A 56,734-nucleotide genomic window follows, 5' to 3' on the forward strand; every position below is an offset into this window, starting at 1 on the left:
GCAGCTCGTCGGCCAGCGGGAATACATATTCGCCGTTGAGATTCACATCGAGCACGGCGACGGTCGGCCGTTCCTTCGCGAGCATTGCCTTCGCCTCGGCGAGACTGTGCGCCGGCCCGAGCACACGCGCGCCCTGCTCCTCCAGCATCATCTGCATGTCGTAGGCGACGATGAAATCGTCCTCGACCACCAGCACCGTCATGCCTGACATCGGGCCCTTGGTCGTGCCTTGAATGCCCGTGCCGTCGCCGCCTTCACGATGCGGCGCACGCCGGGCCGGAAACAGCAGCACGCGCGGATCGCGCAGCACCGCCGGGCGCGTCATCGGCGAGCTGCCGGTGCGAACGACCTCAGGAGGCGGGCATGACCTGGAGCTTGGTGAGATTGACCCGGATACGCGTGCCCGGCCGCCGCCCCGGCGCAGCAGCGCCTTCGTGAAATCGAGCAGTGCGTTCCGGGTGGCCGCCGAACTGCCGCGCGACCATGTCGATGATCTTGGCGCCGAGGCCACCTGTTTCTTGTATCTGTTGGTCATGCCAGCCCACTCCATCGTCCGATACTTCTAATATCGCCACCTGGTCCGCGCCATGCTCGAGGACCACGTTCACTTCGCCCGCTTCGCCGGGCACGAACGCATGTTTGATCGCGTTCATCACCAGCTCGCTGGTCAGCACGCCGAGCGACACCGCGTCGCGCGCGTTGATCTCCAGCGGTTCGACCTGACACTGGATTCGGATCAAATCTCCCGGCGGCAGTCCGGCGCTGATGTCTTCGAGCACCGCGCCAAGCACTTCGTTGACCTTGACCGTCGCGAAGTCCGCGCCGAGGCGCAGCTTGCGGTGCGCCGACGCGATGGCCTGCACGCGCATGCGAGCGGCACTCAAGGCACGAGCCGCATCGGGATTCTTCACTGCTCTCTGTTGCATCGTCAGGAACGATGACACCAGCGCCAGATTGTTACCGACGCGATGATTGACGTCGGTCAACAGCGACTCGGCTCTGGCACGCTCGCGATGGGCTTCTTCGGCGGCCCTCGCCAGATCTTCCGTGCGCGCCAGCACCCGCTCTTCCAGCTCAGCATTGTGGGACGCGAGCCGCAACCGACTTTCGTGAACCGTCGCCACATACCGACGCACACTGATCAATGCGAACAGTGCCAACAGGCCGCACGCGAGCAGCATCACAACGACCGCACTGGTGAAACGATCGCGCAGATCGGCGGCCGCGCGCTGACGTTCGGCGAGCAATCTTTGTTCGAATTCTGTGGCTGCTTCGATGCGCGAGCGGACGTCATTCAATGTCGGCAGGCCCGTGCGTTGAAGCGCACCGACAGCATCGGCCTGACGCCCCGCGCGATAGGCAGCCACTGCTGTGTCGATGCTGGCCAAGCGCCTCTCGATCAACGGCGTGATTGCTTCGACATTAGCGAGCTGCGGAGGATTGTCCGCCACCAGTTCGCGCAGCGTCGCCAACTGATTGGGCAACAGCTCGCCCGCTTCTTGATGCGGCTTGAGAAATGCTTCGTTACCGGTCAGCAGGAAACCGCGCAATCCCGACTCGGCGCCGCCCAGCGTGAGCAGTGTCTTATTGAGTGCTCGTTGCACTTCCATCGTGTGCACGACCAGTTCGTCCGCTTTGACGCCTTGTCGCGACACATGAAACGTCAGCCCAGCCGAACACAACAGCAACAGGAAGCTGAGCACAATCGTCGCGGTCAGCGCGCGATTCCGGCGCAAGGAAGGTTGTTGTAAGACTTGCATATCCGCTGATGGACGAGTGTCCAAGCGGTCGATACTAACAAACTCGCACAGCGCGTCAGCCGGGCGAAACCCGCGTTAATTTGTAAGTACTAAATCGTCGCGATGGATCATTTCATCGCGACCGTGGAATCCAAGAAGCGCCGGGATCTCACTAGATTTGTGTCCGAGCAATCGCTCGGCGTCGCCACTTGAATACGCGACCAGGCCGCGCGCGATTTCCTTGCCGGTGGCATCGCGCACGATGAGCGCATCACCGCGCTGAAAGTGACCGACGATGCGAGTCATCCCCGCGGGCAGCAGACTCTTGCCGCGCCTCAGCGCGGCCGCCGCGCCATCATCCACATAGATCTCGCCCGCCGGCTGCAATGTGCCGGCGATCCATTGCTTGCGCATGGTCGACGGACTCGCGGACGGATAGAACCAACTGCAACGTGCGCCTTCTTCAATCCGTTTTACAGGATGCAACTCGCGACCGAGCGCCACGCACATATGACAACCTGCACCGACCGCAATTTTCGCGGCGGTAATTTTCGTCGCCATGCCGCCGGTGCCGACCGCGGAGGAAGAGCCGCCCGCCATGGCCTGGATTTCGGGCGTGATCTCACGCACTTCGGGAATGAATTGCGCGTTGGGATCGCGCGTGGGATCGGCCGTGTACAGGCCGTCAACGTCAGACAACAGAATCAGGCAATCCGCGCTGATCATCTGCGCGACGCGCGCGGCCAGCCGGTCGTTGTCACCATAACGTATTTCGGCAGTAGCGACCGTGTCGTTCTCGTTGATGACCGGCACCGAGCCGAGCTTCAACAACATGCGCAATGTGTTGCGCGCATTCAGGTACCGGCGCCTCTGCTCGGTATCGCCGGGAGTGAGCAGAATCTGCGCGACGCTCAACTCGTGGCGCTCGAGCACTTCGGTCCAGGCGTGCGCCAGGCGGATCTGGCCGACCGCCGCGGACGCCTGCTTCTCCTCCAGTTTCAGCTTGCCTGGAGCGAGTCCGAGCTGGCGGCGGCCCAGCGCAACGGCGCCCGAGGACACGATCAGCACCTCCTGCCCCCGCCGGCGCAACGCGCTGATATCGGCTGCCAGGGTTTCCAGCCAGTCGCGCTTGACCGAGCCATTGGCGGGGTCGGCCAGCAGGGCCGAGCCGACCTTGATGACGATACGCCGTGCCTGCAATAGCGGCTGGGCGGACGTCTGTACGCGTGACGGCGTCGTCATGGCATGGACAAGCGTTGTGGGGGGCATGGCATGAAGCGGTAAAGGGCGCGGCAGTGTAGGCACCGGCCGAACCCCCGTCCATCCGCCCATGAAAGACCGCGCCGCGCTGTTTCACTCACTTGGCAGTCTTTGAGAATGCCCCTAATATTCCGCCGCCGGTGAAACCACCGGTTCTCGTCGTTTGAGGTGTGTGCGTGGCCAGAGATTACGACCCGGTCCAGGGAAAATGGTATGAGGATCTCGAAGAAAACGAGGTCTTCAAGGTCCTGTCCGTGGATCCCGACCAGGAGTTGGTCGAAGTCCAGTACGAGAACGGCGATATCGAGGAAATCGACCTCGATACCTGGCACGAGCTAGACCTGGAGCAGGCCGAGGAGCCGGAAGGCTGGGCCTCGGACGATGAGGAAGAGGAAGAAGAGGAAGAAGAAGACGAAGACGAGGACGATTGGGACGAGGACGACGACGATTGGGACGACGACGAGGATGAAGACCTCGACGACGACGATGACGATTACAACGATCGGGACGACGCCTGAGCGTCCCTCGCGCTCTCTCCCCACGGTCAATCTCTCGACCGCGCCCGGTCTAACGTGGCGCGGTCATCCAAGAACTCCATCCATCGCACAGCGATAAGCTGGTTCAGGCGCGACCTGCGCCTCACCGACAACCCCGCGCTACTCCATGCCCTCGAGCATGCCGAGCGCGTGGTGCCTGCCTTCGTCTATTCGCCCGATGAGGATCGATCCTGGGCACCCGGCGCCGCCAGTCGCTGGTGGCTGCATCACAGCCTGGTCGCGCTGGACGCCGGACTGCGCAAAATCGGCAGCCAGCTCATCGTGCAGAAGGGCGACTCGCTCTCGGCCCTGCGCAAATGCATCCGCGAAACGGGTGCGACGCTGGTTTGCTGGAACAAGCTCTACGAACCCGCGGCATTGGAGCGCGATGCCGAGATCGCCGCCGCACTGGCCGATGACGGCGTGTCAGTCGAGCAAAGCAACGGGACATTGTTGTTCGAACCGGGCACGGTGTTGAACCAGCAGAACCTGCCGTATCGAGTGTTCACGCCGTTCTGGCGCACCGTGGAAAAGCTGCTGCCAACCTTGCCGCCTCCGAGCAAGGCGCCTCGCAAATTGCCGCCGGTCCCGCGCGGCCTCGCGCGCATCGACATCGATGATCTCGAGCTCCTGCCCAAGATTCGGTGGGACGAGGGCCTCGCGCAGAGTTGGACGCCGGGCGAAATCGGCGCAACCCAACAGCTCAAGCAATTCGATAAGCACGTCGCCAGCTATCCGACCGGCCGGGACCGACCCGACCGCGCCGAGACCTCGCGCCTCTCGCCCCATTTGCACTTCGGTGAAATCGGGCCGCGACAGATTGTCGCCATGCTCCGACATCCCGCCCCGGGGGCTGCGCACGCGAAAGGTGCGGACAGCTATCTGCGACAGATCGGCTGGCGCGAGTTCGCGCACCACCTGCTCTTTCATTTTCCGCATACGACGGATGCGCCCCTGGACAAGCGCTTCGCCAAACAGAAATGGCGGCGCAGTACTTCCGACCTGCGAGCCTGGCAACGAGGTGCCACGGGCATTCCGTTGGTGGACGCCGGCATGCGCGAGCTGTGGCGCACCGGCTGGATGCACAACCGCATCCGAATGATTACCGCCTCCGTACTAACGAAGAACCTGCAGATTCACTGGCTGCAGGGCGCTCGTTGGTTCTGGGAGACGCTGGTCGATGCGGATCTGGCGAACAACACGCTTGGTTGGCAATGGGTCGCGGGCTGCGGCGCGGACGCGGCGCCGTATTACCGCATCTTCAATCCCGTCTTGCAGGCCAAGCGCTTCGACCCCTTGCGCGGCTACATCCGCCACTGGGTCCCGGAGCTCGCGCGCTTGCCGGATCGATGGATCCATCAACCCTGGGCCGCGCCCGAGGCTGTTTTGCAGAAGGCCGGCGTCGAACTGGACAAAACATACCCCCGCCCCGTGCTCGATCTGGGGGAATCCCGCAAACGCGCGCTTCAGGTTTATTCCCAGCTGCGTTAATGAATTAGCGATTGAATCCACAGCTCGTCGCTCATGCGAAATCCGTCACGAGGACGCATGACCATGAGCACCAACCCTGAAAGCGCACCGCCCCGCTCGCTGTGGACCAGCCTGACCAGCTGGTTGGATGTGCGCGCGGGCCTGGCCACTTACGACGCATCCAAGATCGACAACGTCGACTGGATGCGCGTGATTCCTTTCATCGGCATGCACATCGCCTGCGTAGCGGTGCTGTTCGTCGGCGTCAGTGCAACTTCAGTTCTGGTCGCGAGCGGTATGTACGTGATCCGCATGTTCGCGATCACCGGCTTCTACCACCGCTACTTCTCGCATCGTTCGTTCAAGACTTCGCGCGCCGGCCAGTTCGTGTTCGCTCTGCTCGGCGCTTCAGCCGTGCAGCGCGGCCCGATCTGGTGGGCTGCGCACCACCGTCATCATCACGCGTTCTCGGACACCGAGCACGACGTGCACTCGCCGGTCCAGCGCAGTTTTCTCTGGAGCCACATGGGCTGGTTCCTGTCGCGCCGTCACTTCCAACCCGATCTGTCCCGCGTCCGCGACTTGCTGAAGTTCCCCGAGCTGAAGCTGCTGGATCGTTTCGACATCCTGGTGCCGATCGCCCTCGCGGTCGGACTGTTCGGCCTCGGCGCGCTGCTCGAACATTCCGCGCCGGGCCTGCACACCAATCGTTGGCAGATGCTGGTGTGGGGCTTCTTCGTTTCGACGGTCGTGACTTATCACGCGACCTACACCATCAACTCGCTGTGCCATCGCTTCGGCAAGCGCCGTTACGAGACCAGCGACGACAGCCGTAACAATCTTTGGCTGGCGCTGCTGACGTTCGGCGAAGGCTGGCACAACAACCACCATCACTATCCGGTGTCGACGCGACAGGGTTTCTATTGGTGGGAGATCGACCTGACGTACTACGGGCTGCGCGTGCTCGCGCTGTTCGGGATCGTCTGGGATCTCAAGCCGGTGCCTCGCGAGGTGCGCGAAGCGCGCACTCGCAGATCGCCAGCTAACTAACAACAAGCATCCACAACGTTACGGGCAGGAAATCATCATGCGCATCGGAGTCATCGGCGCGGGGATCGCAGGACTTTATGCCGCCTGGCGGCTGAGCCGGCAGCACGACGTCACCGTGTTCGAAGCAGGCAACTACCCCGGCGGCCACACCAACACCGTCGACGTCGACTGGCAAGGCAAGCACTACGCCGTCGACACCGGCTTCATCGTTTTCAACGACTGGACCTATCCGAACTTCATCGCGATGTTGCGTGAGCTGGGCGTGCAATGGCAGCCCTCGAACATGAGCTTCAGCTTGCGCTGTGAGCGCACTGGCCTGGAGTACAACGGCACGTCGTTGAATGCGCTGTTCGCGCAGCGCTCGAACCTCGTGAGCCCGTCGTTCCTGCGCATGATCTACGACATCCTGCGATTCAACAAAGAATCACGCGCGCTGCTCAAGACCCACGACGACAAGCTCACATTGAGCGAGTATCTGCGCGCCAACGGTTATTCCGACTCGTTCGCCGAGCGCTACATCCTGCCGATGGGTCGCGCGATCTGGTCCGCCGAGGCCGATGCGATGCTGTCGTTCCCGGCGCGGTTCTTCGTGGACTTCTTCGAGCGCCACGGCTTCTTGAATATCGACAACCGCCCGCAGTGGCAGGCGGTCAAAGGCGGCTCGCGCGAGTATGTTCGCAAGCTGATGGCGTCGATGAAGGCCGACGTGAAGTTGTCGACGCCCATCGAAGGCGTACGACGCCGGGCAAACGAGGTCGAGGTCTGCACGCGCAAGGGCGACGTGCATCGCTTCGATCACATCTTCATCGCGTGTCACAGCGATCAGGCGCTCGACCTGCTGACCGACCCGACGCCCGCCGAGCAGGAAGTTTTGAAGGCATTTCCGTACGCCGCGAACGAAGCGATCCTGCACACGGACACCTCGCTGCTGCCGCGTCGTCCGCTCGCTCGCGCCGCTTGGAACTATCACTCGTTGAAGAGCCCACAGCAGCCGGTCGCGCTGACGTACGACATGAACATCCTGCAGACGCTGGATGCGCCGACGAAATTCCTGGTCACGCTGAATCACGCGGACGCGATCAACCCGAGCAAGATCATTCAGCGCATCGCCTATCACCATCCGGTGTATCTGCCTCAAGGCGTCGCCGCTCAAGCGCGCCATCGTGAAGTGAATGGCGCTCGCCGCACTTATTACTGTGGCGCGTACTGGCGCTATGGATTCCACGAGGATGGCGTCGTGACCGCGATGCGCGCACTGGAGCATTTCCAGTGGGATCTCACCTCGCGCGGCGAGACTACCCCGCCAGTGACGGCAAGCGTCGCCTGACATCCGAGCTACACATGGAAAGTTGTATCTATAACGGTTGGGTCCGCCACCGCCGGCATGAGCCGTCCGGCCATCAGTTCCGCTATGAACTGTTCATGATGTACCTGGACCTGGCCGAGCTGCCGCAGCTGTTCGACCGCTATTGGTGCTGGTCGAGCCGCGGCCCGGCGCTCGCGCGTTTCAAACGTTCCGACTATCACCACACGCTCAACGACGGCGACGATGAACAGGGCGAACTGAGCCTCGACGAAGCCGTCCGCCGCACCGTCACCGCGCAAACCGGCCGCCGCCCGGACGGCCCGATCCGCATGCTCTCGCACATGCGCTACTTCGGTTACATCTTCAACCCCGTGTCGTTCTACTACTGCTTCGACAGCAGCGGCGCGAAGGTTCAAACCATCCTCGCCGAAATCACCAACACTCCGTGGAAGGAACGCCACGCGTACGTGTTGCCGGTCTCGTCAGCGACGCGCAACGACACCGTGATGCGCTTCGAGTTCGGCAAGGAATTTCATGTCTCGCCGTTCTGGCCCATGGACATGAGCTACGACTGGCGCCTCAGCTCGCCCGGCGAGCAACTGCGTATTCACATGGACAACCTGCAGCGCAAAGACGGGCATACCCGCCGCGTGTTCGACGCCACGCTCACGCTGCAACGAGAGGAAATCTCCAGCGCCGCACTCGCCCGCGCGCTGTATCGATATCCGCTCATGACTGCCAAAGTTTCCGGTGCGATTTACTGGCAGGCCCTGCGCCTGTGGTTCCGACGCACGCCGTTCTTCACTCACCCGAACCGGACCGTGACGCCATGACAACAGCAAGACCGTCGATCCTTCCGAACGCGCCCGCCCTGGTCGCCAACGACTCCTGGCTGCAACGGACCGGCCGCAACGCGCTGCTAGGTCAGTTGCAACATCTGAAGCACGGCGAGATCGCCGTCGTCGAAGGCGGCGAAGTGCATCGCTTCGGCAAGCACACGCCGGAATGCTCGCTGTCCGCGACGGTGGAAGTGGTTCATCCGCAGTTCTGGGCCGACGCCGCGTTCGGCGGCACGACGGGTGCGGGCGAAGCTTATATTCACGGTCACTGGCGCAGCGACGATCTCACGTCTCTGGTCCGCATCATGGTCTTGAATCGGGAGATCATGCAGAACATGGAAGGCGGCCTGGCCTTCCTCACGTCGCCGTTACGCCGGATCTTCCATTGGATGAACCGCAATTCCAAGGACGGCAGCCGCAAGAACATCGCCGCCCATTACGACCTGGGCAACGATTTCTTCCAGCTGTTCCTCGACGACACGATGGCGTACTCCTGCGGCATCTTCGAAGCGCCCGAAGCGACGCTGAAGGAAGCCTCGCTCGCCAAATTCGACGCCGTCTGCCGTAAGCTCCAGCTGAAACCTTCCGACCATCTCGTTGAGATCGGCACCGGCTGGGGCGGGTTGGCTATTTACGCCGCGAAGAAGTACGGCTGCCGCGTTACTACGACCACCATCTCCAAGGAACAATACGCGCTGGCCAAAGAGCGTGTGGCCGCCGAGGGCTTGAGTGATCGCATCGATCTGCGGCTGGATGACTACCGCGACCTGGTTGGTCAGTACGACAAGCTGGTGTCGATCGAGATGATCGAAGCCGTCGGACATCAATTCCTGGACACTTACATCGCCAAGTGCGCCTCTCTGCTCAAGCCGAACGGAGCGATGTTGATCCAGGCCATCACCATCCAGGACCAGATCTATGACGACGCCCTGAAGAGCGTGGACTTCATCCAGCGCTTCGTGTTCCCCGGCAGCTTCATTCCCTGCGTCACCGCCATCACCGACGCGGTGACCCGAGCGACGGACATGAAGGTCTATCACCTCGAAGACATCGGCCCGCATTACGCCACCACCCTACGCATGTGGCGCGAGAACTTCTTCGCCAACATCGGCAAGGTGCGGGCGCTCGGCTATCCCGAAGAGTTCATCCGGTTGTGGGACTACTACCTTTGCTACTGCGAAGGCGGCTTCGCCGAGCGACAACTCGGTGACGTGCACATGTTGATGGTGAAGCCCGGCTGGCGCGGGTAAAGTTCGCGGCACATGCTGCCGCTACGCCTTGCCATCTTCGCCGGGGTCTTTGGGATCGCTTTCGCCGGGCTGTTCTGGCTGCTCGGCAACCTGAGCGAGCCCGAACTGCTGCGCTCGAAGAAAGCGGTTGTTGTGAAGGGCTGCGATCCGATCGAAGACGAGGACGCAGCCCGGGTGTGTCCGCAGCTGTTTTGTCAGAAGCATCTGCTCGACACGAAAGCGTTTGAGCTGCGGTACCGCTTCGATGTCACGGTCGATAAGCGCGCTGGCGGTGAGCATTTGATCGGCGGCACCGCCAAGCCCTTTGTTGCCAAGCCTGGCGACGGACCGGCACGAAGCTTTCTTTGCGTGCTCCAGGGCACGCGGGTCGTTTCTAGTCAGGCGCTTTCGGCCGACGAGTTGCGCGAGCTTTCGTCGCTGGTCAGCGCGACCGACCCCGAGCACTAACCGGCCAGATCGCAACCAGCGTCTCGCCGCTCACCACGTGATACGCATCGTACAAATTCACGGTCGGATCACAATGCGGCGCGGCCAATCTCACCGCATCCCCAATCGTCCAAACATGCTTCGACGCCGGGTCGAAAATCATCCCATGCTCATCGCCCATGAATTGATAAGTGCTGCCCTTAGGCGCCCCTGACAACACCACCGCCGGCCCGCCATCCGTCGCAAACGCCTTATACCCCGCATCGATCGTCGCCTGCCCCGGCGTATTCGCACTCACCACCCTCGCATCCACAAACAGCGAATATTCAAAAGGGACCGAAGGCTGATTCGCGAGATCGCACTCGGCGTACTGCCGATCCATGAACACATACGACCCGGTCTGCCACTCAGTGAGCACACCCAAAGACGCATCGATGTGATGCGACCCCGTGCCCGCCCCAGTCACCACCTCCGGCGCGCCGCCGTGAGCTTTCAACTCAGCGATGACGGACTTCAAATACTCCATGCGCTCGCTGAGCGCAGCGGTCCGCTCCTGATAGCTGGCAATGTGCTGCTGGCGGCTGCAGTACATCTGCACGCCTCGATAGCGAAGATTCTTGTGCTGACCTATGACCTTCAACAGCTCGACCGCCGCCGCCGCGGACGGCACACCGGTGCGCCGAATGCCGGGATCGATATCGATCAGCACAGTGAGCGGCCGCTGGACCGCCGCCGACAGCGCCGCGACGTTCGCCGGGTTATCGACCACGACCGCCAGATCCCGAATTCGCTCATTCAACGCACTCAACCGCGCCACCGCCGGTGCCGCCACCACCGGCGAGGTAATCAAGATCGAGTCCACCCCGCCCTCAGCGAGCGCCTCCGCCTCCCCCAGCTTCGCGCAACACACGCCCACGGCACCGGCCGCGACCTGCAACTTCGCGATATCGACGCTCTTATGAGTCTTGGCGTGCGGTCGCAAGGCCACGCCGTGCTTGCGAGCGAACTCGGCCATCCGACGGATATTTCTCTCCAGGGCGTCCCGGTCGACGACCAGGACCGGCGTATTGAGCTCGGCGCGCGAGCCGGCCCGACCGACTAAACCGTGATGTAAGCGAACGTCATCGAGCATCGATCCATCCTCCATTGGAGTAAGCTTACCTCATGAGCATCACCAGCTCCCTGCTCGCCGATCTCCGTCGCGCCGTCGGTCCGCAGGGCTATCTCGATCAGGCGAACGACATCGAGCCTTACCTCGTCGACCATCGCAAGCTGTATCGGGGCGCGACACCGCTGGTACTGCGCCCCGACCGCACCGAGCAAGTGTCCGCCATCATGCGGATGTGCAACGAGGCTCGCGTGGGCGTCGTGCCCGTTGGCGGCAACACGGGCTACTGCGGTGGAGCGACACCGAGCGAGGACGGCTCGCAGATCGTGCTGTCGCTCGGGCGCATGCGAAGAGTGCGCTCGGTAGATCCACTGAACTACACCATGATCGCGGAAGCCGGCTGCGTGCTCGCCGAAGTGCAGGCCGCCGCAGCCGCCGTCGATCGTTTGTTCCCAATGAGCCTCGGATCGGAGGGCTCCTGCCAGCTCGGCGGCAACCTGTCGACCAACGCCGGCGGCACGGCGGTGCTCCGCTACGGCATGATGCGCGACCTCGTGCTCGGCCTCGAAGTCGTCCTGCCCGACGGGCGCGTGCTCGACGGCCTCAAGCCGCTGCGCAAGGACAACACCGGTTATGACTTGCGCAACCTGTTCATGGGCGCGGAAGGCACGCTCGGCGTCATCACCGCCGCCACTTGCAAATTGTTTTCGCGATCGGCGACCACTGTCACCGCGTTCGTCGGCCTCAGCGATCCACAGCGCGCCGTTTCATTACTCTCCCGGCTGCGCACATTCACCGGCGACGCCGTATCGACGTTCGAGCTGGTTCCTCGCTCCGCGCTCGATCTGGTGCTCCAATACATTCCGAACACCGCCGACCCGCTCGATCAGCGTCACGAGTGGTACGTGCTGCTCGAGATCGGCATGGGCCGCCAGGCCGAGTCGATGCGCGACGCCATCGAAACCGAGCTGGCCGACGCGATGGAACAAGGCGAAATCGCCGACGCCGCGCTCGCCTCCAGCGAATCGCAGCGTGAAATGTTCTGGAAGCTGCGCGAGACCATTCCTGAAGCTCAGCGTCACATCGGCGCCAGCATCAAGCACGACGTGTCGGTGACCACCAGCGAGCTGCCGCGGTTCATCGTCGAAGCCTCGCAGCTCGTGCACTCGATCACGCCGACCGGACGGATTGTTTCCTACGGCCATCTGGGCGACGGCAATCTGCATTTCAACGTGAGCCGTCCCAGCGACGGCGACGATGAATCGTTTTTGCGACTGGCGCCGAACATTAACCGGGCGGTGCACGATCTGATCGCGCGCTACGGCGGCAGTATGAGCGCCGAGCACGGGATTGGCAGGCTCAAGCGCGAGGACCTGGCTCGATATGAGCCACCGGTCGCGCTCGACGTCATGCGCGCCATCAAACAGGCGCTGGACCCGAACGGCATCATGAATCCTGGCAAGGTGCTGTAGGGAGTTTTCTCAACCAGGGAAGGAGACAAACAAATGGCCGGACGTCGGAGCTGCTTCGCGCTGCTGGTCATTTGTCTGTGGGGATCGGCGGCACCGGCCGCCGATCAAGACGAATGGAATCATCCCGGCCTGCTTCGCGGGCGCGATCTCACGCCGTTCGGATTGTTTCGTCTCGACATGCTGCCCGCGCATACCGTCGATGCGCGCCAGGACAGCCTCGCCGTCGAGGTGCTGACCGCCTATCAGAACACCTTCGTGATGAGCGACAACGTGCGCGAATATCTGGAAGCACGCAACGCAGTCCGGCAACCGCTGAGTCAAACCGACGCGGACGAAATCCTGAACATGGGCCGCGACGCGTATTACGTCGATGCTGAAGTCGGATTGATCGACGTCGTGTTTCACAAGCGGCTCAGCACGTGGTGGACGTCGTACCTGAGCCTTCCATACATCGGCTACGGGCGAGGCGTACTCGACCACACCATCGAATCATTCCACAACGCAGTCGGGTTCAGCCAGCAAGGCCGCGACCTGGTCGCGCGCGATCAGTTTCAGATGGTCTATAACGTGCGCGGCGCGCATTACTCACAACTCGCACAGACGCCGGGAGGATGGGGCGATCCGGTGTTGGGCTTGCGCTATTCACTGCCCGAGCCGCGCTATGGCTGGGACATCGTGTTCGAGCTGGCGGCGAAGTTCGCGATCGATGGCGAACGTTTCTTATTGTCCACCGGCCGCGACGATTACGGCACGCAGCTGACTTTGCAGCGAACCTGGGGCCGACACGCGGCCTACATCGCCGGCAGCGCGGTGTACTACGCGGGCGGCCCGGAAACACCGGCGGATGAGCATCAAATCATTCCGACAGCATTGTTCGGCTACGGCTTCGGCATCACACGCAACACCACCGCCATCCTGCAAGCGTACGCGAGCCGGAGCACGGTGCAGGATGCCGAGGACGTCGAAGAGCTCACCGAAAACAAATATCAGCTGAGCGTCGGCCTGCAACAGCGCGTCGGGCACGTACAGTGGAGCCTCGCGGTGACCGAGAACATCTCCAACTTCAGCAACACGCCCGACATCGGCGCTCAACTCGGGCTGGCTTATTTCCCCGTCGCTCGACGTTGATCAACTGCCGACGGGTCCGCCACCTTCCTTGCGAATGGCAATGACGCTGGAGCGCGGCTGATGCTTGCCGCCATCGGGCCAGTGACTGCGCGGTTTGGCGGTCGAGCCACCTTCGCCTGGATGCTGGATGCTGATGAACAATGTTTCGTTATCCGGCGAGAACTGACAGCCACACACTTCGCAGCCCACCGGGCCACTCATGAACTGCTGCAAGCGGCCGCGGTTCGGCCCTGACGTGGGCGTGACCCAGCAACCGTTATTGCTGACATGGGGCTGCACGCCGTCGCTCACGATCCAGAGATTGCCGATGCGATCGAAGCCGATGTTGTCGGGCGAGCCGATCGGACTGAGCTCCGCGGCGTTAGCGTATCCCGCGTAGTAAGCGCTGTCGGTCTTCACTTGAGTCAGATCGGTGATCAAGCGATCGCCCGATGGATCGCCGGCGAGCAGGAACACTTCCCAGGAAAATTCCAGCGAGGTGTGGTCGTCGCCCGCTTCGGCGATCTCGATGATGTGACCGAAGTTGTTCGCGCCCCGGGGATTGGCCGCATTCGGCGCCGAATCGATCTCGCGACCGCCGTACGTCGTCGTGCCGGGCTCGACGGTGCGGCTCTCGTTCCGGGTGCACGCGATGTAGATGCGGCCGGTCGTCGGATTGGCTTCGACATCTTCCGGACGATCCATCGGCGTCGCGCCGAGCAGATAAGCCGCCATACGCGCTTTGATGAGCACATCGGCTTGATCGCGAAAGCCCGCGGCGGCGTTCAGCGGCCCCTTCGGATCGAACACCAATGGCAACCACTGCCCTTTGCCGCTCGCATCGAAGCGCGCGACGTGCAGCGTGCCCTGATCGAGCAGATTGCGATTGGCCGCGCGATTCTTCGCATCGAAGCGCCCGGCCGAAATGAACTTGTAGACGTACTCGAATTTGTCGTCGTCGCCCATGTACACGGCCACGCGACCGTTCCGGGCAATCACCGGGCTCGCCCCTTCGTGCGCGAAGCGCCCCAGCGCCGTTCGTTTGATCGGCGTGCTGGTGGGATCGAGCGGATCGATCTCGACGATCCAGCCGAAGCGGAATGGCTCCGTCGGCGTGACGGCGAGATCGAAGCGCGAATCGACCACATCCCAGTTGTAGGGGCACTGCGCGCTCCACATCCGGAAACGTCGATGCGCATCGACGATGAACGGATCGACGTCGTTGCGCGCTTTCAGCTGATCGAGATTCGCAAAGTAGTCCTGAATGTTTTCTTCGGCGGTGAGGTACGTGCCCCACGGCGTCTCGCCGCCGGCGCAGTTTGCGAATGTGCCGAACGCGCGTACGCCTGTCGGATCGTCCTTGGTCTTCATCAGTGCCGCGCCGCGGGCCGCACCGCCGATGTTGATCGGCGTATCCGCGGTGATGCGGCGGTTGTATTTCGAGTCCTTCACGAATTGCCAGCTGCCGCGCTTGCGCACGATCTCGACGATGGACACGCCTTGCGCCGCTTTGGTGACCGCCACGACTTGCTGTTGCTGTTTCACATACTCACGGCTCACAGCACCGCGCAGGCCGCGAAATCCCGGATGACGGGGAAACATCAATGCGTCGTCGGTGTACTCGTTGTTCACACACAGTACGCCGTGATCGCTGCGACCGTTCAACGGAAAGAAATGGATGGCATCGCAGTTCTGTCCGAACTGCGACCGCTGGTGCTCGGCCGCTTTAGGCTCGAACAGCACACCGGCGTCGAGCTTGGTGGCATCGAGATCGGGCACGGACGAGAACAGGCTTTCGCCCCAGCGGATCAGCACGTCATGCGTGTAACCGGGCGGCAGCACGATGGCGTCGGCCTTGCTGCCTTGAATCGGCTTGAAGCCGAGCTGCGAGGTCCTCGACGCGTTCGCAGCGGGCGACGCGAACAGCGCCGATCCTGCCATGGCCATCGGCGCAATCGCCGCGCCCGCTCGCAATATCTGACGTCGAGTCAGTCGTTGCGCGAGCAGATCTTCGAAGAGAGGAGCGTCGGGAGCACGTCGGCGAATCATGAACAGTGGCGTCGGTGGCTGCGGTTGAGGACTCCTCAGCCTACCGCAATTCCACTGCGATCGTGTTACTGCAAGCCACTCTGCTTGCGATACCACTCCAGCTGCTTGCGATACCACTCCAGTTGCTGACGGAAGTAACCCTCTTCATACCCCAGCGTGACACGTTCACCGTCATCCTTTTGCTTGAAGCGCGTGATGCCGTGCTCGGCGTCGGGGTAAATGAAATATTCGATAGGTTTGTTGTCGGCCTGCAGCTTATGCAACGCATCGACGCTCCATTGCGTCGGCGCGCTGGAATCCTTGCCGCCGAAAATCCACAAGCTCGGCACCTCCAGCTTCGCGAGCGTCTGCACCGGATCGTACAGGCGGTCGATGAACGGCGGATCGTCGCGACCATACTTCCACCACAGGTACGGGCGAACGACCCACAGCGGCATGTCGGTGCCGACGATCATGCCGAAGATGGAGTCGCTGTGCTTCGCGGTCTCGAACCAGGGCTTGCTACGCGATTCCTTCAGCGCGTGAGCGAAATCGGACCAGCGATTCTGGCCGCGATCGACAATGTCGCCAATGATGGCGGCAATGCTGTCCATCTCGGCGATCTCCTTATCTCCGAAGCCCTTCTGCTGAAGCGCGTACACATAACCCCAACGATCTTCACCGAGCACCGGCACGGCCACGCCGAAGCCGACGAACAGACTGCGGATGTGGCCATCTTTCAACGCGGCGAGCGGCGCGATCCAGCCGCCCTGGCTGTAGCCGGCGAGATTCACTTTGTCGCCATCGATCTCCGGCCGCTTGCGCACGTACTGAACGGCAGCGACAGTGTCGTCGGAGAGCACGTCGAAGTTCGCGGTGTATGTTCCGGTGGAGCCGCCGGTGCCGCGCTTGTCATAGACAAATGCGGCGATTCCATTCGCGGCGTAAATGTATGGATCGGAATAATGATCCACGGCGCTGTAATCTTCGGAGCCGTGCACAGGAATCATTACCGGGAACGGTCCTTGTCCTTCGGGCAGGATCAACTTGCCTCGCAACTTGAGCTTGCCGCTCGGGAACGTGACCATTTCCTCACGCAACGGCACGCGCGTCGCATTACCGCTGGGTGATTTGTCGTCGCCGGATCGCTGCCAGGTCAAGCCGGTCACGTGACCTGCGCCGTCGCGCTGAAACCGCACGCGATTGGTGACGGGCTCGCGCTCGGCCCAACCCTCGCCGCCTTCGAAGTTACCGTTCTTATCGGTGGGCCAGAGCGCGCCGGTCTGGCCATTCATCAACTTGAATCGCAGATCGGTGGTGTCGCGCGGCCCGACCACCATCAGCGTGCCATCTTCGAATCTATATGCACCGGTATAACGGGTGTCGGTCGGTTCTTTGCGATTGCTAGCAAACCATGCCACACCGGCCAGCAACAGCAGCCCGACTGCCGTCCACACTATTTTCTTTCGCATGCGAGCCCGCGTCTCCATGGGCCCGGTGTGGGCCTTCATGGCGATTGGACGCAGCGGAATCGAGGAAGGTTGCTAAGCGGGCGCGCCGCCTGATTACGAGCCTGTGCGAGCTGTAACCATCATCCATTCGACGCCCGACGGAATCTCCTGTCCCGGCGCCTCGTAACGGAATGAGCTCACCCAGGCCGTCAACGCCTCTTGTATGCAAGCCGGGCCCGCGGGAGCTTGAATGTCACCGGTGCGACCGTCGCTGGTCACGGTGAATTCAACAAAATAACTGCCGCTGGCCTCGCAGTTGTCGGCAAGTTTCAACGGTTGCGATTGCAGGATTCGCAACGCTGGCTTGGACGGCGTCGTGGTCGGCGTCGTTTGACAGCCGCTCAATGCGATGGCTCCGAGGGCCAGGGCGGCGAATCCGATGTGTCGGTGAATGCGGTACGACATCTTTGCTCTCACACGATGCTGGCGGCCTGGTGCAATGTGCAAGCGATGCCGGCGACGAGTCAAGCCGGTCCGACTTGACTCACGCATAGCCGGCTGGTTATATATCGACCCATAGCCCGCTGGTTATTGGTTTGTTCATGTCGACCCCTCACGATGTGCTGTTCCGAACGCTCGCCGACCCGACCCGGCGCGAGATCTTCGAGCAATTGTGTCGCGAAGGTGAGCAGACGGTCGGCGCACTGACCGCTCACGCCGGCATCTCGCAACCGGCCGTTTCCAAACATCTCGGCGTGCTCAAGCTCGCCGGCCTGGTGCGCGATCGCCAGGAAGGTCGTCAGACCCATTACAGCGCGCAGCTCGGCGCTTTGAGCCCGCTGATCGACTGGACCCGTCAGATGGCCGGGTTCTGGGAACACCGGTTCAACCGGCTGGAAGATTTGTTGAAGAGGATGGATCAATGACCGCCGCCAATGAAACACTCGTCGCCGTCGTGGAGCGCGAGCTGCCGTTCCCGCCGGAAAAAGTCTGGCGTGCGCTCACTCAACAGCACTTGATCGAAGAGTGGCTGATGAAGAACGATTTCGAAGCCGTCGTCGGCCACAAGTTCAATCTGCGCGGCGATTGGGGCGGCGTGCTGGCGTGCGAGGTGCTTGCTCTCGAACCGCACAAGACGCTCTCGTACGCCTGGAATTATCCGCACGACGATCCGGCGTTCGATACCAAGACCGTTGTGACCATGACCCTCACACCGACCGGCAAGGGCACGCACCTTCGTGTCGAACAAGCCGGCTTCCGCAAGGAACAGAAACAAGCCTACGGCGGCGCCAGGGCCGGCTGGGCCCAGTTCCTCGGCAACCTCGAACAGGTTCTGACAAAGGTCCATTGATATGGCATCCGCTGCGAAGAAGAAAACTACGAAAGCCAAGAAGCCCGCTGCAAAGGCTGCGAGCACCAGCGAAACCGGGAAGCCCGCCTCTCAATTGATCGACGCGCGCATCCGCGAGCTCGGCGACTGGCGCGGCGAGACACTGGCCCGCATGCGCGAGCTGATCCTCGACGCCGATCCCGACATCGTCGAGGAATGGAAGTGGAGCAATCCGGTGTGGTCGCGCAATGGAATCATCTGCACCGGCGAGTCGTACAAGACGCACGTGAAACTCACGTTCGCACGCGGCGCGAGCGTTCCCGACCCATCGAAGATTTTTAATTCCAGCCTCGAAGGCAACATGCGGCGGGCCATCGATATCAAAGAAGGCGAGCAGGTCGACGCGCGTGCGTTCAAGACACTCATCAAAGCAGCAGTAGCCCGCAACGGCTCGCCGGCGAAGAAACGTTAAAGGAGATTCCCCTTGAGCTCATGGATTCGACAGACGCATCGCTGGCTGTCCCTCGCTTTCACCCTCGCCGTCATCGCCAATATCGTCGCGATGTTCGTCTCGCCGGGCGCGACCTGGATCGGCTTCCTGGCGCTCGTGCCGCTCATTCCGCTGCTGTTCACCGGGCTGTACATGTTCGTGCAGCCGTATCGCGCCAAGGCCCGGCAGGCTTCATGAGCACAAAGGCGAAGAAGGCTCGCAAGCCTGCTTCTAAAACCAAGGCCGACAAAGTCGTCCTGCTCTCCGGCGGCAATCCTCAGATCGCAAAGGGTTACGGCGACGAGCCCGTGCAGACTTACATCACCGCGATGCCTGATTGGAAGCGCGCCATCGGTAAGCGCGTCGATGCGCTCGTCACGAAGCACGTGCCCAAAGTTCACAAAGCAGTGAAGTGGAACTCGCCGTTCTACGGCATGGAGCAGGACCTGTATTTCCTCAGCTTCCATTGCTTCAACAAATACGTGAAGCTGACGTTCTTCCGCGGCTCATCGCTGAGCCCGCCCCCACCCGGGGTCAGCAAGTATCCGGCCGTTCGTTACTTCGATATCCGCGAAGATGACAAGGTGGACGAGACGCAGCTGGTGAGTTGGATCAAACAAGCGGCGGCCTTGCCGGGCGAGAAGATGTGATTCGCGCGGGCCGCTGACACCCGCTGCGGCATCCATCGCGATTACATGGACTTTACTTCAGCGATTACTGCATCGAGTTCCGTGAGATGCGCCTGAATCGTCAGCTTTGACTTCAGATGAAGTAGCAACTCCACAGCAAACGCCTTGGGCTTCGCCTGAAACAACTCTGCGTTTGCACGATCGTTACTGACAAACAGCTCGGCAAGCTGCCGCACCTGGGAGGTGTTCAGAGACTCCACGTACTCGGTCAGATGCTCGTGGGCACTCGACCGTCCCCAATGATTGCCACACCAGGTTGCGATGACCTCCTGATACACCTCGCCAAATGCGTTATTCGGCACATAAGGGCCGAACTGCTCCAAGGTCTTCGCCGCATCAACCTCTTGCGACCACCCGTAGGAAGCATCTTTGGCCTTTGCCAGAGCTTTTGCAGCGTGACGATAAAGCACAGCTCGCGAGCCGTCCGGGATATACCTGACACCCTGGACAGCAACCAGGAAGTCCAGGAGCCTGCTGGCAGCAGAAGAATCAGCGCTGGTATCTTCTTGAGGGCTTATCTTGTAAGTTTGATATCTCAGACCCGCAGTCTTTCGCAGGTCTTCGCTCGATCTTTTCCAAAGGACCGGGAAGATGCTGGCCGCATTCGAAAGTGCCGGCTCCTGACCCTTGCAAAGCAGATCCAGCAGGAATCCGAAGGCCACTTTAATGTCGGCGACCCCGAGCGCCGCCACCTGATCCTGCAAAATTGACATCTGATCGGAGTCCAATTTCGAGGTCTTGATCGGGTCAAACAGCCCGGACACGGAATGACCTGGATCGGGCAGTGGTGAATCGAACAGGTTGTGCTGTAACAGGAGAGACAATGCGATTACATCGCCGTGCTCAACCTTATTCTCCGAATCGTGCGCCGGGGATGCGTGATTTCGCATCCAGTTGATCATTTCTAAAGCCTTCCCCGCCTTCTTGTTGAGCAGCCCGAGCTTCGTACAGCAACTGATGACCACCAGATCGTCAACACCCGCCCAACGCTCCGAAATACTGTCCCCGTCCTTGTTATATTTCTTTCGACCGGCTTCATCCTTGGCAACGGACTCAAACAGATCCATGCCATACGCTTCGCAGCGTCTGCGCAAGTTATGCACCGCCGCGTTCCATATATCCAGCAGCGCGTGATCATAGAAGCCCGCATCGAAAAGCTTCCTGGCCTGTCGAAGCTGGTCCACTTCACGGGATGTGATAGCGGGAAAACTATCGACATTGGGCGATACAAGAAGGACAGGAAGTGACGCGCTCATTTGTTCTTGACGCCTGATTCATCACACCCAGAGGCTGGGACGCAAATTATAACCACGACGATGCCGTTTGCCAGCGCATCGTGCTCGTGCATCGGGACATTTGCCTCGGGCACTCGCAGAGATTTTTGATAAATCGGGACAAACCTACCTTGGTTGATTTCACGCCGCCGGCGCAAGCTGATTGGCGGAATCAAATCACACCAACGAGGAGACCGGGCCATGTTGTTCAAAGGATGTGTTCTATACGTGGGATTGTCAGCATTGGGCGTAGCAGGGGCGTCAAGAGCGATTGCAGAGGAAGGGCCGGCGCACGCCGCGACGGCACAGCATCGCGCGGCCGATAGCAAGAAACGCCAGGAAGGAGAACTCGTAAGGATCGTGCGAGAGTCCACGGCTCGGTTTAAAGATCCGGCGGATGCGGAAGCCGAGGGTTATCAGCTGATGTTCGGTTGCGTGTCTGGGCCGGACGCCGGGGCGATGGGCCTTCACTATGTGAACATGTCTCTGGTGGGCGCTGGCGTGCTGGATGCCACGCGTCCGCAGATTGTGATCTACGAGCCTTTGCCGAATGGACGTCGACGCCTCATCGGCGCGGACTATTTGCTTCTGGCAGAGGCATGGGATGGGAAGAATGCCGGCCCACCCCAACTCATGGGGCAGCTGTTTCATCTGTTCGAGGCACCCAATCGTTTCGGACTCCCGCCGTTCTACACGCTGCATGTCTGGGCCTGGAAGGACAGCCCGACCGGGACCTTCGTGAACTGGAATCACGACGTGTCGTGTGACGCCTTCGAGGATTGAGCAAGGAGCGCACTCCGCCTTTCAGGCGGAGTTGCGACCTCGATGATCATCGGTGCGGACGACCGATCTTGATCTTCATTTGCTCGCAGACGACGACGCTCATCGTGCCGACGAATCCAAGCTGGCCCAGGCCAGGATCGCCACCCAACTCCACGCTTGCCCGAGCGAAGGCGACACGAGCGGAGCCGCGAGCCGCAAACCAGCTCTCATCTTTACGATATTTGCTCATGGCAACGCCCGCGAAGGGCAGCCGTATCGATCGACGCGGAGGTTCAAACAAGGCCTGCGCATTCAAACCCGAACCTGAGGCACGCGCCCGGCCAGCGATCCATTCCATCGAGACCGGTTCCTTGGGCAGCGCCCAGATGGCGCGGCCGGCGGCGATGGAGGTGGCGTGATCGACGCCGATGTGAGAAATCCAGAAGCCGAGCCGGCCTTTGCGCCAGACCAGCGCCGGCGCGACGATGACTTCGTGGTACGAACCGACTGGACTCTCCCAGTACTTACAGAGATACAGAATTGCGAGCGTGCGCCCGGGCCAGACGCAAACGACCTTCGCATCGGCCGGCACGAACTGTCGTGCAACGTCGCTACGAACCAGCTTCAACCCAACGATCGCCTCGCCGCGCAACGTCCAGGGCGCGGATTGGAAACGCGGGTCATCCAGCGCCATGCCTGTGCACCCATCCGGCAATGCCCTCTGGCGCTCGCTTCGGCAACACCAGGGAACGTGGCGCGCCCTGCCATCGAAAGATGGCTTCGGCCGCGGCCCATCCCGAATGAACGGCGCTTTCCATCGATGCGGGCAGCGCCGTGTCCGTCCAATCTCCTGCGAGCAGCAGTCCCTCGATGGGAGTCCGCGTGGCAGGTCGATTTCGCTCGCTGCCTGGCGTGGGACAAGGGATCGCCATTGGAATGCGATTCACGACAGCATGACGAACGCTGGCCCGCTCCGCCGCCGGCAGCGCCTGCTGAATCTCACGGACGGTCGTAGCCACGATCTGCTCATCGCTCAGCGAGTCGGCGCGATGACTATAAATGATGTTGCTCGCGATCACCGATCCGTGCCGGTCGCTCCAGCCGCATCGTATGTTCGATAGATCGTAGAAGTCGGTGTTCAAGTCCGCAGGATTCCAGATGCGTGCCCAGAAGCGCTCGTCGCCCAGCTTGCGATCGAACCAGAGATAGCAGCTCACATACGGGCTTGGCTCAAAGCCGCCAACGCTCATGAAGGGGCGCATCTGTCGCCAGCCGTCGGGAAGCATACTCATCAACGACTGCGGCGTCACGGCCGCGACGCAGATACGCGCAGCGACGCGCTCACCGCCCTCCAACGCGATGTATTGAAAGCGACCGTTCTCGGCGACCATTCGGACGACGCGAGCATCGAGATGAATGACACTCCCGGCGCGTTCCAGTTTCCGGATAGCGGGTGACACAAACAATTCGGCCAGAGCGACATCGGCGAATCCAATGGCGTACTCCTTCAGCCCGACCAACTGAGCAAACACACGCATGAGAGCACCCGCCGAGCAGCGCTCCAGCGGAACGTTCAGTACCGAGATGCACGCGGTGGCCCAGAACCATTCGATGAAATGCGACGTGACCCCACAGTGACGAAGCAGCTCCAGAGCGGACTTTCGATCGAGTCGCCTGACCTGCGCCTCGGTCAAGCGCATTGCCATGCATAGCACGCGTCGACAGGAAAGAATATCCGCCCAGCCGATCCGCTCGGCCGTGGCGAAGCTCGGCATCAAATGAAGTGGCGGCGAAAGCGCGTGCAGGCGCATGTCGGTAACATGCTGCCCTTCCCTCAGGCGCAGCAACCTGCCCGTTTCCCACACGATCCGATCACGCGTTCCCAGCAGCTCCAGGAACGCGAGCATGTTTCTATATTCTGTGAGAATGATGTGCGGGCCGAGATCCACATCGTCGCCGCTGTGTCGATCGGTCCAGCTGCACGCACGACCTCCGAGCGTCGAGGACGCTTCGACTACACCAACCTGCAACCCGCTATCTCGGAGCGCGACCGCGCAGGCGAGACCAGCGATCCCGCCTCCGACGATCACAATGTCAAACTGCATCTACCTACGCACAAGCACCTGCTCAGTGGCGCCATCGGCTCATGCTGCTTCCCATGTTTTTTCTGTTGCTTCTCGACAGGAGCATCGCGCCCACCGCAACGGCGCCTGCCGTGAGTAACGCCGCGCCGGCAGCGGCGCCTGCAGGAAACGATCGTACGGTCGTTTCAGCGAACTCGGCGGCGTGAGGCTTCATCAGTTCCAGCCGACGTTTGGTCATGTCCATCCCGAGTCGGCCGAGCTGATCGGGCAGCAAACGCTCTGCCGCCGGTAGCAGCCGGGTTTCTTCATCCGCGACGTGATGAATCACCAGGCGCATCAGCTCCAGAAACTTTTCGTCGAAGGCCGGTTCCTGAATCGAGCTGTCGTTACTGCACATCTGTCGCAGCTCGCCAATCATCTGGCGCATTCGATCGTGCTCGGGCTGGCTTTTCTCGAGCACGTCGTCGCCACTCATGACATTACGCAATGCCGGATAGAAAATTTCTTCTTCCAGCTGTGCATGCACTTCGAGCGACAGGCAGACATTCTTTACCAGGGCGCGCTTCCGACCGATCGAGGTCTCCGGCCGGTAGCGATGGAACACCGCCATGACTTGAGAATGATCCAGCCGGATCATGGAAGTGATGCTGGGTGTGATGCGTTCGGTAACCGCGTTCATGTTCGCGCTCCCCGGCGAGCGATTCAGGGTGACAAGTGTCCAACGGCGGACCGGAAGGCTTGTTCCCGCCACGCATACCTACGGTGCCGCCTACATGCGGACCGCCTTTCCCCGACCATTACGGACGCGGCGAAATACTGATCTCCGGCAGTCGGTCGTCGTAGAACGCCAGGCGGCCTTTGAGTGCGAGGTGCTCCTCGTAGGGATCTTCGTACGACCACACCGCATCTCGCAGCTCTTTGCCGCCGACATCGACAGTGAAGTAATTCGCGACACCTTTGAACGGACATTGCGACGTGGTCGCCGACTGAACGGACATTGCGACGTGGTCGCCGACGCCTGCAGTCGTTTCATATCGACATCGGCGCGCGGAAAGTAATAACGCACCGGGCTGACATCCTCTTCGACCTTCACGACATCGCTCGAATCGGCGATCGTGTGCCCCGCCACCGACACCTGGATCCGCTCGCGCAGAGGATGCTCCGCCACTTTGTGGTCGGGATGTTCCCGATGCCCTGGAGACCTGCTCATGGTGCGCGCCTGCTCGAGTGGGATAGCAATGCAACAGGGTAAATCATGGATGGGTTCCATGACGGAACACTCCCGGCAAGCCAGCCGTTGCCGGAGAAATCGGAGGTAACCATGGCAACGCAGTCAGATTTGAATGGCAAGGTGGTCGTAATCACTGGCGCGTCCAGCGGCTTCGGGCGTGGCGCGGCAGTCGAATTTGCAAACGCCGGCGCGCAAGTCGTACTCGCCGCGAGACGCGGCGAAGCGCTGGACACTGTAGCTCGCGAGTGCGAGACCGCAGGAGGCACTGCCATCCCAGTGTCGGTGGATGTGAGCAGCGAACGGGAGGTGGAGCAGTTGGCTGAGACCGCAATTTCCCGATGCGGCCGCATCGATGTATGGATCAACAACGCCGGCGTTGGCGCGCTCGGTCGCTTCGAAGATATTCCGCTGGACGTGCACGAGCAGACCATCAAGACCGACCTGCTCGGGACGTTGTACGGTTCGTACTTCGCCTATCGTCAGTTCCTGAAACAAGGCAGCGGCACGCTCATCAACATCGCCTCCGAGCTCGGCAAGACCAGCGTGCCCTATTACACGTCCTATGCCGCCGCGAAACATGGCGTGGTTGGGCTAAGCGACTCGCTACGCCAGGAAGTGAAACAGAATCACATCGACGGCGTACATATCTGCACCATCCTGCCGACCGCGCATGACACGCCGTTCTTCGATCACGCCGCCAACTACACGAAGCACGAGATCACACCGCCGAAGCCGTTGCACGATCCGCAAAACGTGATCGATGCCATCATCGATGTCGCGCGCGATCCCGAAGACGAACGCATCGTCGGCGGCGACGGCGTGCTGAAAGTGGCAATGGCGAACCTCATGCCCGGCACGACCGAGAAGATGGAAGCCAAGACGATGCACAAGACGCAGTTCGAGGATGCACCTCCGGGACCCGATTCGCCCGGCGCGGTGGAGCGTCCCGAGGCGAAAGGCACAGCGGTGGATATGAATCGGCGCAAACAGAGGAAAAGCACGAAGACCAAGGAGTGAACCCGGCCTAGGGTTTGCTCTCGACGAGATGAGCTGCCGATAGCCACGCGTGACGGGTCATCGACTCCAGTCGCCTCACGGTATCGACGCGGCTCATCGCCTCGTCGGCATTCAATGAACCGCTCGCCACCGAGCCAAGGGTTACTGTGGGATGGACTGGCCTCAGCTCGCGAAGGGTGGTCGACCGCGGCCGCAGGCTCCGAAGAACCTGCGGCCGCTATGTCGAGCAGGGATCGCGCTTAAGCGCTCAGTCGCTGCGGAAACGCTCCAACGTGGGCAACATTCTTCGCCACATCGAGCAGCGACGGCTGACCGTTCTGCGACAGGCCCGACGCGTCGAGCAGGCCCTTCTCCGCCAGCCACTTCTTGTTGAACAAGCGCGACTGATACTTCGCGCCGTTGTCGCAAAGGATGGTGACGATGGTGTGGCCGGGGCCGAGTTGCTTGGCGATCTGCACGGCCGCGGCGACGTTCACGCCGCTGGTGCTGCCAAGGAACAAACCTTCATCGCGCAGCAGCTGATAGACGGTGCGCACGCAGTCGATATCGGTGATATGCAGAGCGTCGTCGATCGGCGAGCCTTCGAGGTTCGCGGTGACGCGGCCGATGCCGATACCTTCGGTGATCGAGCCCGGGCCGGTGGCCTTCAGCTCGCCGTTGCGAATCCAGTGATACAGCGCGCTGCCCTGAGGATCGGCCAGCGTGATGCGCACGTTGGGATTTTGTTTCTTCAGGTAACGCGAGATGCCGCCGAGCGTACCGCCCGTGCCGGTGGCCGCGACGAAGGCGTCGATCTTGCCGCCCGTCTGCTCCCAAATCTCCGGCCCCGTCGTCTGCTCGTGCGCATCGCGGTTCGCGGTGTTGTCGAACTGGTTGCCCCACACGGCGCCCGGAATCTCGTCGGCCAGGCGGCCGGCGATCTTCTGATAATGATTTGGATCGCTATACGGGACGGTCTTCACGCGCAGCACTTCGGCGCCGAGCGTTTCGATCATCTGATACTTCTCATTCGACTGGTTGTCCGGCATCACGATGATGCAGCGATAGCCGCGCGCGTTACAGACATGCGCGAAGCCGATGCCGGTGTTACCCGCCGTGCCTTCGACCAGCGTGCCGCCCGGCTTCAATTTGCCGCTGCGCTCGGCCGCTTCGATGATGGCTTTGGCGGCGCGGTCTTTCACCGAGCCGCCCGGATTCATGAACTCGGCCTTGCCGAGGATTTCGCAACCCGTGAGCTCACTAAAACGATTCAGGCGGATCAGCGGCGTGTTGCCGACGGCGTCGGCGAAACCGCGACGGATAATTTCATTCGAGCTGCTCATGCGGACAGCCTTCCTTCATCAGTGAGTGCGAGTTCGACGGAGCGCGTGTTGAACCAATGCAAAGCCTCATGCAGACGAGTCACCTCGCCCACGATCAGCAATGCCGGCGATTCCACGCGAGCTTCGGCGGCTTTCTGAACCAGATCCGCAATCGTGGCAGTGACCACGCGTTGCGACGGACGCGTTCCGTGCTCGATGAACGCGGCGGCGCGGGTTTCCGGCACGCCATGCTCACGCAACCGGGCGACGATGTTCTCGAGCTGGTTCAGGCCCATGTAGAACACCACTGTGTGACCGGGACGCGCCAGCGCGGCCCAATCGACGTTATCCGTCTCGCCCTTGAAATGTCCCGTAACAAACGTCAGTGCCTGCGCGTGGTCGCGATGGGTGAGCGGGATGCCTGCGTAAGCGGCACAGCCCGCCGCGGCGGTCACGCCCGGCACGACTTCGAATCGAATACCTTCAGCAGCCAGCGCTTCCAACTCTTCGCCACCTCGGCCGAAGATGAAGGGGTCGCCGCCTTTCAACCGGCACACGCGCTTGCCTGCTTTCGCGAGCTTCACGAGCAGCGCGTTGGTATCTTCCTGCGACACGTGATGATTGCCCGCGGCCTTGCCCACGTAGATACGCTCGGCATCGCGACGAGCGAGATCGAGCACTTCGGCTGAAACCAGTCGGTCGTAAACAATCACATCCGCGTTCTGCAAAGCTCGCAGCGCTCGCAACGTCAGCAAGCCCGGATCGCCCGGACCCGCGCCGACCAGCGCCACTTCACCCGCGAACTTCGATTGCTTCGCGAAGCGAGTGAGCGAGTTGCCGATGCGATCGAGCACGCCCTGCCCCGCCGCGTCTTCGCGGCCGGACAACACATCGGCGGCAATCGAGCCGTCGAAGAAATTTTCCCAGAAGCGCCGACGCGTGCTGGCGTGCTCCAGCTTCGCCTTCACCGAAGGACGCAATTTGCCGGCGAGCTTGGCGAGATCGCCGAGCCGCTGCGGTAGAAACGATTCGAGCTTCTCGCGCAGCCGCCGCGTCAGCACCGGCGCATCGCCGCTGCTGCCAACAGCAACGACGACGGGCGAGCGATCGACGATCGCCGGCATGATGAAGCGCGACAGCTCGCGATCGTCGACCACATTCACTGGAATGTTCCGACGCTCGCATTGATGCGCGACCCACGCGTTGACCGATTGCTTGTCGGTGGCCGCGATGGCGAGCCTCATGCCGTCCAGCAACTCCGGCTGGAACTCGCCAGGCACGTAAGTGATATCGCCGGCCGCGGCTTTCGCGGCCAACGAGTCGATCAGTTCAGGCGCAACGACCGTGACTTTCGCGGAAGTGCGCAGGAGCAGATCGATCTTGCGCGCGGCTACTTCCCCGCCGCCGACGACCAGCACCGGTTCGTTCGCGAGCCGCAAAAAGATCGGGAAGTAGTCCATGTGGGGCGTCGTCCTGCGACGCGCTGGCGTCGCGAGCTTATTGGCCGGCCGCGCGACGCGGCTCGACCTTCAGCGGAATGACCCGGCGGCGCGGCTGCAGGCCGCACTCGCGAGACTCGGGATTCTCCCACCACCAGCGACCCGAGCGCGGGTCGGCACCGGGCTCCACTGCCCGGGTGCACGGCGCGCAGCCGATGCTGGGATAGCCTTTGTCATGCAGGGCGTTGTAAGGAAGGTTACGAGCCTTGATATACGCCGACACGTCGGCCTCGGTCCAGTCCAGCATCGGGCTGATTTTCCACAGGCCGTAGCGGTCGTCCCAGGACTTGGCTTCACCCAGCGCGCGTTCAGCGGACTGTTCGCGACGCACGCCCGTGACCCAGGCCTTGCGGCCGGCGATGGCGCGCTTGAAGGGCTCGATCTTGCGAATACCGCAGCAGGACTGCCGTTCTTCGGTACCGAGATAGAAACCGTTGATACCATTGTCACGCACGTACTGCTCGATGGCCTCGGCCTGCGGATAGAACACCTGAATGCGACGCTGATAGCGGCGCTCCAGGCGATCCAGCAGGGACAGGGTCTCGTCGTGCAGGCGACCGGTATCGAGGGTGAACATCTCGATTTCTGGCGTGTAGGTGCTGATGATATCGGTCAACACCATCGCCTCTTGCCCTAAGCTGTTGGAATAGACCACATCCTGGTGCTCGCGAACGGCCTGCTCCAGCAGGGCGCGAGTGCCCTCGACGAGGGTTTGCAGGCGGGGTGACAGTGCATCGGTCATGGTCAATCGATCCTTATTCTCTGGGATGCACTGTAGCTAACCGCCTTATAACCAGGGAAAGACTGGTTTGTTCTGTCATGATGCGGGCCCGTTATGACTCCGCCGCGCTTTGATTCGCTATAGTTAAGTGCATGAAACTACAACAATTACGGTACCTCGCCGCCATCGTCGAGAACGACCTGAACATCACCGCCGCGGCCGAGCGCCTGCATACCTCGCAGCCGGGCGTCAGCAAGCAGCTGAAACAGCTCGAGGATGAGCTGGGGTTTCCCATCTTCCTGCGCCAGGGGAGAACCCTGACGCGCGTGACGCCGGCGGGTAAGCGGGTCATCGACCGCGCCCAGAAAATCCTGAAGGAAGTCCAGAGCATCAAGCGCCTGGCGGATGAGCAGAAGGGCGACGGCCGGGGCTCGCTGGCCATCGGCACCACCCATACGCAGGCCCGTTATGTCCTGCCTCAGGTCATCCGCCGGTTCCGGGAGCGCTATCCGGACGTGGAGCTGCACCTCCACCAGGGCACCTCCGAGCAGATCGCCGACATGGCCGCGCGCGACCGCATCGACTTCGCCATCAACACCGGCTCGCAGGAGCTGTTCACCAATCTGGTGCTGTTGCCGTGCTATCGCTGGCATCGGCGCATCGTCGTGCCGCAGGGTCATCCGCTGGCGAGCGAAGGCAAGGTGACTATCGAGATGCTGGGCAAGTATCCGATCGTCACGTACGTGTTCGGCTTCTCCGGTCCGTCGTCGTTGCAACAGATTTTCGCGCGTCATGGCATTACGCCGCAGGTGGCGCTCACTGCGCGCGACGCGGACGTGATCAAGACGTATGTGCGACTCGGGATGGGCGTAGGTATCGTCGCCAGCATGGCCATGGACCCGCGTGAGGATTCGGACCTCGTCTCCATCGACGCGTCGCATCTGTTCCCGGCGCACTCGACCTGGGCCGGCTTCCATCAGGGCGCCCTGCTCCGTAGTTACATGTATGACTTTCTGCAGTTACTCGCGCCGCATCTGACCCGCCGGCTGGTGGATCGCGCCGGCAATGCGGCCACGCCGTCCGATGTGGAGGCGTTGTTCACGGATGTCGAGTTACCGGTCTATCGCTAGACCCACAAGGATGTTTCGCACCCGCCATGGCAGCTAATCCAGAAAGACCCAAAGGCCGCTCGCTCAAACCGCTGCGCGAGCTGTGGCCTTATCTGCGCAAGTACAAAGGCATCCTGGCACTGGCGATGATCGCGCTGCTGGTCGCGGCGGCGGCGATGCTGGTGATCCCGATGGCGTTTCGCGATCTGATCGATCGCGGCATGGCGGCGCAGGACGCGGCCACCATCAATACCTACTTCGTGGCGTTTCTGGCCGCGGCTGCTGTGTTCGGTGTGTTCGCCGCCTTGCGTTTGTATTTCGTGACTTGGCTGGGCGAACGGGTCGTAGCTGACTTGCGTGAGGATGTTTACGCGCGCGTCGTGCGTATGGATCCGACGTTCTTCGAAGTCACTCGGATTGGTGAAGTGCTGTCGCGACTCACGACGGATACGACGCTCGTGCAAGGCATCGCCGGTGTGAATCTTTCCATGACGTTGCGCTCGGCCGTGCAGCTGATCGGTGCGCTGGTGCTGATGATCACCACCAGCCCGTCGCTGGCCGGCATGATCGTCGTGCTCATTCCTCTGGTCATCGTGCCCATCATCGCCGTCGGCCGGAAGCTACGATCGCTGTCGCGCGAGTCGCAGGACAAGGTCGCCGATACCAGCGGTCTGGCCGGCGAAACGCTGAATGCCATTCAGACAGTGCAGGCTTTCACGCTCGAGGACCTGCACAGCAAGCGCTACACCAAAGCTGTCGAAGACTCGTTCCGTGTGGCCCTGCGCCGAACGAAAGTTCGCTCCGCCATGTCGGCGATCGGCACGACGATGATTTTCGGCGCGATCACTTTCGTGCTGTGGCAGGGCGCGCATCGCGTGCTCGACAAGGAAATGACCGGCGGTGAGCTGAGCCAGTTTTTGATTTACGCCGTGTACGTCGCCATCGCGGCCGCGACGCTGAGTGAAATGTGGGGCGAAGTGCAACGCGCGGCGGGCGCGATGGAGCGCCTGGTTGAATTGAAAGTCGCGACGCCGAATATCGTTGCGCCTCCCAAGCCGGCGCAGTTTCCTTCGCCGCCCGTTGGGCGCATTACGTTCGAGCACGTTTCTTTCCGCTATCCCTCGCGGCCGGAGTCGTTGGCGCTGAATGATTTGTCGCTCGCGATCGAGCGTGGCGAAACGGTTGCGTTTGTCGGGCCTTCTGGCGCGGGCAAGAGCACGACGTTTCAATTGCTGCTTCGGTTCTACGATCCCGCGTCCGGACGCGTGACGATCGATGGCGTCGACATCGCTCAAGCGCGGCCCGAAGACATTCGCGCTCGTATCGGCTTGGTTCCGCAGGAGACCGTGCTGTTCGGCGCGACCGCGCGCGAGAACATTCGCTACGGCCGCCCCAACGCTTCCGACGCCGACATCGAAGCCGCCGCACGTGCCGCCGGCGCCGACGAGTTCATTCGCGAACTGCCCGAAGGCTACGACACCTTCCTCGGCGAAAAAGGCACCCGCCTCTCCGGCGGCCAACGCCAACGCATCGCCATCGCCCGCGCCCTGCTGAAGGATCCGCCGATCCTTCTGTTGGATGAGGCTACGAGCTCCCTCGACGCGGAGAGCGAACGTTACGTGCAGGAAGCGCTGGAACGCCTGATGGAACATCGCACGACCTTAGTGATCGCCCACCGCCTTGCCACCATCCTCAAAGCCGACCGCATCGTCGTGCTGGACCACGGCCGCATCGTCGACATCGGCACCCACGCTCAACTGCTCGAAAGCAACGAGCTCTATGCGCGCCTGGCGGCGCTGCAGTTCGCGGACCTGGCGAATGGCAGCTCGCGGGACGCAGTCGCTTCGTAATTCTCTAGCGCGACTGAGGCGGGGCGCCGAGGCGGTTGCCGCCGTCGGCGAGAACGAGTTCGCCGGTGACGGTGGGGGCGCCGGTGAGGAGCCAGAGGGCGACGTCGGCAATGTCTTCGGGGGTGCTGGGTTTCTGTAGGGCTGAGTTGCTCGACCAGCGAGCGCGGGCTTGTTCGTATTTGGGGCCGATTGCTTCCTGCAGCCAGCGAGTCTCGACGAAGCCGGGGCACACCGCGTTGACTCGAATCTGCGGGCCGAGCGCACGCGCCAAGCCCATCGTCATTGTGTTCAAAGCGCCCTTCGATGCGGCGTAGGCAATCGAAGTGCCGGTGCTATCGACACCCGCGCGGGAAGAAATATTCACGATGGAGCCGGCGCCTTGCTTACGCATCGCCGGCTCGACGGCGCGGATCATCTGGAATGCGCCGATGACGTTCACGGAATAAATCTTCTGGAAATCCTCCGCCGACAACGCTTCGAGATTGGAGTGATTGAATACGACCTTGGTCGTGCCGGCGTTGTTGATCAATCCGTCGATCCGGCCCCACTTCTCCAGCGTCGCCTCCGCCATGCGACGGCAATCGGCATCTTGAGAAACATCCGCGCGCACCAGCAGCGTCTCGCCGTCGTGCTTCTCACATTCACGCGCCGTCTGCTGAGCTTCCGCTTCGCTCTTGGTGAAATTGATGACCGTGCGCCAGCCGCGCTTCGCCAGTTCCACAGCGCAGGCAGCGCCAATGCCCGTCGCCGAACCCGTGACGATGCAAACATTGCCGGCGCTCATGCTCCACCTCGAACGAAATGCGACACGACGAGTGTGCACTGTCGCGCCCGCTCCTGTCACGGATCAGCGATCCAGCAGGGGCTTGATCAAGTCGATCGGCAATGGAAACACCACGGTCGAGGTCCGCTCGCTGGAAATATCGCTCAACGTCTGCAGATATCTCAATTGCATCGCGCGCGGCTCGGTGCCGAGCATCTGCGCTGCTTCCACCAGCATGGCCGCGGCCTGCTTCTCGCCTTCGGCATGAATGATCTTCGCGCGCCGGGTCCGTTCCGCCTCGGCCTGCCTGGCGATGGCGCGGATCATGCCTTCATTGAGGTCCACGTGCTTGATCTCCACGGTGGCCACCTTGATGCCCCACGCGTCGGTGGCGTGATCCAGGATTTGTTGAATGTCCAGATTGAGCTTGTCGCGCTGACTGAGTATTTCATCCAGCTCGTGCTGGCCGAGCACCGACCGCAGCGTGGTCTGCGCCAGCTGGCTGGTCGCCTCGACGCGGTTGGCCACCTGGATCACGGCTCGGGCCGGATCCACGATGCGAAAGTAGACCACCGCGCTGACCTTCACTGAAACGTTGTCGCGCGAAATGACGTCTTGCGTGGGCACGTCCAGCACGACAGTTCGCAGATCCATCTTCACCATTCGCTGCACGAGCGGAAGGACGACGATGATCCCGGGACCGCGCGTCCCCGTGTAACGTCCCAGCGTGAAGATCACGCCGCGCTCATATTCATTCAAAATACGGATCGCGCTGAAGAGCAGAAACAGCAGGATGACGACGGGTACGATCAGGTACATGGCTCGATCCTCGTTTGCTGGAGCATCATTCCTCTGCCGGCGCGACTTCCAACGTCAAACCATCCACCCGCAATACCTTCAAGCGCACGCCTTTCTTGACCGGCGCCCGAGTGACAGCACGCCAGATTTCACCTCGGATATCGACACGCCCGACGCTATCGAAATCCTCGAGCGCGACCGCGTGCTCCTGAAGCAGTTGCTCGGCACCCGTGACGACGCGCGCACGCCGCGACCGCATGAACATGCCCGCGGACAGCAACATCACGAACGCCGCCGTCACCGCCATGCCCCCGATGAGACCTCGCGCGATCCGAAACCCTGGCACCTGTCCTTCGAACAGCATGACGGAGCCAATCGTGAACGCGACGACACCGCCCACGCCGAGCGCGCCGAAGCTGGGCGCGAACGCTTCGGCGACAATCAACGCGATGCCCAAGGCAATGAGCGCGAGGCCAGCGTAGTTGACCGAGAGAATCTGAAACGCGTACAGCGCCAGCAGCAGACACACGGCGCCAACCACGCCTGGCGCGAAGCTGCCGGGGTTGTAGCCTTCCAGAAGTAATCCGTAAATGCCGGCGAGCATCAGCAAATACGCGACGTTCGGATTGGTCAGGATGCTCAGCACCTTGGTGCGCCAGTCAGCCGTGAACTCCTCGGTCACGAGGCCTTGCGTCGCCAGTTGCACGACGCCAAAGCGGGTTTTCACCTTGCGACCGTCGAGCTGATGTAACAAATCCTGCAGGTCGGTCGCGACCACATCGATGACTTTTTGCTCCAGCGCGACGCGCGCCGTGAGGCTCACCGCCTGTCGCACGGCCGCCTCACCCCAATCGGCGTTGCGATCACGCAGCTCCGCCAAGCCACGGATGTAAGAAACAGCATCGTTCACTGCCTTGCGCTCCAAGGCACTGTCCGGCTCACCGGCCGGTTGTTCGTTCTTGTCTTTGTCGCGCGGGTGGTCGTCTTCGGGCTTGGAAGGTTGCGGACCTCCGATTTGAATCGGTGTCGCCGCCCCGAGGTTCGTTGCCGGAGCCATGGCGGCAACGTGACTGGCGTACAGCAGATAAGTGCCCGCGCTGGCCGCACGCGCCCCCGAAGGCGAGACATAGATAACCACGGGCACTGGCGATGCGAGAATGGCCTGGATCATTTCGCGCATGGCGGAATCGAGACCGCCAGGCGTGTCCATCTCCAACACCACGAGCTGTACGTTGCGCTCCTGCGCCCGTTTCAGAGCTCGCAAGAAGAAACTGCTGGTCGCAGGCCCGATCGCATCGCGGATTTCCAAATGCAACAGCGCGGGCGGTCGCTCCGCCCAAGCCGCACCCATCCAGGCCAGTAAGGGCAGCAAGGACAATAGCAGCCTCGCACCGACGACCGCCCGGTGGGGAGATTTCGTGTGGGCCACAACGACCTCCTGGGTGCCTGGCATTGGGCGCCAGCCCCAGGAGCATCTTATGCGTCTACGCCCCGATCGGGGTAGTGGAACGCAGGGGAGGATCGGGTTTGTTTAGCCGACCGCGCGACGCTGAACGTGCACGCCGGCGGCGTCGAACGCGCCCTGATAGGCGACGGAGAAATCGTCGAACGCCGTGAGCGCCACATCGAGATTGGTGCCTTCGGGCAGCTCGAACGTGTCGAAGCCACAGCGCGCCATATAAAACAATTGATCGCGCTGGATCTTGCCCACCGCGCGCAGCTCACCGGTGAACTTGTACCGCGTGCGAAGCAGAGCGGCCTGGCTATAGCCACGACCTTCGCCGATACCCCCGAACTCGAGCGCGACCAGTCCGATGCGAGTGAAGTCGTTCTTCAGCTCGTCCACCTTGTCGGTGACGCCGAGGCGCACGCCGAGACGGCCGTCCCACAGCCACCACTGCTCGCGCTCCGCTTTCCAGCGGGCGAACGGCAGGATCAGCGCGCGTTCGCGGCCGACCGGATCTTCGTCGGCGTAACGCCACTCATCGACGATAACTTCACGCTGCTTGATCAGCTGGCGCATAAACCTTGGCCTTGAAAGGAGCGACGCCGATGCGACGGAAGGTGTCGAGGAAACGTTCCTCTTCCTGCCGGTGCTCGACGAAAACATTGATGATGCGTTCGATGGTCTCGGCAACGTCGTCGTGCGCGACAGACGGGCCGATCACCTTGCCCAGCGACGCGTCATGACCGCCGGTCGAGCCGCCGAGGGTGATCTGGTACCACTCCTCGCCGTCCTTATCGACGCCGAGCACACCGATGTGACCGACCGAGTGATGGCCGCAGCCATTCATGCAGCCGGACATCTTCAGCTGGATCTCGCCCAGATCGTAGAGGTAATCGAGGCTGTCGAACCGCTCGTTGATCTGCTCGGCCAGCGGAATGGAGCGCGCATTCGCCAGCGCGCAGAAATCGCCGCCGGGGCAGCAGATCATGTCGGTGAGCGTGCCGATGTTGGCCGTCGCCAGATCGTGCAGCTTCAGCTGCTGCCATAGCGCGAACAGATCGCTCTGCTTCACGTGGGCGAACAGTACGTTCTGATCGTGCGTCGAGCGGATTTCGCCGAGCGAATATTGTTCGGCGAGCGCGGCAACGTGGTCCAGCTCATCCGCGGTGATGTCACCCGGCGGACGCTTCGGCGACTTGAGCGACAGGAACACGGCGCGATAACCCGCAACCTTGTGCTTGCGAGTGTTGTACTGGTACCAGTTGCGGAATTCCTGCGGCTTGCCGGACACCACATCCTGATCCTGCAGCGTCTCGTAGGCCTTCGGCGCGAAGTACGACTTGATGCGCTCGAAGCCGGCGGCATCGAACACCGGCGCGGTGTCCTTCGCAGCCGCAAATTCCTCTTCGACCAATTCGCGGAACTTGTCCGGACCGATCGCCTTCACAAGGATCTTGATACGCGCCTTGTGAATGTTGTCGCGACGACCTTCGAGGTTGTACACGCGCAGGATGGCTTCGAGGTACGCGAGCAGATCCTTCTTCGGCAGGAACTCGCGGATCACGTGGCCGATCATCGGCGCGCGTCCGAGGCCGCCGCCAACCAGCACTTCGAATCCAACTTCGCCCTGCTCGTTCTTCACGAGGTGCAAGCCCACGTCGTGCACGCGTGAAGCGGCGCGATCCGCCGGCGAGCCGGTGACCGCGATCTTGAACTTACGCGGCAGATACGAGAACTCGGGATGTAACGTTGCCCACTGGCGCACGTATTCGCACCACGGACGCGGATCTTCCAACTCATCGGCCGCGACGCCGGCCAGATGATCGGAAGTCACGTTACGAATGCAGTTACCGCTGGTTTGAATGCCGTGCAGCTGCACCGTCGCGAGCAACGCCAGGATGTCCGGCACCTGCTCGAGCTTCGGCCAGTTGAACTGCATGTTCTGGCGCGTGGAGAAGTGGCCATAGCCCTTGTCGAATTCGCGCGCGATCCGGCCGAGCATCCGAACCTGATCGGGACGCAACAGGCCGTACGGAATCGAGATGCGCAACATCGGCGCATGCTTCTGGATGTACAGGCCGTTGCGGAGTCGCAGGGCCCGGAAATCGTCCTCGGACAGCTGGCCCGCCAGAAACCGCTGCGTCTGGTCCCGATACTGGGCGACGCGCTGGTCCACGAGCGTTTGGTCGATCTGGTCGTACTGATACATGGTGCGGGACTGTAAGCCCGCTCCACGACGGGAGAAATTCGACTTGGATATGACCAGATGCCGGTTAGAAAGGGGTCACAAGGATCAAGGACTTAGGCGTCGGACCAGACCCTCTTGAGCAGTCGATGCGACCAGCCGGCCGTCGCGGGTGAACAGGCTGCCTCGCGCGAACCCGCGCGCCCCAGACGCCGTCGGGCTATCCAGCACGTAGAGCAGCCATTCATCCGGCCGCGCCGGACGGTGAAACCACATTGCGTGGTCGATGCTCGCCATCTGCAGCTGCTCGCGTTCATTCGTCATACGCGCGTCCATGCTGGCCGCCCCCAGCAGGAAGTAGTCCGAGGTGTAAGCCAGCAGGCAGTGATGCAGAACCGGGTCGTCCGGAACCCGCTCCACCAGACGAATCCACACCTTCACCTGCGGGTCGCGCGGCACCTCGGCCAACGGATCGGGCAACTCAGCGGGCCGGAATTCGAACGGATGCTCGTGGATCCTGAACGGCGAGGGTCGATCCGGCGCCAGGCGCTTGGCGTCGGCCACAGCGGTCGCGAGATCGGGCACCGATTCCGGCGGCGGCACCTTGGGCATATCGGCCTGACGATCGATGGCCGCTTCGGGCACCTGAAACGACGCCGACATGTGAAAGATCTGCTGGCCATGCTGAATGGCGACCACGCGACGCGACGTGAAGCCGCGACCGTCACGGCTCCGATCCACTTCGTACACGATGGGATGGTCCGCATCGCCGGCCCGCAGGAAATACGCGTGCAACGAATGCGCCTCGCGTCCCTCGACCGTCGCATACGCCGCGGCCAGCGCCTGACCCAGCACTTGCCCGCCGAATACGCGACCGCCCGCGAGCCTGCGGCTCTGGCCCCGAAACAAATCGATTTCCAACCGCTCCAGCTTCAACACCTGGAGCAGATCGACCAACAACGGATTCACGACTACTGCTCTCCGGCCACTCCCAGCCGCTTTTGCATGATGGGACTGGTGGTCGTGTATTGCAGGGGAATCTTCTTGGCGGGATTCAAATGCGCCGCGACCGCGAAGGCCGCCAGTGCCGCCTCGTGGAAACCGGACAGAATCAGCTTCTTCTTGCCGGGATACGTGTTGATGTCACCCACCGCGAAAATACCCGGCACGCTGGTCTGGAATTTTTCGGTGTCGACCAGGATGGCGCGCTTGTCGAGCCCCAGGCCCCACTCGGCAATCGGGCCGAGCTTCGGATGCAGGCCGAAAAACACCAATGCTTTGTCCGCGTGCAGCTCATCGATCGCACCATCACTCTTCTTCACACGCACGCCTTTGAACTCGCCGCCCTCGGTGATGAGCGACTGCGCGATCGCTTCCACGTAGCGCATGCTTCCGGAGCTGACGAGGTCGTGCATCTTCGCGACCGACGCCGGCGCGGCGCGAAATTCCGGACGACGATGCACCAGCGTGACGCTGCGGGCTTTGCCGGCAAATTCGAGGGTCCAGTCGAGCGCGGAATCGCCGCCGCCGAAGATCAGCAGATGCTTGCCGGTGAACTCGGCCGAGTTCTTCACTTTGTAATGAATGCTCGTGTTCTCGAACGCCTCGACCCCTTCGCAACCGAGTCGACGCGGCTGAAACGAGCCGAGACCGCCGGCGATGATCACCGTCTTCGCATGAAAGCGGGTGTCGAGCGACGTGCGTAACAGGAATGTATGGTCGGGCAACACCTTCAGCTCGGTGACTTCCTGCCCCATATGAAACTGCGCGTTGAACGGCTTGGCCTGCTGTAACAATCGATCGACCAGTTCCTGCGCGCCGCAGACCGGCAGCGCCGGGATGTCGTAGATCGGTTTCTCCGGGTACAGCTCGCTGCACTGACCGCCCGGATGCTGGAGCGAGTCGATGATGTGGGCCCGAATGCCCAGCAGCCCCAGTTCGAAAATCTGGAACAGGCCGCACGGTCCCGCTCCAACGATGACCGCATCGGCCTGAATGGCGCCGGCCACGTCGGCGGCTGTCGCGTTATCACTCACAGTAGTGCTCAAAACTGCTCTCCCCTCATCGCTCAGGAAGTCTTCGAACCCGATTCTACACAAGCGATCCGTTGCGTCAGTTCCACACCGCGCATCGGCGTTGTCAGGCGCAGGTCAGCGCATTGTCAGCGAAGCGGCGGGTGTTGGCACTTCCTCACCATCAAGCGCGATAAATCGCCACCCTCGCGCGGTCGGTTGCATTGTCGCTGGCCGGAGCCCGTGAAAGAATCGACCGCCTCATCCCAGCCCCGAGCCAGGAAGACTCCCATGCGCTTGAACATCAACGGTAAAGATCTCGAGGTCAAGGACGCGGACGACGCCACGCCGCTGCTGTGGGTCCTCCGCGATCATCTCGGTTTGGTCGGCACCAAGTACGGCTGCGGTGTCGCTCAGTGCGGAGCCTGCACCGTGCATCTCAATGGCGCACCGGTGCGCTCTTGTTCCATTCCGGCGAGCGCGGTCGTGGGTCAGAAGATCACGACGATCGAAGGCCTGGCGAGCAAGGACGGCAAGTTGAGCGCCGTGCAGGCCGCGTGGATCGAGCACGATGTCGCTCAGTGCGGTTACTGCCAAGCGGGCCAGATCATGTCGGCGACCGCGCTGCTCAAGAGCAATCCCAAGCCCACCGATGCCGACATCGACGCTGCGATGGCCGGCAACATCTGCCGCTGCGGCACTTACACCCGTATTCGCAAAGCCATTCACGCGGCCGCGGCCAAAGTGAACGGCGACCTGGTCAGCCAGAATTAATCGGAGGTTCCCATGAGCGCCATCGAATCTTCGATCCTGTCCGCCGATGCATATGTGCAGGACCTGCTCCGCGCCGCCGAGGCGCAATCGTCCGTCGGCAAAGTCAGCCGACGCCAGTTCCTGAAAGTCACCGGCCTGGTCGGTGGCGGTCTGGTGCTGGCGTTCTACGTCGGTGAGAAGGACGTTGCTCTGGCCGCTGCGAAGGGCAAAGAGTTCGCGCCGAATGCGTTCCTGCGCATTTCGCCGGAAGGCACGATCACGCTGTATTCCAAGGCCCCGGAGATCGGTCAGGGCATCAAGACCGCGTTCCCGATGATCATCGCCGAAGAGCTCGATGCGGATTGGGCGCACGTGAAAGTCGAACAAGCCGCGATCAATCCCGCTGTGTATGGTCGTCAGAGCGCGGGTGGCTCGCGTTCCATTCCGACGTCGTGGGATCAATTGCGACGCGCCGGCGCGACCGGTCGCGCAATGCTCGTCAGCGCCGCTGCCAAACAGTGGAATGTGAGCGAAGCGGAGCTCACCACGGAGAACAGCACCGTCTTCCACAAGGCGAGCAAGCGCAAGGCGACGTATGCCTCGCTGGCCACTGCGGCCGCGGCGCTGCCGGTGCCGGATGAGAAGGCGCTCAAGCTCAAGACTCGCAGCGAATACAAACTGCTCGGCAAGCGCATCGGCGGTGTCGACAACCACGCCATCGTCACGGGCAAGCCGCTGTTCGGCATCGATCAAGTGGTGCCGGGCATGCAGTACGCCGTGTTCGTGAAATGCCCCGCTGTTGGCGGCAAAGTTGTGGAAGCGAATCTCGATGAGATTCGGAAGCTGCCGGGCGTGACGCAGGCATTTGTTTTGAATGGCACCGGCAAGCCCACTGAAGTGATGCCGGGCGTGGCGATTCTCGCCAAGTCCACTTGGGCTGCGTTCAGCGCGCGTCAGAAGTTACAAGTGAAGTGGGACGAGTCGACAGCTTCCAAGGACAGCTGGGCTTCGTACGTAGAACAGGCGCAGAAGCTCGCGTCGCAATCGGGCCCGGATTCGATTCGTAACAACGGCGACGTCGACAAGGTGTTCGCCGAGGCGAAACCGGTCGAAGCGTTCTACACCTATCCGTTCATTGCTCACGCTCCGCTCGAGCCGCAGAACACCACCGCGGTGTTCAAAGATGGCGCGATCGAGATCTGGTCGCCGACGCAGACGCCCGAAGCCGGCTTGAAACTGGTGTCCGATGTGCTCGGCATTCCGCCGGAGAAAGTCACATTGCACCAGACGCGCGTCGGCGGCGGCTTCGGCCGTCGTTTGATGAACGACTACATGTGCGAAGCCGCCGCCATCGCCAAGCAGGCCGGCGTGCCGGTGAAGCTGCAGTGGACGCGTGAGGACGACATGCACCACGACTTCTATCGAGTCGGGGGCTTCCATTCGTTCAAAGGCGGTCTCGACAAGGCGGGCAAGCTGATCGCGTGGCAGGATCATTTCATCACTTTCACCCAGGACGGCCAGCGCCCGACCAGCGGCGGTGACATGTCAGCCGAAGAGTTCCCTGCGCAACTGATTCCCAATGCGCGACTCACGCAAACCAAGCTTCCATTGCAAATTCCCACAGGCCCGTGGCGCGCACCCCGCTCGTGCTCGATTGCGTTCGCCACGCAATCGTTCCTGCACGAATGCTCGGTCGCCGCGAACCGCGATCACCTGGAATTTCTGCTGGAAATCATGGGCGAGCCGCGTTGGCTGCAACAGGGCAACGAGTTTGCACTGAATACCGGTCGTGCGGCCGCGGTCATCAAGCTCGCCGCCGAGAAAGCCGGCTGGGGACAGAAGCTGCCGAAAGGCCGCGGCCTCGGCCTGGCCTTCCACTTCAGCCACGCCGGCCACTTCGCCGAAGTCGCCGACGTGAGCGTCGACGAGAACCGCAAGATCACCATCCATCGCATCGTCGTCGCCGGCGACGTCGGCCCCATCGTCAACATGAGCGGCGCCGAGAATCAAACCGAAGGCGCAGTCACCGACGGCTTCAGCGCCGCGCTGGCCCAGCAGATCGATTTCGAGAACGGCCGGATCAAACAAAACAACTTCGACACCTACTCGATCCTTCGCATTCCCAATGCGCCGAAGGTCGAGTCGTACTTCATCGAAAGCGACTTCACTCCCACGGGCATCGGCGAACCGGCATTGCCGCCGGTTGCTCCGGCGATTGCGAATGCGATCTTTGCGGCGACGGGGCATCGGGTGCGGTCGATGCCGTTTACGAAGGAAGGGTATTCGGTCTAGGAATGCGAATCGAAACCGACGCGGGCATCGTCGAAATCATCAACGAGCCCGCGCACACCTTCTGTTCCGCCGACAACGTTCGCTCTTATCCAGTCGAGCACAATCTCACCGTCGACTCGCGGCCCTTCTCCATTCACGGACTGATCCTCAACGGCGCCCCACTCGCTGTCTTCGGCCGCGGCGGCGGTCCCTCCAGCGTCCATCAACATTCCGGCGTCTACGTGGATAGCTCTTTGTATCTCGCGGTCGGCGATTGCGTGGTATGCGTCGAACTGAAACCGTTCCGATTTCAATGGATGCTAGAGACCGATTCAGCCACCTGCTTCGGCATCCATTTCGATACGCACCATCAAGCCCTGATTTCTCACGGCGAGCTGGAGATCAGCCGTTTCTCGAATGATGGCCGCCTGCTTTGGAACGCATCAGGCGCGGACATCTTCACGGGCGAGTTCTCTCTGCATCCTCAGTATGTGCAGGCTATCGACTGGAACGATCGGGTTTACCGGTTCAGGTACGAGGATGGCGGCTTGGTGAATTGACTAGATCCGACAGTAGATCTTCGTCATCCCCTTGTCGTCTGGATTGTAGTTAGGATCGTCGGGCGTGAACGTTTGCTCGAGCACCTGCACATCGGACATTTCGGACAGCGTCCAAAGTTTGCCGAAGCGGGCGCCACCAACTTCGATTGCACGAAGCACGTCGCGGCCAGCGGTCGATACGCCGACGCAATATGGCTGAACGGTGCGAACACGCCCGTTGTAGCGGAACCGCAGCAGCACTCGTCGCTTGATGGCATCGACGATAGCGCTGTGCGGATCCGTCGCAGCCATCACCGCCGCCCCAGCCCCCGCTGGACCGCAAACAACGCCGCCTGCGTCCGATCTTCGAGCTTCAGCTTCGCGAGAATCGTGCTGACGTAACCCTTCACCGTCCCCTCCGTGAGATGTAACTCGTCGCCGATCTGACGATTGCTCATACCGCGAGCGATCAGATCGAGCACGCTCCGCTCACGCTGAGTAAGCAGCGCCAAAGGGTCGGCTTGGCGATTGCGTAGCTGTTCGACCAAAGAGCGTTGAGCCAGGGGGTGCAGCCAGGTCTGGCCGCCGGCGACGGTGCGGAGGGCGGTGACGAAGTCGGATTTGGTGACGTCTTTGAGGATGTAGCCGGCGGCGCCGGCGGCCATGATTTCGCGGACCTGACCGTCTTCGGCGTAGGAAGTCAGCGCGATGACTTTCACCGTGGGTGAGGTGGCGCGGATGACGCGGATGGCGTCGCTGGCGGCCATGCCGGGCATCTTTAGATCCATGAGCACGATGTCCGGCTGCAAGCGGCGCACGGCATCGCACGCTTCGTCTCCGTTGCCGGCTTCGCCGACGATGACGAACTCTTCGCCGTCGTCGAGCAGCGCGCGGAGGCCTTCGCGAACGATGCCGTGATCGTCGACAAGCAGCAGCTTGATGGTGGCAGTCATGGTGTCATCGCCAGCAATGGAATGCGAATACATACCGTCGTCCCTCGTCCAGACTGCGATTGAACTTCACAGACGCCGCCGAGCGCGGCGGCGCGCTCGCTCATGGTCTGCAAGCCGATCCCTTGTTCGGGAGAATCTCCAGTGACTTCGGCCCGGGCGGCGACGTCGAAGCCGCGGCCGTTGTCCTGAACACTTAACATCAACACATCGTCATTCACCGCGGCGCTCACATCCAGCCGATCCGCGCCCGAATGGCGGATGGCATTCGACAAGGCTTCGCGACAGATCAGATACAAGCGCTCTTCCAGCGACGGCGGCTGCGAACGGTACGCGGCGAAGTCGAGCCGGATGCTCGGCGTCTGCGGGGCCAAAATAAAAGCGAAGCGCTGTAACGCCGCGGCCAGGCCCATCTTCTTCACGTCGGCAACGCCGGCATTCTCAATCGCGCTCGTGCCTGCTTCACTCGTCGAATCCGGCCGCAACTCTCGCAGCAGCGCACGCATCTCGGCGAACGCGAGACGCGCCAGTTCCTCGATGCGACGAGCGCGACGCTCGCCTTCCGCCGGATCGCGACGCCACGCGGGCACAATCGATTGTGACATCAGGCTGATCGACGACAACGCCTGACTCACCGCGTCGTGCAGATCGCGCGCCAGACGCTGACGTTCGCGCATCACCGCCGCCTGCCGGGCTTCACGCGACAGACTGGTGTTCTTGATCGCGACCGCCAGGTGATCGGCGATGATCTGAATGCTCGCGACATCGTCCTCATCGAACGGATTCAGGCCTTCAATATTGATACAGCCGAACACTTCCTCGCCGAGCACGATAGGCATGGCCAGCTCGGTACGAACATTGATCGGGATCGGCGGCGGCACATAGCGGGGATCTTTGCGAACGTCGTTGACGATCTGCGCCGTGCGCGTCATCACAGCCGTCCCGGTCACGCCTTTGGTGACAGGAATTCGGTGGGACAGATCCATGATGTCGCCGTAGTTGCCAGCATGCCCATCGAACAACAAATATTCCCCGTCATCGTCACGAAACAGCAACGGGATGACGACGTTCGGATAACCCAAGTGCTCATGAATCACTTGCGCCGCCGTCGCCACCAGCTCATTGGCATCGAGGCCGGCGGTGATGACCCGAGCGATGTGAGCAATCAACGTCATCCGCTCGGTGCGACGTTTCTCGCGCTCGTAGCGCATGGCGTTTTGAATCGCGATCGCTGCGTGGCGAGCAAACAAACGCAGCGTGTCGAGGTCGGCCGCACCAAACTTGCGCGGCGGCGGCGCGCCGATGCCAAACACGCCGAGCAAGCCGCCGCCCGGCCCGGGGATCGGCACACCGATGACCGCGTAGTCGCGCATCTCGGGCAGGGAAATCCGTTGCAGCTCGCCGTAACGATCGACGATGACGGGCCGGCCGGTGGCCAGCACCTTACCGATCAACCCCTCGCCGGGCTCGAACTCCAGCCCCAGCTCGGTCAGCGGCAACTGATGAATGGCCTCGACCTGCACCGTATGACGGCGCGGCACATACAAACCGATGGACCCGCTGTCCGCACCGAGCAGCTCGCACGCGCGCGTGATGATGCTGGTCAGCAACGGGCGCAGCTCCAGCTCGCTGGCGATTTCCTCGAGAATGGTATTGAAAGGCTCGCTCATTGCGGGCATGTCGCGGCCTTCGATTCGCAGGATTCCGGAGCTCACGGGAGGGTCTGCGCGCGGTTGATGAGCGGAGTATTTGCTGCGTGCAAGCTGCGTTCAAGTGGGGTTTCGAGGCACTGCCTTTGGTCAGGACTTGTGGGTCACGAATGGCCGCCTCCCTTCGGCTGCGGGGCCAGCACGGCGGGCAACAACGCGCCCATCAGCTTGCGCACCGCCTCCCGCTCCCGGCCCACCATCTTGCGCAACTCGTTGCCAATGATGGCGTCGCCGAGCGCCGCGACCGTCACAAACAAGGTCGCGGATGTCACACGTTCGTGAATCGTCGCGGCATCGCCCTCGCCGTCGGCGCCCCGCTCGACGCTGTCGATATAGTCGCGCACCACCTCGCCGATCGGCGCCAGATGCATGGATTCGCCCGTGAGCGCCATCCATGCGGCCAGCCGGCCCGCGCCGCCCCGGTCGAACGCGTCGAACACGATATCGACGAAATCCTTCACCTCGCCCTTGCCGGCGCGCAGCCGCATGACGGCCGATTCGATGGTGGTCGTCAGCTCGCTGACCATCTGCCGCATCAACTCCGACTGCAGCCCGGCCGCCGAGCCGAAGTGATGAATCAGGTTGGTGTGGCTCATGCCCAGATCGCTGGCGACGGCCTGCAAAGTGATGGCGTCGGGCCCCTCGGCCAACAGCAGCCGGCGCGCCGACGTGAGCGCCAGGGTGCGGGCCTCCTCAGGCGTACGGCGCACCCTCGGACTATGAACATTTCCCGGGGATTTAGCCGGATTCTTGCCGGTGGGCCGCGGTGCTTTCTTCGGCTGAGTCACTATTGACAATACTCTCAATAAGAACTTGTAATAGCCGCCATGGACACCCCCACTGCCGGCACGCCCGCCGACCTCACGATCACGCCGCGAGACCTGCGTCTGGACCGCAAGGCAGTCCAGGCCAAATGGTGGCACGGCGGCGACCCGGTGGCGACCGCATACTTCAACGCCTTGTCGGCCTCCTTCCCGCAAGGTGAGACGTTCTTTATCGAATCGGTGCGTCGTTTCCGGGACCGCGTGCCGCCCCGCCTGCAGGAACAGATCAAAGCGTTCGTCGAACAGGAAGCCGCGCACACCCGCGAGCACGTGGTGTTCAACAAGCTCATCAAGAGTGCCGGTTACGAGACCGCCGCGATGGACGCCGAAATCCGGCGTCGGCTCGACATCGCCCGCTCGCGTCATCCGGTCGGGCAACTCGCGATCACAGTGGCGTTGGAACATTTCACCGCGATCATGGCGCACACGCTGTTGACCGAGAAAGATCCGCTGCCCGGCGCGCCGCCCGAAGTGTTGAGGCTGTGGCAATGGCATGCCATCGAAGAAGTGGAGCACAAGGCGGTGGCGTTCGACACCTATCTCGAGGTGACGCGCGAGCTGTCGGCATTCAAGCGCTGGGCTATTCGCTGCCAGGTGATGGTGCTGATCAGCCTGCAGTTCTGGTACTCGAACTTTCAGCGCATGGCGGATTTCTTCAGGCAGGATGGCATCAACACGCCGCGCACCTGGTGGCGCGTGTTTACTTATTTAGTCATCAAGCCCGGCATGGTGCGCCGGCTGTTCCTGCCCTATCTCAGTTTCTTCCGTCCCGGCTTCCACCCCTGGGATCACGACGACGGCGCGCTGGTTCGCGAGTTCGAACAGCGCCTGCGCTTGACAGAAGTCACATCCGATATCTGACAACGCCAGCTCACAAAAAATTCCCCAACGTCCCAACCGGAATGTGCTTACTTCCGGGAGCCTCCCGCGCGGGAGCAGATTCTAGTCGCGGGTGCAGCGCCGATCGTCGTCCGGCGCGTTGAAACATCGGCCACCCGGATGGGGCCGTCGCCGCAACCCGTGTCATGGCGCGCTCGTGCGCACGGGCGGGCTTCTAATAACACGTTGGGAGTAAATCGGAATGACTGCGACGACGGTTAATAGTTTTCCATCGTTGAATAACTGGAACTCGCCACGCGCGTGGGCGCTGGCGATCATCGTGCTACTGCATATGGGCTTTTTCTGGGCGCTGACCCACGGCCTGTCGATCAATCCTTTGACGATCCTCAAGACGGCGCCCCCGCTGCTGATACCGATCACAGAGAAGCCGACACCGCCACCGCCGAAGCCACTGACGCCGGTCGACGTCAACCCCGTTCAACGCGTGGACACGCTCCCGCCGACTCCCCTCGATTTTCCAACGGAACGGACCATTACCGATCCGATTATCGATGATGTGCCGAAGATCGGGAACGAGATCGTCGGCCCTGGCAGCGCGACCGAGCCACTGCCGAAGATCGTCGAGCCTCGCATCGACTCACGTCGCGGTCTGAGCGAGCCCTATTATTCGCCGGCGGATATCCGCGCGGGCAACGAGGGCACGGTGGTGTTGTCGATCTATATCCTCGCGGACGGTCGCGTCGGCGATGTGAAGCTCGTCAGCTCCAGCGGCCACGAAGGGCTCGACAAGTCGGCGATGCGTGAAGCGAAGAAGTGGCGCTTCGTTCCCGGCACCACCGATGGTCAGCCGATGGCGATGTGGAAGCAGCTGCCGATAACGTTCCGTCTCAACACCCGCATGTAGGGTTGAAAGCAGTGCCGGCGTCAGCGCGCCGGCACTGCGCTGTTACCAGCTGAACGTCGGCGCAGCGACTTCGAAGCGCAATCCCACCACCACAGCGTTACGCAGGGAACGCTGTGATCCTGGATTGACGATGTATTGAACGTCGGGCTGCACGGTCAGCCAATCGGTAACCGTCGCTCGCCACGTGAGCTCGACCGCCGCTTCGTAATCGTCCAACCCTTCCGTGCTGTCACGAAACGCGGATGACGTTTTGATCCAGGCGGCACCGATACCAAAACTCTGTTCTCGTCCCGGCGGACGCGGCACGTCGTAATTCAACGCGCCGATCACGGACCAATCGCAATCGTTGACGCTATGTTCCGCGTGACCGATGCGCAGCGACGTGCGCCAGGGCCGCACCTCGTCCAACGCACCCAGACGCGAGTCGGCTGAAACATACCAACCGTGATTGTGAGTCGAACCCGTCGACTCCGCGCCTTCGGCTACTAAGTGTTCGGTGGTCTGCGTGTAGCCCCACATACCAAAGGCCACCTTCTCCACACGACCTTCCGACAGGTGCTGTAACTCGGAGACCAACAACAAGCCGTCGTTGCGATCCAGATGCACGGTGGTCACTTTGGGCTTATGCGGGTCGCCCGGCACACCGTCGAAAGCGCCGACGAGCCAATGCCAGTCGGACGCCACCTGCAGATTGACGCTCATGCCCAACGACGTCGTCGGGAAGATCGACGGACCGTTCTCGCCGCTCTGACTGAAATCCTGACCGATGCCGAACACCGAGTTGATGAACAAACCACGCGGGTCGCTGGCATCGAACTCGGCGTTCAAATCAAGCAGACCGACGCGCAAACCATGCTCGCCGTCCTCGCCGAACCCCCATGCCGCGCCCACCTCCAACAGCCGCGCCGCTGACGGAGCATCGATATTCGACACCGCAAATGAATCGCCGACGAAACGATCCGACAAGCCGCCGCCGGCGTTGCTCTGGCCGGAAACAAACAACGTCAGCCCGCGGATATCGAACAGCTCTTCCATATCGAGCGTCGCGGCCACATCGAGATTGGAGAGGTGGCGATCGCCGCGCTCCAGCCCGCCGCGACGATTGGAAAAATAGTCGCCGGTGTAGCCGGCCTCGAAACTCATGCTCGACGCGAAATCGCCCGCCTGCGCGGACACGGCTGCGCAGGCCGCGCAGGCACCCGCGGCAACCAAGGTCAGTTGTTTCGACATCAGCCAGTTCATGCGACAGCCCGTATTGGCCAGCTCCGATCGGCCAATACATCGGCATCGGCACGGCCGGCATGACACGACCGCATCGCTTTCAGGCTTTGCCGTACCCTGGCACCGGTGCATCCCGGGCGCGGACAGTGACGGACGTCACGTTATCGAAGCGCGACCAAACACCAATAACACAATGTCTGTCACCCAATCGGCGACCGAAATTATGTAGGCAACAACTCCAGCGATGGCGCGGATCATCGCAATGCGGCTGCCAAACCCTCGTCCTGTCCCTTAATTCCAATCCGATTTTGGTATGGCAGGGTCCGCCACGCACCGGGCAATACATTCCGTGTTGTTCGACGTGCCTCTGAAGGAGAGGGCAATGGACATGGATCCCATCGAGCTCGTCGACCTGGGCGATGCCGCTGAAGAAACAAAACAGTTCCTGCCGGTCCCGGTCTTTCCGGACAGCACCTATTTCTGGGGGCTGGTGCCGGATCTGGGCTGATGTCTGAAGCGTGACCGTCCGGGTGCATGCGGCCGAATGCACCCGGATGCCTGGAGACATATATGTTTCGCTACCTCGCTTTGGCATGGAACGTCGATGCGACCGAGCAGTGCGCGGCGGCCCGGATTTTGATCGATCGGCTGAGCGCGCGATTCAAATCGTGGGGTCGAGTCGAACAAAAAAAGGGTCTATGGGTGCTCCACCCGAATTTCCGGCAAGGCTCGCTCGAAGTCCTGCCGTTGCCGGACGAGCGCGGCGTGCTGATCGGCGCCTTGTTTGAGCGGCGAACCGATCTCACCGATGACTCGGCCGCACCCCGCTTCCGTCCGACGATTCAACAAAGCGAACAGATCGTCGCGAGTCGCGGCCGCTGGTTGATGGAACACACGTGGGGCAACTACGTCGCCCTGTTGCGAGACCCCGTCAGCAACCGCGCTTGGGTGAGCAAAGATCCGACCGGCAGCCTGCCGTGCTTCAGCACCACGTTTCAGGGCGTGCACGTGATCTTTGGAAACATCGCCGACCTGGTCGACACCCAGCTGTTCAAGTTCACCATCAACGAGCGCTATCTGCAGGATCGCGTGCTCCACGGCGGGATTCTGGATCAGCCCGCATTGAATGAAGTCCGGACCGTCTATCGCGGTGAATGTGTCGAGCTGGATCAGAGGACGGCGCAGCCCAGAGCGTTTCATTGGCATCCACTGCGCTTTGTCGACCCGAGCGAGACTATAGAAGATCCAACGTTTGCCGCTCGAGCCATTCGCTCGACAGTTCGTTCATGCACACGCACGCTGTGCAGCGATCACGAGAGTGTTCTACATCGACTGTCGGGCGGGCTGGATTCATCCATCATCGCCGCTTGCCTTGCGGACGTCCCTGCCCGGCCCCGGTTGGCGTGTTACACCTACTTCACGCCCGGTGGCCGATCGGATGAACGTCCCTGGGCCCGGCTCGCCGCCGGCAAATATCAGTTGCCCCACCAGGAACATTCCGCCATCGCGGATCAAATCCCCTTACCCAACGTGATGAACTTGCCGCCTCTGGTCGAGCCCACCGCCACCATGGGGTACCTGCTCAGAAACACCCTGGAGCAGCAGATCGCTCGCGAGCACCAGGCAACCGCGGTGTTCTGCGGCGACGGCGGCGATTCGGGCTTCTGCGGCGACACGTTCGCCTACGCCGTCTCGGAATATTTGCAGCGTCATGGCTTGCGCCCACGCGCACTTCGACTGGCCTCTCGGGTCGCGGCGTTGACGGAAGAGTCGACATGGACCGTGATGATGAAATCGCTGCGCCGTTGGCGCCGAGGCGCGGGCATGGAACATCAGCGCAAGACGTTGCTGTCGGTGTCGACGCTGGTCGATGAAGCGCTGCGCGCCAGCTATGCCGACGCCGCCAGCTTTCCACATCCGTGGCTCGATCATTTGCAATCGGTACCCTGGTCGCTCGTCCGACGACTCGGCGCTTTGCTGGCCACACCGGAGTTCTACAACGTTACGCCCGGCATCGACGCACCCGAAGTGCTCGCGCCGCTCTATTCACAACCCGCGATGGAATTGTTTCTGCGCATTCCAGTCGACGTGCACTTTCAAGGCGGACATGAGCGCGGGCTCGCACGTCAAGCCTTCGCGCAGGATGTGCCGGCCGAGATTATTCGTCGCAATTGGAAAGATCGAGCGCCGGGGTTCATCGATCGACTGGTCGAACGACACCGCAGCTTCCTGCGCGAGCTGCTGCTCGACGGCGTGCTGGTTGAGGCGCGATTGCTGAACCGCAAAGCGGTCGAAGAGGCGCTGAGCGAGCGGGTGTCGAAGAGCCCGGTGTATCCGGGAGAACTGTTGCGCCATCTGGATGTGGAAGTCTGGGCGCGAACCTGGCGAGCTTGCGCGAGCGACGCGCGACGCCGCGCCACCGCTTAGAATTTCTTTTCCAGGCGCATGTAGTACGTGCGCTCCTTGAGCTCACTCTGCGACGAGTCGAAACCAGCAGCGTCACCAACATCGGCAAAACTAGGCTTCGCATCGAGCACGTTGATCGCGCCCACCCAGAATTTCAGTCCCTCCAGCCAGGACTCACGGCCATACACCATGCCCAGGTCCAGCGAACCTTGCAGATCGAACAAGGTCTGCGCGGCCACCGTTCGACCGGTGCGCACACCGGCAACCGCATCGTCATAAGAAGGCGTGTAACGAGCAAACACAGCGCCCCCCACAGGCCCGCGCTTCCACTTCAGCGACAGGATGGCGCGCCAGTCGAGGATGGTGCCGAGCTCGCTCGCCAGATCGACCCGAGCCACCGGTGCCTGACCCGGCACATCGGTGGAGTCGAAGCGATCGAACCAGGTGGCTTGTAACTCGGGGGTGAAGCGCCCGAAGTCGGTCAGAAAATCGGCTTTGACGGCGAAATCCACCCCGGCTGCTTTGACGCCACCGACGTTGATGCGCGATGAGTCAATGGTTCGCAACACGCCAGTGACCGGGTCGCGCCCGATGCGATCGTGGAACAGCACCTCGTTGGCCAGCATCACCTGCGGCGGTACCGAGACCACCCGATTCTTCATATCGATGCGCCACCAGTCGGCCGAGACATTCCAGTTGTAGGCCGAGTCTGGACTGAACACCACGCCGGCGGTGAGCGAGCGCGCCGTCGCTGGCTCGAGCTCGTTGTTGCCGCCCATTGTGAACAGGACAGTCGCCAATTCGTGGCGCACTGGATCGGTCACCCGAGACACCGCCGAGATCTTCGGAAGATACATTTCATATAACGATGGCGGTCGGAAGCTGCTGCCACCCGACACGCGCACGCTGAAGTCACGATTCGGTTTCCACAACAGACCCAGCTGTGAGCGCAGCACATGGCCAAACTCGCTGTAATTGTCCCAGCGACTGCCGGCAGTCAGCGTCAGCTCGTGCAAGCCAGGCACGGCCGTGTGCAGCTGGTCGCTAATGAGTGGCACGCGAAGCTGCGCGAACCCGGAAGTCACATCTCTATCGTGATCGAAAGTACCCGCGGCCTCGTTGGAAGCGCGCATGGACTCGTTGCGCCACTCCGCGCCCAGCACAGTAGTGAGAGGACCGGCGGGCAGGAACCAGATCGGCCCCTGCACGAATCCGGCGAACTGCTGACCGCCGGAACTGAACTCATCCACGTCACGAGGCAACAACAAACTGTCGAGCAGGTCCTTGTTGCCGATCGGACCGGCAGAGAAAGGATTCAGCGCCTGCGCCGGATCGGGATTCGACAACGCTCGCATCGCTGCGACCAGGTCCACCGCATGGTCGAGCCCGGTGGTCGCTTGTTCATCGGAGCGCAAGGCCGACAGCTCCCAATTCCAGCGCCCCCAATCGCCACGCAAGGCCACCGCCCAACGCAACAGATCCGAGTCGACGGACTGCGATTGCGACGGATATTCCGTGAGCAACCGATTGACCAGCACCGTAGTACCGAAAGGGTTGTAGGGGTTGCTCGCGGACACGGGCATGCCGGCCAAGACGGGCGGCGAAAAGTAATAAGTCGACTCGCGGTTCACATAAAGCAGTTCGCCCGTCGCAGAGATCCGATCGGCGAGCCGCGCCGTTCCCATCGCGGTGATGGTCCGTCGCGTCGCTTCGGGAACGATGCTGGAGAATCTGAGCAAACTTTCCAGATTCGGCTGACCTGCGGTCGCAGTGAAGTCGCTGCCATCCAACGGCACCCCGGCGACATTCGATGACAAACCGGGCAAGTTGCCCGTCACCGAGCTGACATTGCCCGGGCTGCTGACCAGCGAGCGATGGTCGCGCCCGCCATAACGACGGAAATCCTGATCGCGCCACAGAGCGCGCTCATCGCCGAGCAGGCCGCCGATGTTGAAATAGTCGAACACCACCGCGCCGTGATATCGATCCTTGTTCACGCCCGCGGAGAAAGTGACTCGCTCCTGCTCGGCGCCGCCCTCGGCTTCGCCATATCGCAGCTCCAGCGTCGGTTCAGCCACTTTGTCACGGAGCACGATGTTGATGACGCCGCCGATCGCGTCGCTGCCATACGCAGCTGCCGCCGAATCCAGCAAGAACTCGATGCGCTCCACCGCGGTGACCGGAATGGTGTTCAGATCGAATGCGCTGGACGAGAGGCTGTTGGCACTGGGCAAGGCTCTCCGTCCATTGATGAGAACCAGTGCTGTGTCAGGACCCAGACCGCGCATTTCGGCGTACTGCGCGCCGCTGGTTCGATAACCTTCCGGCCGCGAATAAGCACTCTGAGAAATATATTTGAGCGCGTCTGCCAAGGTCGGCGCGGCTATGGCATCCAGATCGTCGCGCTCCATCACGACCACCGGCGGCACCGACAATGTGAGATCCCGGAGCGGCCAGCCCAGCACCAGCACTTCCTCGGGCTCGAGTCGCAACGGATCCACGTCGGTTGAGTGCGGCAGGGTCCGAGCGACCGCGTCACCGGGCAGGCCGGTCGATACATCCGAGCGCGGCCGGGGCTCGACCGAGACCATGCTGTCCTCGATCCAGCGCGAGGTGAGCGAAGACGAGCGCAGGATCACACTCAACACCTGATCGACCGTGAGCAGCCCTTTTACCGGCCCGACCAGTCCCACCTCTTCGGCATCGTCGGAGCTCAGGTACGCGACCAGCAAGTCGGCCTGACGACTCAGCTCATGCAGCGCCATGACCCGGGTCGTGCGCGGAATGTCGAATTCGAATTGTTGTAAGCGCGATTCGTTCTCAGCCACGGCCGTGGCGGCGAGCAGGAGCAGAAGCGGTCCCAGTAGCAGGCGTCGGGGCACGAGCCGATCCACTCATCGTTATTTGCATCCGATATTGGGATAGGGCATGGCGATCGTGCAACCTGATTTTTAAAAATTACGGTGCTTCTACCGATGTATTCTCAGTCGAGGCGTGCCACGTTGGCAGGCCGCAGCAAAAGTGCATAGATCGATGTCCACGAGTTTTGAGCCCTCTCCGACCGAGTCCGCCTTGGCCCCCCTGCCCACGCCGGGCCTGCTGCTCGATCAGCAGCGCATGGATCGGAACATCGCTCGTCTGAAACAGCATCTGCGACCGCTCGGTGTCGGCCTCCGACCGCATCTCAAGACGTCGAAGTCCATCGACATCGCGCAGCGCCTGATGGCCACGCCCACCGGGCCGGCGACCGTGTCGACGTTGAAAGAGGCTGAGGAGTTCGCGGCCGCCGGCGTCAAAGATATTTTGTATGCAGTCGGCATCGCGCCCGCCAAGCTCAACCGAGCAGTCGCGTTGCGAAATCGCGGCGTGGATCTGTCCATCGTCGTCGACAATCTCGACCAGGCAAAGGCCGTGGCCGCGAAATGTCGCGAGCTCGGCGTCAAACTTCCGACGCTGATCGAAATCGATTCCGACGGTCATCGCGCCGGTATACAACCGGGCGATCCTTTGTTGGTCGAGATTGCGCGCACGCTGCAGGAAGGCGGCGCCGACCCTCGCGGCATCATGACTCACGCCGGCGGTTCTTACGACGCTCGCAGCGAAGCACAGCTCGTGGCCGCCGCTGAACAAGAACGAGCAGCCGCAGTCCAGTGTGCTGAACAATTGCGAGCGGCCGGATTCGCCTCCCCCGTGGTGAGCGTGGGCTCGACTCCGACCGCCCACTTCGCCCGCGACCTGACCGGCGTCACCGAAGTCCGGGCCGGCGTGTTTGTGTTTTTCGATCTGGTGATGGCCGGCATCGGCGTCTGCTCCATCGACGACATCGCGATCAGCGTGCTCGCCAGCGTGATCGGCCACCAGCCGAGCAAACATCAGATCCTGGTCGACGCCGGCTGGATGGCGATGTCGCGCGACCGTGGCACAGCGAATCAACCGGTCGATCAATACTACGGTCTGGTGTGCGATCCGAGCGGTCGCCCCTATCCCGACCTCATCATGCGCCAGGCGAATCAGGAACACGGCGTGCTGGAGATTCGTCCCGGCAGCTCCGCGCCGCTGCCCGACCTGCCGGTGGGCTCGCTCGTTCGCATCCTGCCCAACCATGCGTGCGCGACGGCCGCTCAACACACTTATTACAACGTGCTCTCGGAAGGTCGAGTCGTAGCCAAGTGGCCGCGCATTGCCTCAGGCTGGTGAGCACACTGTCGGAGATCGACGATGTGACGCCGGTTGAAGTGGTACAGGCCGACTTGTCACAACCCTAGCGAAGCTCATCGTCGACTGTCGCGCGCGATCGCGGCAATGGCCAGGCCGGCGGCAAACGCGGCATACACCGCGACCATCCCTGTCGAACTCACGTGCTTTTCAAAGCCGGGCCGAAGACGGCGCGGCGTCAAATGGTAGTCAACGACATAAGCCGTTGCCGCGCTGACTGCGGCTTCGGCGCAGTGTTGTATCGCCGGCTTCTTGCGCCGGCCGCCGAAAACAGATTCGTGCAGCACGGCCCAGAAGATCGAGGTGGCGTGATGGATCGCGTAACCGGCTGCCGTGTGACGAAGGCTCGCCTCGCGAGTGTAAGCCTCGGCCTCGCCCCACAACCACTGACTCGGCCCATTCAAGCCCCCGGCGGCACTATTTTCATGCAGCTTGCTACACGCCATCAGCATAGCGGCCGATGCCAGACTCGCTGCGCTTCCTGAAACAACGGCCTCG

At 62.0% G+C, this 56,734-nt stretch carries 55 protein-coding genes and 1 pseudogene (1 of these 56 cut by a window edge); 26 read left to right on the forward strand and 30 right to left on the reverse strand.

From position 1 onward, the window contains the following. From ACFPN2_RS09585 to proB, 3 genes are all read right to left on the reverse strand, one after another. Positions 1-325, reverse strand: partial view of a response regulator gene (locus ACFPN2_RS09585; RefSeq protein WP_380596387.1) — the 5' portion only. The gene continues 146 nt to the left of window position 1, outside the view; only the first 325 of its 471 coding nucleotides appear in the window; the start codon lies at positions 323-325; the stop codon falls past the left edge of the window. A gap of 25 nt (positions 326-350) precedes the next feature. Further along, positions 351-1,760 carry a sensor histidine kinase gene (locus ACFPN2_RS09590; protein ID WP_380596388.1) on the reverse strand — a complete coding sequence of 470 codons (1,410 nt, stop codon included), beginning with the start codon at positions 1,758-1,760 and terminating at the stop codon, positions 351-353. 75 nt (positions 1,761-1,835) lie between these two features. Beyond that, positions 1,836-2,981, reverse strand: coding sequence for a glutamate 5-kinase (proB, locus tag ACFPN2_RS09595; RefSeq protein WP_380596389.1), 1,146 nt, complete (start codon positions 2,979-2,981; stop codon positions 1,836-1,838). Between the two features lie 194 nt (positions 2,982-3,175). Between proB and ACFPN2_RS09600 the strand changes: the two genes are divergently transcribed. The 7 genes from ACFPN2_RS09600 (at position 3,176) to ACFPN2_RS09630 (ending at position 9,897) form a co-directional block, all read left to right on the forward strand. Then, positions 3,176-3,517, forward strand: coding sequence for a DUF6763 family protein (locus tag ACFPN2_RS09600; protein ID WP_380596390.1), 342 nt, complete (start codon positions 3,176-3,178; stop codon positions 3,515-3,517). A 54-nt stretch (positions 3,518-3,571) separates the two neighbouring features. After that, entirely contained in the window at positions 3,572-5,026 is a 1,455-nt protein-coding gene (locus ACFPN2_RS09605; protein WP_380596391.1) for a cryptochrome/photolyase family protein, read from the forward strand. 63 nt (positions 5,027-5,089) lie between these two features. Next, the gene (locus ACFPN2_RS09610) at positions 5,090-6,055 is read left to right on the forward strand and encodes an acyl-CoA desaturase (protein WP_380596392.1); all 966 of its coding nucleotides are present in this window, start codon (positions 5,090-5,092) and stop codon (positions 6,053-6,055) included. 37 nt (positions 6,056-6,092) lie between these two features. Beyond that, on the forward strand, positions 6,093-7,382 hold the full coding sequence (locus tag ACFPN2_RS09615) for an NAD(P)/FAD-dependent oxidoreductase (RefSeq protein WP_380596393.1): 1,290 nt from the start codon (positions 6,093-6,095) through the stop codon (positions 7,380-7,382). Positions 7,383-7,396: 14 nt separating this feature from the next. Beyond that, entirely contained in the window at positions 7,397-8,194 is a 798-nt protein-coding gene (locus tag ACFPN2_RS09620) for a DUF1365 domain-containing protein (protein ID WP_380596394.1), read from the forward strand. Beyond that, a complete protein-coding gene (locus ACFPN2_RS09625) occupies positions 8,191-9,450 on the forward strand; it encodes a class I SAM-dependent methyltransferase (protein ID WP_380596395.1) in 1,260 nt (419 codons plus the stop codon). The genes ACFPN2_RS09620 and ACFPN2_RS09625 overlap by 4 nt, the downstream gene beginning before the upstream one ends. A gap of 12 nt (positions 9,451-9,462) precedes the next feature. Continuing rightward, positions 9,463-9,897: a hypothetical protein gene (locus tag ACFPN2_RS09630; RefSeq protein ID WP_380596396.1), complete on the forward strand. Its 435-nt coding sequence runs from the start codon at positions 9,463-9,465 to the stop codon at positions 9,895-9,897. Here ACFPN2_RS09630 and ACFPN2_RS09635 read toward each other — a convergent pair. Next, entirely contained in the window at positions 9,872-11,008 is a 1,137-nt protein-coding gene (locus ACFPN2_RS09635; protein WP_380596397.1) for a DSD1 family PLP-dependent enzyme, read from the reverse strand. The genes ACFPN2_RS09630 and ACFPN2_RS09635 overlap by 26 nt on opposite strands. Positions 11,009-11,040: 32 nt before the next feature. Here ACFPN2_RS09635 and ACFPN2_RS09640 point away from each other — a divergent pair, with 32 nt between their 5' ends. Next, positions 11,041-12,456: an FAD-binding oxidoreductase gene (locus tag ACFPN2_RS09640; RefSeq protein WP_380596398.1), complete on the forward strand. Its 1,416-nt coding sequence runs from the start codon at positions 11,041-11,043 to the stop codon at positions 12,454-12,456. A 33-nt stretch (positions 12,457-12,489) separates the two neighbouring features. Then, positions 12,490-13,584 (forward strand): DUF3187 family protein, encoded by a 1,095-nt coding sequence (locus ACFPN2_RS09645; RefSeq protein ID WP_380596399.1) that lies wholly within the window; start codon positions 12,490-12,492, stop codon positions 13,582-13,584. Here the strand turns inward: ACFPN2_RS09645 and ACFPN2_RS09650 are convergent, their stop codons facing one another. From ACFPN2_RS09650 to ACFPN2_RS09660, 3 genes are all read right to left on the reverse strand, one after another. After that, the gene (locus tag ACFPN2_RS09650; protein ID WP_380596400.1) at positions 13,585-15,612 is read right to left on the reverse strand and encodes a PhoX family protein; all 2,028 of its coding nucleotides are present in this window, start codon (positions 15,610-15,612) and stop codon (positions 13,585-13,587) included. It lies immediately after the preceding gene. 65 nt (positions 15,613-15,677) lie between these two features. Next, entirely contained in the window at positions 15,678-17,063 is a 1,386-nt protein-coding gene (locus ACFPN2_RS09655; protein ID WP_380596401.1) for an alpha/beta hydrolase family protein, read from the reverse strand. A gap of 93 nt (positions 17,064-17,156) precedes the next feature. Beyond that, positions 17,157-17,507, reverse strand: a complete 351-nt coding sequence (locus ACFPN2_RS09660) for a hypothetical protein (RefSeq protein WP_380596402.1) — start codon at positions 17,505-17,507, stop codon at positions 17,157-17,159. A 137-nt stretch (positions 17,508-17,644) separates the two neighbouring features. On the opposite strand from ACFPN2_RS09660, the gene ACFPN2_RS09665 reads away from it, so the two are divergent. From ACFPN2_RS09665 to ACFPN2_RS09685, 5 genes are read left to right on the forward strand one after another with little or no spacing between them, the layout of a single operon-like run. After that, the gene (locus ACFPN2_RS09665) at positions 17,645-17,968 is read left to right on the forward strand and encodes an ArsR/SmtB family transcription factor (protein WP_380596403.1); all 324 of its coding nucleotides are present in this window, start codon (positions 17,645-17,647) and stop codon (positions 17,966-17,968) included. Beyond that, positions 17,965-18,393, forward strand: a complete 429-nt coding sequence (locus ACFPN2_RS09670) for an SRPBCC family protein (RefSeq protein WP_380596404.1) — start codon at positions 17,965-17,967, stop codon at positions 18,391-18,393. Before ACFPN2_RS09665 ends, ACFPN2_RS09670 begins: the two co-directional genes overlap by 4 nt. Before the next feature lies 1 nt (position 18,394). Then, positions 18,395-18,844: a DUF1801 domain-containing protein gene (locus ACFPN2_RS09675; protein ID WP_380596405.1), complete on the forward strand. Its 450-nt coding sequence runs from the start codon at positions 18,395-18,397 to the stop codon at positions 18,842-18,844. A gap of 12 nt (positions 18,845-18,856) precedes the next feature. Further along, a complete protein-coding gene (locus tag ACFPN2_RS09680; protein WP_380596406.1) occupies positions 18,857-19,060 on the forward strand; it encodes a hypothetical protein in 204 nt (67 codons plus the stop codon). Then, the gene (locus ACFPN2_RS09685) at positions 19,057-19,512 is read left to right on the forward strand and encodes a DUF1801 domain-containing protein (protein ID WP_380596407.1); all 456 of its coding nucleotides are present in this window, start codon (positions 19,057-19,059) and stop codon (positions 19,510-19,512) included. Before ACFPN2_RS09680 ends, ACFPN2_RS09685 begins: the two co-directional genes overlap by 4 nt. Positions 19,513-19,553: 41 nt before the next feature. On the opposite strand, the gene ACFPN2_RS09690 is transcribed toward ACFPN2_RS09685, so the two are convergent. Next, positions 19,554-20,807: a hypothetical protein gene (locus tag ACFPN2_RS09690; RefSeq protein WP_380596408.1), complete on the reverse strand. Its 1,254-nt coding sequence runs from the start codon at positions 20,805-20,807 to the stop codon at positions 19,554-19,556. 219 nt (positions 20,808-21,026) lie between these two features. Between ACFPN2_RS09690 and ACFPN2_RS09695 the strand changes: the two genes are divergently transcribed. Further along, positions 21,027-21,608, forward strand: a complete 582-nt coding sequence (locus tag ACFPN2_RS09695; RefSeq protein WP_380596409.1) for a hypothetical protein — start codon at positions 21,027-21,029, stop codon at positions 21,606-21,608. Between the two features lie 46 nt (positions 21,609-21,654). On the opposite strand, the gene ACFPN2_RS09700 is transcribed toward ACFPN2_RS09695, so the two are convergent. From ACFPN2_RS09700 to ACFPN2_RS09720, 5 genes and pseudogenes are all read right to left on the reverse strand, one after another. Then, positions 21,655-22,281, reverse strand: coding sequence for an acetoacetate decarboxylase family protein (locus ACFPN2_RS09700; RefSeq protein WP_380596410.1), 627 nt, complete (start codon positions 22,279-22,281; stop codon positions 21,655-21,657). Then, positions 22,268-23,692, reverse strand: coding sequence for a hydroxysqualene dehydroxylase HpnE (hpnE, locus tag ACFPN2_RS09705; RefSeq protein WP_380596411.1), 1,425 nt, complete (start codon positions 23,690-23,692; stop codon positions 22,268-22,270). Before hpnE ends, ACFPN2_RS09700 begins: the two co-directional genes overlap by 14 nt. A 22-nt stretch (positions 23,693-23,714) precedes the next feature. Beyond that, positions 23,715-24,350, reverse strand: a complete 636-nt coding sequence (locus tag ACFPN2_RS09710; RefSeq protein WP_380596412.1) for a hemerythrin domain-containing protein — start codon at positions 24,348-24,350, stop codon at positions 23,715-23,717. 118 nt (positions 24,351-24,468) lie between these two features. Continuing rightward, a complete protein-coding gene (locus ACFPN2_RS09715; RefSeq protein ID WP_380596413.1) occupies positions 24,469-24,669 on the reverse strand; it encodes a DUF427 domain-containing protein in 201 nt (66 codons plus the stop codon). Between the two features lie 50 nt (positions 24,670-24,719). Then, positions 24,720-24,941 (reverse strand): annotated as a pseudogene (locus ACFPN2_RS09720) (DUF427 domain-containing protein); the annotation flags it as partial. A 51-nt stretch (positions 24,942-24,992) separates the two neighbouring features. Between ACFPN2_RS09720 and ACFPN2_RS09725 the strand changes: the two are divergent. Beyond that, a complete protein-coding gene (locus ACFPN2_RS09725; RefSeq protein ID WP_380596414.1) occupies positions 24,993-25,919 on the forward strand; it encodes an SDR family oxidoreductase in 927 nt (308 codons plus the stop codon). A 239-nt stretch (positions 25,920-26,158) separates the two neighbouring features. On the opposite strand, the gene ACFPN2_RS09730 is transcribed toward ACFPN2_RS09725, so the two are convergent. Genes ACFPN2_RS09730 through ACFPN2_RS09740 form a run of 3 tightly spaced genes read right to left on the reverse strand, consistent with a single transcriptional unit; the run spans position 26,159 to position 29,461 of the window. Further along, positions 26,159-27,241: a cysteine synthase A gene (locus tag ACFPN2_RS09730; RefSeq protein ID WP_380596415.1), complete on the reverse strand. Its 1,083-nt coding sequence runs from the start codon at positions 27,239-27,241 to the stop codon at positions 26,159-26,161. Beyond that, positions 27,238-28,680: a siroheme synthase CysG gene (cysG, locus tag ACFPN2_RS09735; protein ID WP_380596416.1), complete on the reverse strand. Its 1,443-nt coding sequence runs from the start codon at positions 28,678-28,680 to the stop codon at positions 27,238-27,240. The genes ACFPN2_RS09730 and cysG overlap by 4 nt, the downstream gene beginning before the upstream one ends. 37 nt (positions 28,681-28,717) lie before the next feature. Next, positions 28,718-29,461, reverse strand: coding sequence for a phosphoadenylyl-sulfate reductase (locus tag ACFPN2_RS09740; protein ID WP_129781648.1), 744 nt, complete (start codon positions 29,459-29,461; stop codon positions 28,718-28,720). A gap of 131 nt (positions 29,462-29,592) precedes the next feature. Here ACFPN2_RS09740 and cysB point away from each other — a divergent pair, with 131 nt between their 5' ends. After that, positions 29,593-30,570, forward strand: a complete 978-nt coding sequence (gene cysB / locus ACFPN2_RS09745; protein WP_380596417.1) for an HTH-type transcriptional regulator CysB — start codon at positions 29,593-29,595, stop codon at positions 30,568-30,570. A 26-nt stretch (positions 30,571-30,596) separates the two neighbouring features. Further along, the gene (locus ACFPN2_RS09750) at positions 30,597-32,399 is read left to right on the forward strand and encodes an ABC transporter transmembrane domain-containing protein (protein ID WP_380596418.1); all 1,803 of its coding nucleotides are present in this window, start codon (positions 30,597-30,599) and stop codon (positions 32,397-32,399) included. 4 nt (positions 32,400-32,403) lie between these two features. On the opposite strand, the gene ACFPN2_RS09755 is transcribed toward ACFPN2_RS09750, so the two are convergent. The 7 genes from ACFPN2_RS09755 to ACFPN2_RS09785 all read right to left on the reverse strand — a co-directional run bounded on the left by ACFPN2_RS09755 (position 32,404) and on the right by ACFPN2_RS09785 (position 39,628). Then, entirely contained in the window at positions 32,404-33,183 is a 780-nt protein-coding gene (locus ACFPN2_RS09755) for an SDR family NAD(P)-dependent oxidoreductase (protein WP_380596419.1), read from the reverse strand. A 63-nt stretch (positions 33,184-33,246) separates the two neighbouring features. Continuing rightward, the gene (locus tag ACFPN2_RS09760; protein WP_380596420.1) at positions 33,247-33,981 is read right to left on the reverse strand and encodes a slipin family protein; all 735 of its coding nucleotides are present in this window, start codon (positions 33,979-33,981) and stop codon (positions 33,247-33,249) included. Between the two features lie 25 nt (positions 33,982-34,006). After that, positions 34,007-35,389, reverse strand: a complete 1,383-nt coding sequence (locus ACFPN2_RS09765) for an NfeD family protein (RefSeq protein WP_380596421.1) — start codon at positions 35,387-35,389, stop codon at positions 34,007-34,009. A gap of 102 nt (positions 35,390-35,491) precedes the next feature. Then, positions 35,492-35,983 carry a DUF934 domain-containing protein gene (locus ACFPN2_RS09770; RefSeq protein WP_380596422.1) on the reverse strand — a complete coding sequence of 164 codons (492 nt, stop codon included), beginning with the start codon at positions 35,981-35,983 and terminating at the stop codon, positions 35,492-35,494. After that, a complete protein-coding gene (locus ACFPN2_RS09775; RefSeq protein ID WP_380596423.1) occupies positions 35,958-37,616 on the reverse strand; it encodes a nitrite/sulfite reductase in 1,659 nt (552 codons plus the stop codon). Before ACFPN2_RS09775 ends, ACFPN2_RS09770 begins: the two co-directional genes overlap by 26 nt. A gap of 84 nt (positions 37,617-37,700) precedes the next feature. Continuing rightward, positions 37,701-38,561 (reverse strand): acyl-CoA thioesterase, encoded by an 861-nt coding sequence (locus tag ACFPN2_RS09780; protein ID WP_380596424.1) that lies wholly within the window; start codon positions 38,559-38,561, stop codon positions 37,701-37,703. Positions 38,562-38,563: 2 nt separating this feature from the next. Beyond that, positions 38,564-39,628 carry an NAD(P)/FAD-dependent oxidoreductase gene (locus ACFPN2_RS09785; protein ID WP_380600090.1) on the reverse strand — a complete coding sequence of 355 codons (1,065 nt, stop codon included), beginning with the start codon at positions 39,626-39,628 and terminating at the stop codon, positions 38,564-38,566. Positions 39,629-39,895: 267 nt separating this feature from the next. Between ACFPN2_RS09785 and ACFPN2_RS09790 the strand changes: the two genes are divergently transcribed. The 3 genes from ACFPN2_RS09790 to ACFPN2_RS09800 are packed head-to-tail and all read left to right on the forward strand — an operon-like array spanning position 39,896 to position 43,188. Continuing rightward, positions 39,896-40,378 carry a (2Fe-2S)-binding protein gene (locus ACFPN2_RS09790; protein WP_380596425.1) on the forward strand — a complete coding sequence of 161 codons (483 nt, stop codon included), beginning with the start codon at positions 39,896-39,898 and terminating at the stop codon, positions 40,376-40,378. 12 nt (positions 40,379-40,390) lie between these two features. Continuing rightward, positions 40,391-42,649, forward strand: coding sequence for a xanthine dehydrogenase family protein molybdopterin-binding subunit (locus ACFPN2_RS09795; protein WP_380596426.1), 2,259 nt, complete (start codon positions 40,391-40,393; stop codon positions 42,647-42,649). A gap of 2 nt (positions 42,650-42,651) precedes the next feature. Further along, positions 42,652-43,188 carry a hypothetical protein gene (locus ACFPN2_RS09800; protein ID WP_380596427.1) on the forward strand — a complete coding sequence of 179 codons (537 nt, stop codon included), beginning with the start codon at positions 42,652-42,654 and terminating at the stop codon, positions 43,186-43,188. Here ACFPN2_RS09800 and ACFPN2_RS09805 read toward each other — a convergent pair whose 3' ends face one another. The 4 genes from ACFPN2_RS09805 to ACFPN2_RS09820 form a co-directional block, all read right to left on the reverse strand. Further along, positions 43,189-43,479 carry a WYL domain-containing protein gene (locus tag ACFPN2_RS09805; protein ID WP_380596428.1) on the reverse strand — a complete coding sequence of 97 codons (291 nt, stop codon included), beginning with the start codon at positions 43,477-43,479 and terminating at the stop codon, positions 43,189-43,191. Beyond that, the gene (locus ACFPN2_RS09810) at positions 43,479-44,120 is read right to left on the reverse strand and encodes a response regulator (protein WP_380596429.1); all 642 of its coding nucleotides are present in this window, start codon (positions 44,118-44,120) and stop codon (positions 43,479-43,481) included. Before ACFPN2_RS09810 ends, ACFPN2_RS09805 begins: the two co-directional genes overlap by 1 nt. Further along, the gene (locus tag ACFPN2_RS09815; RefSeq protein ID WP_380596430.1) at positions 44,117-45,832 is read right to left on the reverse strand and encodes a GAF domain-containing protein; all 1,716 of its coding nucleotides are present in this window, start codon (positions 45,830-45,832) and stop codon (positions 44,117-44,119) included. The genes ACFPN2_RS09810 and ACFPN2_RS09815 overlap by 4 nt, the downstream gene beginning before the upstream one ends. A gap of 98 nt (positions 45,833-45,930) precedes the next feature. Next, positions 45,931-46,536, reverse strand: coding sequence for a TetR/AcrR family transcriptional regulator (locus tag ACFPN2_RS09820; RefSeq protein WP_380596431.1), 606 nt, complete (start codon positions 46,534-46,536; stop codon positions 45,931-45,933). A 117-nt stretch (positions 46,537-46,653) separates the two neighbouring features. Here ACFPN2_RS09820 and ACFPN2_RS09825 point away from each other — a divergent pair, with 117 nt between their 5' ends. Continuing rightward, on the forward strand, positions 46,654-47,511 hold the full coding sequence (locus ACFPN2_RS09825) for a metal-dependent hydrolase (protein WP_380596432.1): 858 nt from the start codon (positions 46,654-46,656) through the stop codon (positions 47,509-47,511). A gap of 220 nt (positions 47,512-47,731) precedes the next feature. Further along, entirely contained in the window at positions 47,732-48,394 is a 663-nt protein-coding gene (locus tag ACFPN2_RS09830) for an energy transducer TonB (protein WP_380596433.1), read from the forward strand. A gap of 42 nt (positions 48,395-48,436) precedes the next feature. Here the strand turns inward: ACFPN2_RS09830 and ACFPN2_RS09835 are convergent, their stop codons facing one another. Next, the gene (locus ACFPN2_RS09835) at positions 48,437-49,636 is read right to left on the reverse strand and encodes a carbohydrate porin (RefSeq protein WP_380596434.1); all 1,200 of its coding nucleotides are present in this window, start codon (positions 49,634-49,636) and stop codon (positions 48,437-48,439) included. Positions 49,637-49,997: 361 nt separating this feature from the next. Between ACFPN2_RS09835 and ACFPN2_RS09840 the strand changes: the two genes are divergently transcribed. Further along, positions 49,998-50,123, forward strand: a complete 126-nt coding sequence (locus tag ACFPN2_RS09840; RefSeq protein ID WP_380596435.1) for a hypothetical protein — start codon at positions 49,998-50,000, stop codon at positions 50,121-50,123. Between the two features lie 62 nt (positions 50,124-50,185). Further along, positions 50,186-52,042, forward strand: coding sequence for an asparagine synthase-related protein (locus ACFPN2_RS09845; protein WP_380596436.1), 1,857 nt, complete (start codon positions 50,186-50,188; stop codon positions 52,040-52,042). Here ACFPN2_RS09845 and ACFPN2_RS09850 read toward each other — a convergent pair. Then, positions 52,039-54,903 (reverse strand): TonB-dependent receptor, encoded by a 2,865-nt coding sequence (locus ACFPN2_RS09850; protein ID WP_380596437.1) that lies wholly within the window; start codon positions 54,901-54,903, stop codon positions 52,039-52,041. The two genes, ACFPN2_RS09845 and ACFPN2_RS09850, sit on opposite strands and share 4 nt — an antisense overlap. Positions 54,904-55,054: 151 nt before the next feature. Between ACFPN2_RS09850 and ACFPN2_RS09855 the strand changes: the two genes are divergently transcribed. Next, positions 55,055-56,218, forward strand: coding sequence for a DSD1 family PLP-dependent enzyme (locus ACFPN2_RS09855; protein ID WP_380596438.1), 1,164 nt, complete (start codon positions 55,055-55,057; stop codon positions 56,216-56,218). A gap of 74 nt (positions 56,219-56,292) precedes the next feature. On the opposite strand, the gene ACFPN2_RS09860 is transcribed toward ACFPN2_RS09855, so the two are convergent. Beyond that, entirely contained in the window at positions 56,293-56,619 is a 327-nt protein-coding gene (locus tag ACFPN2_RS09860) for a hypothetical protein (RefSeq protein WP_380596439.1), read from the reverse strand. Between the last annotated feature and the right edge of the window lie 115 nt (positions 56,620-56,734).

The organism is Steroidobacter flavus, from assembly GCF_042651805.1.
In the GTDB taxonomy this organism is placed as follows: Bacteria; Pseudomonadota; Gammaproteobacteria; order Steroidobacterales; family Steroidobacteraceae; genus Steroidobacter; species Steroidobacter flavus.

What these genes read in the sequence shown, in the direction of transcription:
- ACFPN2_RS09665 (WP_380596403.1), top strand. Translation starts at nt 17,645, where the DNA reads ATGTCGACCCCTCACGATGTGCTGTTCCGAACGCTCGCCGACCCGACC.
- cysG (WP_380596416.1), bottom strand. Translation starts at nt 28,680, where the DNA reads ATGGACTACTTCCCGATCTTTTTGCGGCTCGCGAACGAACCGGTGCTG.
- ACFPN2_RS09730 (WP_380596415.1), bottom strand. Translation starts at nt 27,241, where the DNA reads ATGAGCAGCTCGAATGAAATTATCCGTCGCGGTTTCGCCGACGCCGTC.
- ACFPN2_RS09685 (WP_380596407.1), top strand. Translation starts at nt 19,057, where the DNA reads ATGAGCACAAAGGCGAAGAAGGCTCGCAAGCCTGCTTCTAAAACCAAG.
- ACFPN2_RS09775 (WP_380596423.1), bottom strand. Translation starts at nt 37,616, where the DNA reads ATGTATCAGTACGACCAGATCGACCAAACGCTCGTGGACCAGCGCGTC.
- ACFPN2_RS09615 (WP_380596393.1), top strand. Translation starts at nt 6,093, where the DNA reads ATGCGCATCGGAGTCATCGGCGCGGGGATCGCAGGACTTTATGCCGCC.
- cysB (WP_380596417.1), top strand. Translation starts at nt 29,593, where the DNA reads ATGAAACTACAACAATTACGGTACCTCGCCGCCATCGTCGAGAACGAC.
- ACFPN2_RS09590 (WP_380596388.1), bottom strand. Translation starts at nt 1,760, where the DNA reads ATGCAAGTCTTACAACAACCTTCCTTGCGCCGGAATCGCGCGCTGACC.
- ACFPN2_RS09855 (WP_380596438.1), top strand. Translation starts at nt 55,055, where the DNA reads ATGTCCACGAGTTTTGAGCCCTCTCCGACCGAGTCCGCCTTGGCCCCC.
- ACFPN2_RS09715 (WP_380596413.1), bottom strand. Translation starts at nt 24,669, where the DNA reads ATGTCCGTTCAGTCGGCGACCACGTCGCAATGTCCGTTCAAAGGTGTC.
- ACFPN2_RS09710 (WP_380596412.1), bottom strand. Translation starts at nt 24,350, where the DNA reads ATGAACGCGGTTACCGAACGCATCACACCCAGCATCACTTCCATGATC.
- ACFPN2_RS09695 (WP_380596409.1), top strand. Translation starts at nt 21,027, where the DNA reads ATGTTGTTCAAAGGATGTGTTCTATACGTGGGATTGTCAGCATTGGGC.
- ACFPN2_RS09725 (WP_380596414.1), top strand. Translation starts at nt 24,993, where the DNA reads ATGGCAACGCAGTCAGATTTGAATGGCAAGGTGGTCGTAATCACTGGC.
- ACFPN2_RS09810 (WP_380596429.1), bottom strand. Translation starts at nt 44,120, where the DNA reads ATGACTGCCACCATCAAGCTGCTGCTTGTCGACGATCACGGCATCGTT.
- ACFPN2_RS09750 (WP_380596418.1), top strand. Translation starts at nt 30,597, where the DNA reads ATGGCAGCTAATCCAGAAAGACCCAAAGGCCGCTCGCTCAAACCGCTG.
- ACFPN2_RS09800 (WP_380596427.1), top strand. Translation starts at nt 42,652, where the DNA reads ATGCGAATCGAAACCGACGCGGGCATCGTCGAAATCATCAACGAGCCC.
- ACFPN2_RS09620 (WP_380596394.1), top strand. Translation starts at nt 7,397, where the DNA reads ATGGAAAGTTGTATCTATAACGGTTGGGTCCGCCACCGCCGGCATGAG.
- ACFPN2_RS09640 (WP_380596398.1), top strand. Translation starts at nt 11,041, where the DNA reads ATGAGCATCACCAGCTCCCTGCTCGCCGATCTCCGTCGCGCCGTCGGT.
- ACFPN2_RS09760 (WP_380596420.1), bottom strand. Translation starts at nt 33,981, where the DNA reads ATGTACCTGATCGTACCCGTCGTCATCCTGCTGTTTCTGCTCTTCAGC.
- ACFPN2_RS09610 (WP_380596392.1), top strand. Translation starts at nt 5,090, where the DNA reads ATGAGCACCAACCCTGAAAGCGCACCGCCCCGCTCGCTGTGGACCAGC.
- ACFPN2_RS09840 (WP_380596435.1), top strand. Translation starts at nt 49,998, where the DNA reads ATGGACATGGATCCCATCGAGCTCGTCGACCTGGGCGATGCCGCTGAA.
- ACFPN2_RS09650 (WP_380596400.1), bottom strand. Translation starts at nt 15,612, where the DNA reads ATGATTCGCCGACGTGCTCCCGACGCTCCTCTCTTCGAAGATCTGCTC.
- ACFPN2_RS09645 (WP_380596399.1), top strand. Translation starts at nt 12,490, where the DNA reads ATGGCCGGACGTCGGAGCTGCTTCGCGCTGCTGGTCATTTGTCTGTGG.
- ACFPN2_RS09625 (WP_380596395.1), top strand. Translation starts at nt 8,191, where the DNA reads ATGACAACAGCAAGACCGTCGATCCTTCCGAACGCGCCCGCCCTGGTC.
- ACFPN2_RS09835 (WP_380596434.1), bottom strand. Translation starts at nt 49,636, where the DNA reads ATGAACTGGCTGATGTCGAAACAACTGACCTTGGTTGCCGCGGGTGCC.
- proB (WP_380596389.1), bottom strand. Translation starts at nt 2,981, where the DNA reads ATGACGACGCCGTCACGCGTACAGACGTCCGCCCAGCCGCTATTGCAG.
- ACFPN2_RS09740 (WP_129781648.1), bottom strand. Translation starts at nt 29,461, where the DNA reads ATGACCGATGCACTGTCACCCCGCCTGCAAACCCTCGTCGAGGGCACT.
- ACFPN2_RS09655 (WP_380596401.1), bottom strand. Translation starts at nt 17,063, where the DNA reads ATGCGAAAGAAAATAGTGTGGACGGCAGTCGGGCTGCTGTTGCTGGCC.
- ACFPN2_RS09675 (WP_380596405.1), top strand. Translation starts at nt 18,395, where the DNA reads ATGGCATCCGCTGCGAAGAAGAAAACTACGAAAGCCAAGAAGCCCGCT.
- ACFPN2_RS09795 (WP_380596426.1), top strand. Translation starts at nt 40,391, where the DNA reads ATGAGCGCCATCGAATCTTCGATCCTGTCCGCCGATGCATATGTGCAG.
- ACFPN2_RS09830 (WP_380596433.1), top strand. Translation starts at nt 47,732, where the DNA reads ATGACTGCGACGACGGTTAATAGTTTTCCATCGTTGAATAACTGGAAC.
- ACFPN2_RS09670 (WP_380596404.1), top strand. Translation starts at nt 17,965, where the DNA reads ATGACCGCCGCCAATGAAACACTCGTCGCCGTCGTGGAGCGCGAGCTG.
- ACFPN2_RS09825 (WP_380596432.1), top strand. Translation starts at nt 46,654, where the DNA reads ATGGACACCCCCACTGCCGGCACGCCCGCCGACCTCACGATCACGCCG.
- ACFPN2_RS09635 (WP_380596397.1), bottom strand. Translation starts at nt 11,008, where the DNA reads ATGCTCGATGACGTTCGCTTACATCACGGTTTAGTCGGTCGGGCCGGC.
- ACFPN2_RS09690 (WP_380596408.1), bottom strand. Translation starts at nt 20,807, where the DNA reads ATGAGCGCGTCACTTCCTGTCCTTCTTGTATCGCCCAATGTCGATAGT.
- hpnE (WP_380596411.1), bottom strand. Translation starts at nt 23,692, where the DNA reads ATGCAGTTTGACATTGTGATCGTCGGAGGCGGGATCGCTGGTCTCGCC.
- ACFPN2_RS09660 (WP_380596402.1), bottom strand. Translation starts at nt 17,507, where the DNA reads ATGTCGTACCGCATTCACCGACACATCGGATTCGCCGCCCTGGCCCTC.
- ACFPN2_RS09700 (WP_380596410.1), bottom strand. Translation starts at nt 22,281, where the DNA reads ATGGCGCTGGATGACCCGCGTTTCCAATCCGCGCCCTGGACGTTGCGC.
- ACFPN2_RS09845 (WP_380596436.1), top strand. Translation starts at nt 50,186, where the DNA reads ATGTTTCGCTACCTCGCTTTGGCATGGAACGTCGATGCGACCGAGCAG.
- ACFPN2_RS09770 (WP_380596422.1), bottom strand. Translation starts at nt 35,983, where the DNA reads ATGCGCCAGCTGATCAAGCAGCGTGAAGTTATCGTCGATGAGTGGCGT.
- ACFPN2_RS09790 (WP_380596425.1), top strand. Translation starts at nt 39,896, where the DNA reads ATGCGCTTGAACATCAACGGTAAAGATCTCGAGGTCAAGGACGCGGAC.
- ACFPN2_RS09805 (WP_380596428.1), bottom strand. Translation starts at nt 43,479, where the DNA reads ATGGCTGCGACGGATCCGCACAGCGCTATCGTCGATGCCATCAAGCGA.
- ACFPN2_RS09630 (WP_380596396.1), top strand. Translation starts at nt 9,463, where the DNA reads ATGCTGCCGCTACGCCTTGCCATCTTCGCCGGGGTCTTTGGGATCGCT.
- ACFPN2_RS09755 (WP_380596419.1), bottom strand. Translation starts at nt 33,183, where the DNA reads ATGAGCGCCGGCAATGTTTGCATCGTCACGGGTTCGGCGACGGGCATT.